This is a genomic window from Bradyrhizobium sp. SZCCHNR1093 (assembly GCF_032381175.1).
GTDB lineage: Bacteria > Pseudomonadota > Alphaproteobacteria > Rhizobiales > Xanthobacteraceae > Bradyrhizobium.
Genome location: NZ_JAUHJJ010000004.1, coordinates 1 through 57671, shown reverse-complemented (window position 1 = coordinate 57671; position 57671 = coordinate 1). Strand labels below are relative to the sequence as shown.

Here is a 57671-nt window from a genome sequence, read left to right as displayed (position 1 = left end):
ACCGGCCTGACAGACCACGGCAACGCCGGTCGGGATGTGCGTCAGCCGCACCGCCGATTCGGTCTTGTTGACGTGCTGGCCGCCGGCGCCGCCCGACCGCATCGTGTCGACGCGGACATCGGACTCCTTGATGTCGATCTTGATGCTGTCGTCGATGACAGGGAAGATCTGCACCGATGAGAACGAGGTGTGGCGCCGCGCATTCGAATCGAACGGCGAGATTCGGACCAGGCGATGCACGCCGGCTTCCGTCTTCAGCCAGCCATAGGCGTTATGGCCGGAGATCTGGATGGTCGCGGACTTGATGCCGGCTTCTTCACCCAGCGATTCTTCGAGATACTCGACCTTGAAGCCGTGGGTCTCGGCCCAGCGCGTGTACATGCGCAGCAGCATCTGCGCCCAGTCCTGGCTCTCGGTGCCGCCGGCGCCGGCATGGACCTCGAGATAGGTGTCGAACTTGTCGGCCTCGCCGGACAGCAGCGCCTCGAGCTCGCGCCGCGCGACCTCCTTCTTCAACTCCTTGAGCGCATTCTCGGCTTCAGTGACGACCCCCGGATCGTTCTCGGCCTCGCCGAGCTCAATCATCTCGATGTTGTCGCTGAGCTCACGCTCGACCTTGCCAATGCCGGTCAGCGAATCCTCCAGCGAGGTCCGCTCCTGCATCAGCCGCTGAGCTTTTTGGGGGTCGTTCCAGAGATTGGGATCTTCGGCGAGCTTGTTCAGCTCAGCGAGCCTTGCCGTCGATGTCTCGACGTCAAAGATGCCTCCTCAGCAGCCCGACCGACTGCTTGATCTCTTCTACGATTTTCTCGATTTCGGCGCGCATGTCGCTCTCTTCAGGCCACGGCTCGAAGCGCCGCAGCATCATCTCTCACAGGGGGATGTAACGGCGCTCGGCGCAAAGCGCAATCGCTCTGCACCGCACCAGCACAGTTTCGCCGGTCTAGTAGAGGCTACCGGTACCCGGACGGATGATGAAGCTGCCCGCATCAGGCTGGCCGCCGCCCTGCGACGGCATCACACGTCCATCGGCGTCGGCGACACCGATGACCGAGTAGTTGTCCGGCGGCGCCGTACCAGGCTTGAACGCCTCCATGATGGTACGGCCGCCGTCGCCCGGGCTCGCCCGCATGCCGGTCTTGGCGTCGACACGCACCAGCTTGATGCCGGCCGGGATCTTGAAGGGCGTGGCCGGCTTGTCGGCCAGCGCGAGCTTCATGAAATCTTTTGCGATCGGCGCGGCCAGATGACCGCCGGTCGCGGCATTACCCTTACCGAGCGGCCGCGGCTTGTCGTAACCCATGTAGATCGCGACGGCGAGGTCCGGCGAGAAGCCGACGAACCATGCGTCCTTGGCCTCGTTGGTGGTGCCGGTCTTGCCGGCGATCGGCTTGCCGACCTCCCTGAGCACGGTTGCCGTACCCGCCTGCACCACACCCTCGAGCATCGAGGTGATCTGATAGGCGGTCATCGAATCCAGCACCTGCTCGCGGCGGTCGACCAGTTGCGGCTCGCTCTGATTCTTCCAGCCGTCCGGCGCGTCGCAGCCGCGGCACTCGCGGGCATCATGCTTGAAGATGGTGTGGCCGTAGCGATCCTGGATCCGGTCGATCAGCGTCGGCTTCACCCGGCGGCCGCCATTGGCCATCATCGAATAGGCCGTGACCATGCGCATGGCCGTGGTTTCACCCGCACCGAGTGCGTAGGACAGGTAATTCGGCAGTTCGTCATAGACTCCGAACCGTTTGGCGTACTCGGAAATCAGCGGCATGCCGACGTCCTGCGCCAGACGCACGGTCACCGTGTTCAGCGACAGGCGCAGCGCGTTGCGCAAGGTCGTGGGCCCGAGATACTTGCCGTTGGTAAAGTTTTCGGGGCGCCAGACCTGGCCACCCTGCCCCTGGTCGATCTCGATCGGTGCGTCGACGACCTGGGTCGACGGCGTATAGCCGTTGTCGAGCGCTGACGAATAGACGATCGGCTTAAATGACGATCCGGGCTGCCGGTAGGCCTGCGTTGCCCGGTTGAACTGGCTCTGGTCGAAGGAGAAGCCGCCGACCATCGCGAGCACACGGCCCGTATTCGGATCCATGGCAACCATCGCGCCGGACACTTCGGGCAGTTGCTCGAGGCGATACTGGCCTTCGACCGGATTGCCTTCCTTGTACAGCGGATCCGCATAGATCACGTCGCCCGGCTGCAGCACCTGGGCGACCGACGTCGGCACCTTGCCACGGCCATTGGCCGTCGCAGCCCGCGCCCATTTCACGCCGTCGAGCGTGATCAGGCCAGTCTGGCGCTCCTTGCTGACGGCGCCGCCGAGCTCCCGCGGCGGCTGGAATCCGATGCGGGCGGACTGGTCACTGGTCTCGAGCACCACGGCCATCCGCCACGGTGAGATGTCCGAGAGCGATTTGATGTCCGCGAGCTTCACGCCCCAGTCGCCCGAAGTATCGAGCTTGGAGACAGGCCCGCGATAGCCCTGCTCCTGGTCGTACCTCACGAGTCCGGCGACCATGGCCTTGCGCGCCATGACCTGGATCTTGGGATCGAGCGTCGTCCGGACGGACAGGCCGCCCTCATAGAGCTTCTTCTCGCCATAACGCTCGAAGATGTCACGGCGCACTTCCTCGGCGAAATATTCACCTGCAAAGATGTGGGCGCCGGTGTTGCGGCTCGCGATCGTCAGCGGGTCCTTGCGCGCCTTGTCGGCGTCGGCCTGCTTGATCCAGCCGTTCTCAAGCAGACGATCGACGACGTAGTTGCGGCGCTCGATGGCGCGGTCGCGATTCCGGATCGGATGCAGGCTGCCCGGCATCTTCGGCAGAGCCGCCAGATAGGCGGCCTCGGCCACCGTCAGTTCGTTGACCGACTTGTCGAAATAGACCAGCGACGCCGCGGCGATGCCGTAGGCGCCGGAGCCGAGATAGATCTCGTTGAGATAGAGCTCGAGAATCTTGTCCTTCGAGTAGGTGCGCTCGATGCGCATCGCCAGCAGCGCTTCCTTGATCTTGCGGGCGAACGACACCTCGTTGGTCAGCAGGAAGTTCTTGGCGACCTGCTGCGTGATCGTCGAGGCACCCTGCGGGCGGCGATTCGAGCCGAAGTTCTGGGCGTAGACCACGGCAGCGCGCGCCATGCCGGTGAAGTCGATGCCGCCATGCTCGTAGAAGTTCTTGTCCTCGGCGGCGAGGAAGGCGTTGATGACGAGCTTGGGAACCGCCTGGATCGGCAGGTACAGCCGACGCTCCCGGGCATATTCACCGACCAGCGAGCCGTCGGCCGCGTGCACGCGCGTCATCACCGGCGGCTCATAATCCTGCAGCTGGGAGTAATCAGGCAGGTCCTTGGAAAAATGCCAGATCAGGCCGGCCGCTGCTGCCACACCGACCAGGAACAAGACGGTACCGGCCGCGAACAGGAAGCCCAAAAACCGCACCAGAAAGCGCATCGGCGAATATCCGTTCCAACTCTTGTTTCGTCTCTCGGCTCGGACGCGGCGCACCCACGGGCGCTACCGCCAAAAATCACACGGTCGGCTGCAATGCCGCGTGACCCATGCCTGAGAAACGCACGGTCAAGCCTATCAGCGGTCAAGCCTATCACAAGTCTGCCGAGAAGGAATCTTCACTGATTCCGGGTGCCTCGCAGCACGTTTATAGGGATGTTGCTGTGGCCAAACTAGGGCTTTGCGCGTACCGGCCCCGGCTTGTCCGGCCTGTCGGGGCCCGCATTGGCGATGCGCTTGGCCAGAAAGGCATCGATCGCCCGCGCCATTGCGTCCGCCGTGCGCGACCGCCATGCGTCGGAGACCAAGTTTCCCATATCGCCCTTATTGGAGACATAGCCGAGTTCGACCAGCACGGATGGCACGTCGGGCGCCTTGAGCACGCGGAAACCGGCCGATTTGAGCGGACGCTTATGCATATGCACCGCCGTCTTCATGTCGTTCATCAGCAGACGGGCGAACCGGTTGGAAAACGTCCGCGTTTCCCGGCGGGCCAGATCGATCAGGATGTCGGCCACGTCAGCCGGCTCCTCCGTCAGATTGACCCCGCCGATCTGGTCGGCGCGGTTCTCGGCCTCGGCCAGCCGTTCCGCCTCGACGTCGGACGCCTTGTCGGACAGCGTGTAGATGGTCGCGCCCTGCGCAGTGCCCTCACCTCGCGGCAGCGCATCGGCGTGGATGGAGACGAACAGCGCCGCCGACTGCTTCTGGGCGATGCGGACCCGGTCTCCGAGCGGGATGAAGGTGTCGTCGTCGCGGGTCATGACCACGCGGAACTTGCCCGACCGCTCCAGCCGGTCGCGCAGCGCCTGGCCGAAGGCGAGCACCAGATTCTTCTCCGGCACCTCCCCGCCCTGTGTGCCGTAGTCGACGCCACCATGACCGGGGTCGATCACGATCACGGGCCGGGTGTCCGGCGGGCCGTCCGTCGGAGGGGGGGCGATGGCAACCGTGGTCGGCGGCGGCCGGACTGCCGGCGGCGCAGGGTTTCCTGCGACAGCGACCGACGCCGTCGCCGAACTCGAATCGGCAGGCCTGGCGGCAAGACGACTGTCGCTGCCGATGGCGCGGGCGAAGGTCGCCTCGTCGACCTCCTCCAGTTCGAGCACCAGCCGCGGCGGCTGACCGTTGGCGGCATCAAGCACCGTGGAGTTGGCGATTCGGGCCGGGCCGGTGAGATCGAACACGATGCGGGACCCACCGGGCATCACCATCCCATAGCGGAACGCCTTCACCAAACCCCGGCCGCTGGTCCCGGCTCCGGTGGGCAGATGAAAGCTGACCTGGGGCAGGTCGACGACGACGCGATAGGGTTCGCTGAGCAGGAAGGCTCGAAACGGCACCGTCCGGTCGAGATCGAGCACGAATCGAGTCTGTCGGGAATCGCCGGCGACCCGCGCATCGGTGGCGATCGGGAACCCGGGCCCGACCACGGCAGGCGGCACCTGGCCGACCGGCCCACTCTGGGCGCGGGCCGGAATGACGGCCGCACATAACATTTGCGTGACGCACAGCGACGCGCATCCCAGCAAAGAAAGGTAATTCGCCCGGCCAGCTGCCAAATCGATGCCTCCGCGGGATGGTCTTACCGCAACCAATCCCAGGGGTTAACCGCCAAATTTTGTCATTTTCGTTAAAGGCCACCGATTGTTGCGGTTCCGCGACGCTTCGCTTGCGCGACCTGACCATTCCTCGTATGTACGAAGGGCTGAAGGCTAATCCTTACTGCCGGTTGTGTCGCGTTCAACCTCCCGGTGAAACGCCGGAAGCTTCGTGATCGAGGTGCTCGGTATCGGGTCCTCGATCGTCGCGGAGATTCCAGCGCCTTTCCGACGCTCCACCAAAGCCTGCGCGATCCCGCGCGGCCGCAACGGAGAGCCGGTCACGAGCCGAGTGGCGCCTGTCAGGCGCCTCCTCGCAGAGACCGCCCGGGCACCAGGTCAGACACGGTATAGCCTGATACCGCACCCGTGACAGGGTGGGTATTCGATCCAGGCAAGCGTTTCGGCGCAATCTGGCCTTCGGCAACAGAGCAAGGCGGCACCCGCTGCCGCCCACGTATTCCAGACGGGCCGACGCTTGATGCGCCAGACTGAGTTGCCAACCATGACCAGCGGACGATCCGCGCCGATGCGGGGCCAGACCCCTGCCCGGCCAATCGCCCCGCCGGCATCAGGGTTGGCGCGGCGCGACCAGCTGCGTTTAGGCCTTCCCCTCACCCCCGAATCAGGTGGACCGTCGCGTCATCCGACAGCGCGCCACGCGCTCGCGGCCAATCGCGCCCGTCGCCTCCAAGAGTTCCAATATGCCCAACAAGATGTTGATCGATGCTACCCACCCGGAAGAGACCCGGGTCGTTGTCGTCCGCGGCAACCGCGTCGAGGAATTTGATTTCGAAACGGCCCAACGCAAGCAGCTCCGCGGCAACATCTACCTGGCCAAGGTTACCCGCGTTGAGCCCTCGCTGCAGGCCGCCTTCGTCGAGTATGGCGGCAACCGCCACGGCTTCCTGGCCTTCAGCGAAATCCATCCGGACTATTATCAGATCCCGGTCGCCGACCGGCAGGCTCTGATCGAGGCCGAGGAGCGCGCGCACCGCGAAGCCGAAGAGGAAAGCGAGAACCGCTCCAATCGCCGCCGCAACCGGCACCGCAGTTCGCGACGCCGCGGCAGCGGCGAACGGGTTCAGAGCGAGATCGTCGAGGCCGCCGAGGCAGGCCTCCCTGCCCAGCCCCAAGGGCATGAGGCCGACCACGAGGCGCATGAGCACCACGCCTATGCGCAGGACGACGATCGGCCGCACGCCGACGCGACCGATCCCAGCGAGGCGCAGGGCTTCTCCGAGGGCCCGGTCAAGGCTCAGGGTCAGGACGCGCCGGGCGAAGCTCACCACGGTGCAGCCGACGAATCGCGCGACCAGGCCGACGAGCCGCATGATGCCGTCGCCGCGCAGGACCGTGTGGCGGCTGCCGAACAGCCCGCCGGCGAAGCCGCGGACACCGCGGTCGCGCAGAACGGCGACGCGACCTCTGCCGAGGCGGCCAGCCCCGCTGTCGCCGCGGAAGAGCACGACGAAGAACATGACCATGCAAGCCATGATCACGACGAGCATGGTCATGACGAACATGACCATGACGACCATGACCATGACCATCACGACGAACATGATCACCACGATGACGGCGCGCCCGTAGCCGAGCATGACAGCAACGGCGTCACGATCGTGCCGGGCGACGACAACGGCGCCGAATCCGGGTCCGGCGACCACGAGGACGACGAGGACGACGGCGAGGAGATCGAGGAAGAGCTCGTTGAATCCGTCGGCGGCGATGACGTGCTGGAAGAAGTGCCTGAGCGCACCTTCCGCCCGCGCCGCCAGTACAAGATCCAGGAGGTCATCAAGCGCCGCCAGGTGATGCTGGTGCAGGTCGTAAAGGAGGAGCGTGGCAACAAGGGCGCCGCGCTGACCACCTATCTGTCGCTGGCCGGCCGCTACGCCGTGCTGATGCCGAACACGGCGCGCGGTGGCGGCATCAGCCGCAAGATCACCTCGGCGCAGGACCGCTCGCGGCTGAAGGAAGTGGTGCAGGACCTCGACGTGCCCGAGGGCATGGGCGTCATCCTGCGCACCGCCGGCGCCAACCGCACCAAGCCCGAGATCAAGCGCGACTTCGAATATCTGCTGCGGCTGTGGGAAACGGTCCGCGACATGACCCTGAAGTCGCAGGCCCCGACCCTGGTCTACGAGGAAGGCTCGCTGATCAAGCGCTCGCTGCGCGACCTCTATAACAAGGAGATCGACGAGATCCTGGTGGCCGGCGAAGCCGGCTACCGCGAGGCGCACGACTTCATGAAGATGCTGATGCCGACCAACGTCCGGGCGGTGAAGCAGTATCGCGACGGCCAGCCGCTGTTCTCGCGCATGGGCGTCGAAAGCCAGCTCGACGCGATGTTCTCGCCGACCGTCCAGCTGCGTTCGGGCGGCTATATCGTGCTCAACCAGACCGAGGCGCTGGTCTCGATCGACGTGAACTCCGGCCGCGCTACGCGCGAGCATCACATCGAGGACACCGCGCTCAAGACCAATATGGAGGCCGCCGAGGAAGTGGCGCGCCAGCTCCGGCTGCGCGACCTCGCCGGGCTGATCGTCATCGACTTCATCGACATGGACGAGAAGCGCAACAACCGCTCCGTCGAGCGCAAGCTGTCCGACTGCCTGCGGCAGGATCGCGCGCGCATCCAGGTCGGCCGCATCTCGCATTTCGGCCTGCTGGAGATGTCGCGCCAGCGCATCCGCGCCAGCGTGCTGGAAAGCTCGACCGAGCCGTGCGCGCATTGCGGCGGCACCGGCCACGTGCGCTCGGTATCCTCGGTGGCGCTGCAGCTCTTGCGCAGCCTCGAAGAGACGCTGATGAAGGGCGCGACCCACAACCTCGTGGTCCGCACCCGCACCGAGGTGGCGCTCTACGTGCTCAACCACAAGCGCGGCCATTTGCGCGACCTCGAGAACAGCTTCAAGGTGTCGCTCGCGGTCATCGCCGATCCGACTGTGAGCGGCCAGCAATCCTTCATCATCGATCGCGGCGAGCAGGTGCATACGCTCGAGGCCGCCAAGGCGCTGCTCGCGGCGCAGGCCTCCGCGCCGCCGCTGGTGGCCGAGGAAGTCTTCGACGACGAGGAGACGTTCGACATCGAGACGGAATCCGAGGTCGAGACCGAGGAGACCGAAGGTCTGTCCGAGGACGCGGCCGACGGCAGCGCTGCCGACGGCGAGCGGGACGGCGCGCGCCGCAAGCGGCGACGGCGCCGGCGCGGCCGCGGCGGCGAGACCCGCGAGGGCACGCTGCCTGAAGGAACGGCCGGACTGCAGCCCGCAGAGCCGGGCCTTGCCGCCGAGCAGTCAGCCGAGGACTCCGACGGCGAAGACGACGAGTCGGAGGAACAGCCTGCGTTCGCCCAAGGCGAGCAGACGGATCAGCCTGGCGGCGAGCGGCGTCCGCGCCGGCGTGGACGCCGCGGCGGTCGCCGTCGGCGCGGTGGCGCGGAAGAAGGTCTCGCCGCGTCAATCGGCGACGAGCTAGCGCCGGCTTCGGCATCGGAGGCAGAAGCCGCCGTGGCCGATTTCGACGGCAATGGCGCTTCCCGCCACGACGAGGAAGAACCGGCCGAACCCGCGGCGCCGGTCCATGCGGCGGCCGCAGCCGAGGCCGATGAGCCCATCGCTGACGCCTCCGTGCCCGTGCCCCAGGCTGCTCCTCGACAACCCGAAGTGCAGCAGACCGAGGCTCCGAAGACGGAATCCGAGAAGACCCCGCGCCGTTCGACGGTTCGCGAGAAGGTCAGCTTCCTCACCGAGCCCAGGCCCGAGAGCGCGGTTTCGGCCGTCAACGTCGCCGAGAGCAGCGCGCCCGCTCCGGCTGTCGACGTCGCTGCGTCCGAGCCGGTTGCCACCGAGCCGGCGGCCACCGATTCCTCGTCCCCTGCGGCCCCGCGCCGGGCCGGCTGGTGGTCCCGCCGTTTCGGTGGCGGGCAGTAAGCCCCCCGCTTTCCGACGCTTCAATGCAAAGCGCCCGGCCAGATGGCCGGGCGTTTTCATATGACGTTCTTCCATGGCACCGAATGCGCCGACCGGCGCCGACTTCATGACGATGGCGATGACGCCGAACACCGCATGCGCTGTACCGTCGATCACGTCCCGCGGCCGCTGACCGCGCTCGCCGCGCGATATCAGCGCGAAGCCGAACGGGATCGCGAACGGCAGCACCTGCAGGATGTCGCCGCGCGCCAGGGCGCCGACGCCCTGCCCGCCCTACGCGAGCCAGCGGGCGATCCGGGAGACGGCCTCGCGCATGTCCTCGGCCGAACGCGCATAGGAAAAGCGCACGAAGCTGCGGCCGTGGATCGGATCGAAGTCGACGCCCGGCGTGGCCGCAACATGGGTCTCCTCCAGCATCCGCTTGGCGAAGTCGAAGCTGTCGGAGGTGAAGTCGGACACGTCGGCATAGAGGTAGAACGCGCCGTCGGCCGGCAGAAAGCGGGTCAGGCCGGCCTTCGGGAAACCCTCGATCAGGATGCGGCGGTTCTCCTGATAACCGTGCTTGATGGTCTCCATTTCGGTCCGGCCGTCGAACGCCGCTTCCGCAGCGATCTGCGACAGGGTCGGAACCGAAATCGCGAGGTTCTGCTGCAGACGCTCGATCGGCCGCGCCAGCGCATCCGGCACCACCATCCAACCGATGCGCCAGCCGGTCATGCAGAAGTACTTCGAGAACGAGTTGATGATCAGGGCCTCGCTTGACAGCTCCGCCGCCGTCACCGCCGGAAACGCGTAGTCCAGACCGTGATAGATCTCGTCGGAGATGAAGCGGATGCCCGCATCGCGCGCGGCTGCGATGACGCCGCCCAGCGCCTCACGCGACATCATGGTGCCGGTCGGATTGGCGGGACTTGCCACCAGCACGCCCTTCAGCGGCGTCTTGCGGTGAACGGCAAGCAGCGCCTCGCCGGTCAGGGCGTGACGGTTCTCCGCCGTGGTCTCGATCAGCACCGGCTCGCAGCCCAGCGCCGTCAGGATGTGGCGATAGGGCGGATAGCCAGGCACGGTCACGGCCACGCGATCGCCGGGCTCGAACATCGCCAGGAACGCGAGGATGAATCCGGCCGAGGATCCCGTCGTGATCACGATCCGCGCCGGATCGATCTCGCAAGCGTGCGTCTCGCGATAGTGCCGCGCGATTCGCTGTCGCAGCGACAGCAGGCCGAGCGCCGAGGTGTAATCGATGCGTGCCTGATCGAGCGCAGCGTGCGCGGCCGCGATGGCCGCTCGCGGCGCAGGCGCCGCAGGTTGGCCGACCTCCATGTGGATGACATGTCCGCCGCCCGCCTCGATCCGCTCGGCCGCAGCCATCACGTCCATCACCATGAACGGCGGAACATTGCTGCGCGCGGACGGCGCCGTCAGGTTGGCGATCCGCTGTTCCAATGTCGGTATCACTGTCGCATCCACCATCGATATCTGCTATTGACCCCGGCTGTTCGGACCCGCTCCGTGAACCGGTCGAGGTCAGCCCATGGGCCTCATTCGCCGCAGATGAGCCGCATTCCGCCGTTTGGTGGGCAATAGCCCGTCTCGAGCCTCGCGCCAATTGCAAAGATCGCCTGATGTCGCTCCGTATCGTGCTTCGCAAGAAACTGTCCGGCGGGCTTGCCGCGGTCGTCGCTGCGGCCGTGACGCTGGCGCCGCTCGCGCCTGCGTCGGCGCAGCAAGGCAAGGGACCGCCGATCCTGCGCGACACCGAGACCGAGGTGCTGCTGCGTGAATATACGCGGCCGATCCTGCGCGTCGCCGGACTCGAAAGGCAGAACATCCAGATGGTCATCATCAACGATGCGTCCTTCAACGCGTTCGTTGCCGACGGCCGCCGCATCTTCGTCAATTACGGCGCGATCCTTCAGTCGGAAAATCCGAACCAGCTGATCGGCGTTCTCGCGCACGAGACCGGCCATCTCGCCGGCGGCCATCTCGCCAAGCTGCGCCAGCAGCTCGCCACCGCCCAGACCCAGATGATCATCGCCACCATTCTCGGCGCCGGCGCCCTCGCCGTCGGCGCGCGCGGCGGCGGCAGCGGCCTCGCCAATGCCGGCGCCGCGACGCTGTCCGCGCCGGGCGAGGTCATCCGCCGCTCGCTGTTGTCGTATCAGCGCCAGCAGGAGGAGAACGCCGACCGTGCGGGGGTGAAATTCCTCACTGCGGCAGCGCAATCGCCGAAGGGCATGTACGAGACGTTCAAGCGCTTCACCAATGAGAGCCTGTTCGCCGCGCGTGGCGCCGACCCCTATCTGCAATCACATCCGATGCCGGCCGATCGCGTCGAGGCGCTCGAGGGCCTTGCGCGCCAGAGCCCCTATTGGGACAAGAAGGACGACCCCGCGCTGCAGCTCCGCCACGACATGGTCCGGGCCAAGATCTCGGCCTTCATGGAACGGCCGGACACGGTGGCACGGCGATATCCCTTGTCGGACACCAGCCTGCCCGCCCGCTACGCCAGGGCAATCTCCACCTACCTGCATGGCGACCTGCGCAGCGCCCTGAGCCAGATCGACGCCCTGATCCAGGTGCAACCCAACAACGCCTATTTCTACGAGGTCCGTGGCCAGGCCCTGCTGGAGGGCGGCCGTCCCACTGAGGCGATCGCCCCGCTGCGCAAGGCGGTGCACCTGTCCAATAACGCTCCGCTCATCGAGATGTTACTTGGTCAGGCCTTGGTGGCATCCGAGAACAAAGCCTACACTGACGAGGCGATCTCGATCCTGCGCGCGGCAGTCGCGCGCGAATCCGAGGCACCGCTCGGCTATTCCCAGCTCGCGATGGCCTATGGCCGCAAGGGCGACTATGCGGAGGCGGATCTCGCCTCGGCGCAGGCCGCCTTCCTGCGTGGCGACAACAAGACGGCGCGCGAGCTTGCCTCGCGTGCGAAAACCCGCTTCGCGGTAGGGTCGCCGGGCTGGGTCAAGGCCGACGACATCGTCACGGCAAAGCCGCTTTCCGGCCAGTAATGTGTCGGACAGCGGGGGTTGGCGCCCGTTGAAGTTTTGAATTACTGCTATCATCCGATCCAGAATATCAAGATACCGATCACGACCATCGACAAGGACCCGATCATTTGACCCAGAGGACCTCCTTCATGCCGTCAGTCCGCACGCTCATTCCCGCGATGTTGTTCGCGCTTTCGCTCTGCGGCGTGCCTCAGCTCGCGTCGGCGGAGAGCTTCTCCGACAGCCAGCGTGGCGAGATCGAGACCATCGTCCGAAACTACCTGATCGCGCATCCCGAGGTGCTCGAAGAGGCGATGGCCGAGCTGCAGAAGCGCCAGACGGCGGCCGAGGCGGCCAAGCACGAGGCCAGCATCAGCAAGAACGCCGAAACCATCTTCAACTCGCCGCGCGGTGTCGTGCTCGGCAACAAGGATGGCGACGTCACCTTCGTCGAGTTCTTCGATTACAATTGCGGCTACTGCAAGCGCGCGATGGCCGACATGATGGACCTGATGAAGAGCGACCCGAAGCTGAAGGTCGTGCTCAAGGAATTTCCGGTGCTGAGCCAGGGCTCGGTCGAGGCCGCGCAGGTCGCGGTTGCCGTTCGGATGCAGGCCCCGCAGAAATATCTCGACTTCCACCAGAAGCTGCTGGGCGGCCGCGGCCAGGCCGACAAGGCCCACGCGCTCGCGGTGGCCAAGGAACTCGGCCTCGACATGGCCCGCGTCGAGAAGGACATGGCGAGCCCCGAGGCCAAGGCGACGATCGAGGAGAACTTCAAGCTCGCCGAGGAGATGGGCATGAACGGCACGCCGAGCTACGTGATCGGCAAGCAGGTCGTGATCGGCGCCGTCGGCGTCGAGGGCCTGCGCGAGAAGATCAGCACGGCCCGCTGCGGCAAGGCGAGCTGCTGAGCATATCTGTCAAAGCGTCTCGCCATCACGAGATCAATCAAAGGCCGGCTGTATCAGCCGGCCTTCTGCTTTTGCCGTGAGCCGGTGAAGAAGCAAGAGACCGGTGGCGCCGCCGCCCTCGCCTATCCCGTCAGCTTCATTCCGAGCCGGGTTCGAAGTGCCTCGCGGATGTGGCCGCGTGCAATCGCCTCGGCCCGATCGGGATCGCGGATCGCGATCGCCTCGATCAGCTCACCATGCTCGGCCGCGGCCGTTGCCGGACGTCCTTCGGCCGCAAACGTTGTGGTTCCCAGCAGCGCTGTCGCCACATGCATGTCCTCGAGGGCGGCATCGAGATAGCGGTTGCGCGCGGCGCGCTGGATCGCACCGTGCATCAGCCGATTCAGCCGCGCGAGCTCGACGGCGTCGCCCTCCCCGCTGACGAAGCGCGCATGAATGTCGCGCAGCGCCGCGATCTCGGCCGGCACGGCATACTGCGCGGCGAGCCGGGCCGCGGCGCCTTCGAGAATCTCCCGCATCGCGTACAGCTCGAGGATTTCATTCTCGTCGAGACTTCGCACGATCAGGCCGCGGCCACCAGCCGGCTGCACCCACCCCTTGGCCACCAGCTTGCCGAAGGCCTCACGGACCGGCGTGCGGCTGACGTTCAGCTTCTGGGCGACCTCATCCTCACGCAGTCGATCGCCGGAGCGATAGAGGCCGTTCTCCAGCGCATGGCACAGCGCACGAAATACCGCTTCGCCGAGAGAGACGTTGTCACGATCGATGGTGAGCGATGGCGATTCCGAGGACATGGGGTCACTGTCTCACAACCTTGTTCCGAACAACAGCATCTCTTGCATGTACTCGTATACAATAGTATACGAACACATGCTTCCGCAGCCGGCACTTCAGCACCGTCCATTGTCGCTAGGCCGACGGCTGCCATGCCGATGGCGTGGCTGTGCGGACGCACGCCGATCCAGGGCCTGCCGCCTTGCGTTCGCAAGGGCCTGCGATGACTGATCAGAGCGATATCGTCGACCATCCCGTGACCTACGACGTCGTCGTGGCCGGCGGCGGCAACGCGGCCCTCTGCGCCGCCATTGCGGCACGGCGCGCCGGGGCCTCGGTCATCGTGCTGGAGGCCGCCTCGAAGTTCTATCGCGGCGGCAATACGCGCCACACCCGCAACATGCGCTGCGCCCATGACGCGGCGACCGCGACGTTGAGCGGCCCCTACACCGAGGACGAGTTCTGGGACGATCTCCTGCGCGTCACCGAAGGCCAGACCAACGAGCAACTGGCGCGGCTGATGATCCGCGAATCCAAGGACATGCTCGACTGGATCGTCGAACAGGGCGTGCGCTTCCAGCCCTCGCTCGGCGGAACGCTGAGCTTAGGACGGACCAACTCGTTCTTCCTGGGCGGCGGCCGGGCCATGCTCAATGCGCTGTATCTCACCGCCGAGCTCCTCGGCGTCGACGTGCGCTACGAGGCCGAGGTGGTGGGGCTGGAGATGGACGACGGCCGCTTCCGCGCGGCGATCGTGCAGCACGGCAACGGCAGGATGCGCATCGGCGGCAAGGCGCTGGTGGCGGCCGCGGGCGGCTTCGAATCCAACATCGACAAGCTGGTCGAGGGCTGGGGCGAGATCGCCCGCAACTTCCTGATCCGCGGCACGCCCAACAATCGCGGCACGGTGCTCGACATGCTGCTCGGCGCCGGCGTCGACAGTATCGGCGACCCCACCCAATGCCATGCGGTGGCGATCGATGCGCGGGCGCCCAAATATGACGGCGGCATCATCACGCGGCTCGACTGCGTCGTGTTCGGCATCGTCGTCAACAACAACGCTGAGCGATTCTACGACGAAGGCGAGGACGTCTGGCCGAAGCGTTACGCCATCTGGGGCCGCCTGGTCGCGACCCAGCCGAACCAGATTGCCTACATCATCTTCGACGCGAAATCGGCGAACCTGTTCATGCCATCGCTTTACCCCGCGATCGAGGCGGCCGGCATCACCGAGCTCGCCGGCAAGCTCGACCTCGATCCCGACAAGCTGACCACCACCGTCGCGCAATTCAACGCATCGGTGCGCGCCGGCAGCTTCAATCCCGACATCCTGGACGATTGTCGCACCGAGAACTTAGCGCCGCCCAAATCGCATTGGGCGCGCCGTCTCGATTCAGCGCCCTTCTACGCCTATCCGGTCCGGCCCGGCATCACCTTCACCTACCTCGGCGTGCGCGTCGACCATGCGGCAAGGATGATGATGAAGGCCGGCGGGCCAGCCGACAACATGTACGCCGCAGGCGAGATCATGGCCGGCAACGTGCTCGGCCGCGGCTATGCCGCGGGCATCGGCATGACGATCGGCAGCGTATTCGGCCGCATCGCGGGCCGGGGAGCAGCGACACATGCAGCGCAGTGAGGCGTTGACCGAGGCGGATCGGCTGATGACGATCTGCAATTCCTGCCGCTATTGCGAGGGCCTCTGCGCCGTGTTTCCGGCTATGGAGATGCGCCGCGCCTTCACCGGCGGCGACCTCAACTATCTCGCCAATCTCTGCCATGCCTGCGGCGCCTGCTACGTCGACTGCCAATTCTCGCCGCCGCACGAATTCGACGTTCGCGTCCCGTCCGTTCTGACCCGGGTACGGCACGAGAGCTACGCCGACTATGCCTGGCCGCGCGCGCTGGCGCCGCTGTTCAGGCGCAACGGCCTTGCGGTGTCGCTCATCGCGGTCATCAGCATGGCCGCGTTCGTCCTCGGCTTCGTGGCCTTCAACGATCCCGCCGCGCTGTTCGCAAGCCGGCACGGCCTCGGCTCGTTCTACGCGCTCATGCCGCACAACACGATGGCGCTGTTGTTCGGCGCCGCCTTCCTGTGGGCCATCATCGCCATCATCATGGGCGCTCGGGCCTTCTGGAATGACATCGGCGAGCCGAGCTCGACCCTGACGCGCTCACGTCCGCTGCTGCGCGCCGTTCGCGACGCAGGCAGCCTGCGCTATCTCGATGGCGGCGGCGTCGGCTGCTACAACGAGGATGAGCGGCCGCGCGACACCCGGCGGTTCTATCACCATCTGACGTTCTGGGGCTTCGTGCTCTGCTTCGCATCGACCAGCGTCGCGACGCTCTATCACTATCTTCTGCACCGCGATGCGCCCTATCCGTTGTGGGATCTACCCGTCGTGCTCGGCACGCTCGGCGGAATAGGCATCGTGGTCGGTCCGCTCGGACTCTACGCCGCCAAGCGCAGGCGTGAGCCGGCGATGATGGACGGCGGCAGCCGCGGCATGGATGTCGCGTTCTTGGCGATGCTCGTCCTCACCGGCGCGACCGGACTCGCTCTCCTCGTGCTTCGCGAGACCAGCACGATGGGCGTGCTGCTCGCGGTCCATCTCGGCGCGGTGTTCGCGATCTTCATCACGATGCCCTACGGCAAGTTCGTGCACGGCCTCTATCGATTCTTGGCGCTCCTCCGCTACGCGCGCGAACGTCACGGCGCGTAGCTCGCGCGAGGTCGCCGTCGACGCACAACTGATCGCCGTCGTCATGCAGCATTCATGACCCTGAGCATCCGTTCATAAAGTTGCGATCTGCGACATTTTTCCGGAACGATCGGAGACGCACGGAACGACTCCTACCTCCTGCCGTTGTCGGCGCGGGCAGTGCCAATACGAGGAGGATAGAGGATGACCAATCGCTTGATGGTATCAGTTGCTGCAATCGCGCTCCTGGCGGGTGCAGGTTTTGCTCATGCGCAGAGCGCCGGCGGTGCGGGCGGGGCAGTTGGACAGTCCGGCGGCATGAACGCGCCCGGCGGCACGATGCATCGCGACAGCGCCTCGCCTGCGGCCGGCGGCGCGTCCGACATGCGCTCCAGCCAGTCGGATCAGAAGTCTGGTGCGACCAAGGGCCAGCGCGCCGAGGAAGGCATGAAGGGTCCGACTGCCAAGGGCGCGACCTCCGAGAGCGACAAGGCGGGCTCCAAGAGCATGAAGGCCGAGAGCCGCGACAGCAAGAGCGGCACCAGCACGAACGCCGAAACCAAGACCGGCAGCGACCGGTCGCAGACCACCACCGGACTGGCCGGCGCCGGCGCCAAGCTCACGACCGAGCAGCGCACCAAGATCACCAGCGTGATCCGCAACCAGCGCGTCGAGCCGGTGACCAACGTGAACTTCAACATCGCGGTCGGCACCCGGGTGCCGCGCGACGTTCACTTCCACCGGCTCCCGGCCGAAGTCGTGACGATCTATCCGGAATGGCGCGGATATGACTTCATCCTGGTTCGTGAGCAGATCATCGTAATCGATCCTCGCACGCACGAGATCGTCGCAGTTCTCGACGCCTGATCCCGACCAGGCAGGCGATGAGGACATGGGGCGGGCAGCAATGCCCGCCCCATTCTATTGCGCAAATCTATTGCACAAAGAGCACGCAAGGGCGATCACACGCAGCCCGTGCAGCCCGGTGGACAAACCTGGTTAATCAGCGATTTCGCACACTTAAGACGGTTTTTTCGTGTGACGGACCAAGCCTCGAACGGCCGGCCTGGCTGCCGAAAGGCTTCCCCTTGGCGGCTTTGTTACCTATAACGCCGCCCACTGCCGCCACACCGCCGGGATGGGAATGGCCGACGCCGCTCACAACACGATCTATGTCCTCAACGGACCCAACCTCAACCTGTTGGGCACCCGCGAGCCGGAGACCTATGGCCACGCCACCCTCGCCGACGTGGAACGGCTCTGCGTCGAGACGGCTGCCCGCTTCGGCCTGGTGGCGGAGTGCCGGCAGTCCAACCATGAGGGCGTCCTGGTCGACTCCATCCATGAGGCCCGCAGCCGCGGTGTGGTCGGAATCATCCTCAATGCCGGCGCCTACTCTCATACCTCCATTGCCCTGCATGACGCGCTGATGGGGGTGAAAGTCCCCACCGTTGAAGTGCACATCAGCAACATCCACGCTCGCGAGAGCTTTCGGCACCATTCTTTCACCGCGAAGGCGGCGTTTGCCTCGATCTGCGGCTTCGGCATCGACGGCTACCGGCTCGCGATCACTGGCCTCGCCGCCAAGATCGGCGCCAAAGCCGATACGCAGACCGACATCTAGCGCAAGCCTGACGTCACAGTCCTCACGCCACCCAACGTTCCGGATCAGATCATGGCGCCCCAGCCCGACGACAAGACCATCGCGAAATCCGAAGACAGCCAGCTCATTCGCGAGCTCGCAGCGCTGCTGGATGAGACCAGCCTGACCGAGATCGAGCTGGAGCGTGCCGGCCTTCGCATCCGCGTTGCCCGCAACGTGACCGTTGCGGCGGCCGTCCATTCGTCCATCGGAGCGGTCGCCGCTGGCGTTCCCCTGGTCGCAGCTGCGACGGCGGCAGCCGCCGGCGCGGACCTGTCCAAACATCCCGGCGTGGTGCCCTCGCCCATGGTCGGCACCGCCTATTGGGCGCCCGAGCCCGGCGCCAAGCCGTTCGTCGAGGTCGGCTCCAAGGTGTCGGTCGGTCAGACCCTGATGATCATCGAGGCGATGAAGACGATGAACCAGATTCCGTCACCGCGCGCCGGGACGGTGACGCAGATCCTGGTCGAGGACGGCCAGCCCGTTGAGTTCGGCGAGCCGCTGGTGATCATTGAATAATTGCGAGTAGCGAATAGCGAATAGCCGTCCGTTCCCTATTCGCTACTCCCGATTCGCTACTCGCCACTCGCGCCCGAGGCACCATGTTCGACAAGATCCTCATCGCCAATCGCGGCGAAATCGCCCTTCGCATCCTCAGGGCCTGCAAGGAGCTCGGCATCTCCACCGTCGCGGTGCATTCCACCGCCGACGCCGATGCCATGCATGTCCGCCTCGCCGACGAAAGCGTGTGCATCGGCCCGCCGCCGTCGAAGGACAGCTATCTCAACATCCCCGCGCTGCTCGCCGCCTGTGAGATCACCGGCGCCGACGCCGTGCATCCCGGCTACGGCTTCCTCTCGGAGAACGCGCGCTTCGCCGAGATCCTCGCCGACCACAACCTGCACTTCATCGGACCCAAGGCGGAACACATCCGCCTGATGGGCGACAAGATCGAGGCCAAGAAGACCGCCAAGCGGCTGGGCATTCCGGTCGTTCCCGGCTCCGACGGTGCGGTGACGCCCGACCAGGACGCTATGGCGATCGCCAAGGAGATCGGCTTTCCGGTGCTGGTCAAGGCGGCCGCCGGCGGCGGCGGCCGCGGCATGAAGGTCGCCCACACCGAGGCGGACCTGCAACTGGCGCTGACCACCGCGGCCAACGAGGCCAAATCCGCGTTCGGCGACGCTTCGGTCTATCTCGAGAAGTATCTGCAGAAGCCCCGCCACATCGAGATCCAGGTGCTCGGCGATGGCCGCGGCGGCGCGATCCATCTTGGCGAGCGCGACTGCTCGCTGCAGCGGCGCCACCAGAAGGTCTGGGAGGAAGGCCCCTCGCCGGTGCTCGACCCGGCCAGCCGCGCCAAGATCGGCGAGACAGTCGCCAAGGCGATGCAGGAGCTGAAATATATCGGCGTCGGCACCGTCGAATTCCTCTATGAGGACGGCGAGTTCTACTTCATCGAGATGAACACCCGCATCCAGGTCGAGCATCCCGTCACCGAGATGATCACCGGCATCGACCTCGTGCTGGAGCAGATCCGCATCGCGGCCGGCGGCGACCTGCCGATGACCCAGGACCAGGTTGTCATCAACGGCCACTCCATCGAGTGCCGCGTCAATGCGGAAAATCCCGTCACCTTCCGGCCATCGCCGGGCAAGATCCTGCAGTACCATCCGCCGGGCGGCCTCGGCGTCCGCATCGATTCGGCGGTCTATCAGGGCTACGTGATCCCGCCCTATTACGACTCGCTGGTCGGCAAGCTGATCGTCCACGGCAAGACCCGGGTCGAGTGCCTGATGCGGCTGCGGCGGGCGCTGGACGAGATGGTCGTCGACGGCATCGAGACCACCCTGCCGCTGTTCCGGGCGTTGGTGCGCGAGCCCGCCATCATCGATGGCGACTACCACATCCACTGGCTCGAGCAGTATCTCGCCGGCCAGAACGCGGACTGAGCAGCACCTGAAGAATCCCGCGGCCCGGCGGGAACTCTTCGGTCTGCACGACGTTCTGCTCTGTCGGCGGTTCCGCTGAGGGGGCAGGTATTTCAATCGGCATGCGAGTGAGCGGTGGCGCCTGAGATCAGACAGAGGCGCACGCTAGGACAAATCCTGCTGTTGTCGGCGGGATTCCTGGTGCTGGTCGTCGTCAGCACGGCCTCGGTGCTGCTGGTCAACAAGGCCCGCAGAGACAGCGCCTGGGTGGTGCACACCATCGAGGCGGAGAACCAGATCAATGCGCTGCTGCTCGAGGTCCGCCGCGCCGAGAGCGGCGCCCGCGCCTACCTGCTGACCCAGGGCCCGGATTTTCTCAGAGATCACGAAGCCGCCGTTGCCGCGATCCGGCCCGTGCTCGACAAGCTTGCGACGCTCCTCGCCGACAACCAGGCTCAGGTGGCGAACCTCGCCAGATTGCGCAGCATCATCGAGACCCGATTGGCGCAATTCGACCGGGAGAAGGCTCTCGTCGCGTCCGGCGATCTTCCCAGTGCGGTGGCCCTGGTGCGCGATGCCGCATCGATCGACAGCAGCACGACCATGCGTACCACCGCCGAGGCGATGCGCACCGAGGAGGAACGCCTGCTGGCGGTGCGAACCACCAATGCCGACGAAAGCCAGCAGCTCGCGACCATCGTCACTGTCGCCGGTTCGGCGCTGGTCGTCCTGCTCGCCGTCATCTCGCTGCTCCTTGTGCGCCGCTCGACCAGCGCCCGCGACGAGGCCGAGGCCAAGCTGCGCGAGAGCAACCTCAACCTCGAAGCCACCGTCGACGAGCGTACCGCCGACCTGCGCGAGGCCAATGAGGAGATCCAGCGCTTCGCCTACATTGTGAGCCACGATCTGCGCTCGCCGCTGGTCAACATCATGGGCTTCACCAGCGAGCTCGACGAGCTGCGCAGCGACATCTTCCGGCGCATCGCGGCGCTCGCGCGCGCGGTGTCCGACGCGCCGCCGCCGGCCGAAGGCACCGAGCCGGAGCTGGAAGGCGCCGACAAGCAGCTCTCGGAGGATTTCTCCGAGGCGCTGGGCTTCATCAAGTCCTCGATCGCAAAAATGGACCGGCTCATCACCGCCATCCTCAATTTGACCCGCGAAGGCCGCCGCGAGTTCGTGCCGGTGCGCATCGACACCCGCGAGCTGATCGAGGGCATCGTCTCGACGCTCGCGCATCAGGCTGCGGAAACCAACACCACCATCCGCGTGGAGCCGCTGCCCGCCATCGTCAGCGACCGCCTTGCGCTGGAGCAGATCTTCTCCAACCTGATCGACAACGCGATCAAATATCTGAAGCCCGGCGTTGCCGGCGACATCGCCATTCGCGCCCGCACCAAGCTCGGTTTCGCCATCTTCGAGATCACGGACAATGGCCGGGGGATTGATCCCAGGGATCACCAACGTATCTTTGATCTGTTCCGCCGCGCCGGGACCCAGGACCGTCCGGGTCAGGGGATTGGATTGGCGCATGTCCGTGCGCTGGTGCGCCGGCTCGGCGGAACCATGTCGGTCGCGTCGGAGCTCGACCAGGGCAGCACGTTCACCATCACGCTCCCGATCAACTGGAACGCCTCAACTCGGAACTCAGACCGATGACCATGCCCGTGACGATCATCATGATCGAGGACGACGAAGGCCACGCCCGCCTGATCGAGCGCAACATCCGCCGCTCGGGAGTCAACAACGAGATCAAGCCGTTCACCAACGGTACAGATGCCGTGAAGTATCTGCTGGGTGCTGACGGCACCGGCCTCGATCACAAGGGGCAAGCATTGCTGATCCTGCTGGACCTGAACCTGCCGGACATGACCGGCATCGACATCCTCAAGATGGTCAAGCAGAACAGCTTCCTGAAGAGCGCGCCCGTGGTCATCCTGACCACGACCGACGACTCGCAGGAGATCAAGCGCTGCTACGAGCTCGGCTGCAACGTCTACATCACCAAGCCGGTCAACTACGAAAGCTTCGCCAACGCCATTCGCCAGCTCGGTCTGTTCTTCTCCGTCATCCAGGTTCCGCCCGCCGCATGAGCTCCGCCGCCCCCACGCTGCTCTACATCGACGACGACGCGGCGCTGGCGCGGCTGGTCGAGCGCGGGCTCAAGCGATTGGGCTTCACGGTGGAACACGCCGCCGACGGCAGCTCGGGCTTGCAGCGGCTGGAGCGCGGCGGGATCGACGTCGTTGCGCTCGACCAGTACATGCCCGGCTTCGACGGGCTCGAGACGCTGGAGCGCATCATGGCGCTGCCCGAACCGCCGCCGGTGGTGTTCGTCACCGCCTCGCAGGATTCCAAGATCGCGGTCACGGCCCTGAAGGCGGGCGCAGCCGACTACCTCGTCAAGGACGTGCAGGGCGAGTTCGTCCCGCTGCTGCAGGTCGCAGCCGAAGGCGCGGTGCGGCAGGCACGGCTGCAGAAGGCCCGCGACGAGGCGGAGGCCGAAGTGCGGGCGTCACGCGACCGCTACGCGGCGCTGGCGGCCGAACGCGAGGTCCTGCTGCGCGAGGTCAATCACCGCGTCGGCAATTCGCTGCAGATCATCGCCTCGCTGCTGCATCTTCAGGCCAACTCCAGCACCCAGGACGACGTCAAGGCCGCGCTCACCAATGCGATGGGCCGCGTCGCCGCCGTGGCGCAGGTGCACCGCCGGCTCTACACGTCTCAGGATCTCAAGAGCGTGCTGCTCAACCAGTATCTGGATTCGCTGCTCGACGACCTGCGCCGCTCGGCCGAGGGCAACCGGATGTCGCGGCTGACCCTGAAGGCGGAGCCGGTCGAGATCGACCCGGATCGCGCGGTCGCGATCGGCATCGTCGTCAACGAGCTGGTCATGAACGCGGTCAAATACGCCTACCCCGATGGGCCGGGCCCGATCCATGTCGAGCTGAAGCTTGCAGGCGAGGACATCGTGCTGTCGATTGCCGACGACGGCGTCGGCCTCAACGCAACCAGCGATCCGCGCTCGACCGGAATGGGCCAGCGCATCGTCAGCGCCATGGCGACCAAGCTCGATGCCACCGTCGGCCCCGATCCGAGCCATGCCGGCACCAAGATCGTGGTCCGCTTCCGCCTCGAAAAAGATGCTCCCAAGCCCGCGGCTGCTGGGGTCGGCTGAGAGCCGACGCAGGCGGCACGCGACCATCGCGCACCCGACGTCGGCCTGCTATGCTGATCCCATGAATACGCGCGACTCTGCAGCGTCCGAGATCACGCCCGAGGTGCTGCTGCGTGCCTATGCCTGCGGCATCTTCCCGATGGCCGAAAGCGCCGACGACCCGACCTTGTTCTGGGTCGAGCCGGAGCTGCGCGGCGTCATTCCGCTCGACGGCTTTCGCGTCGCCTCGCGCCTTGCGCGCACGGTGCGATCGGACACCTTCACCGTGACCGTGAACCAGGCCTTCAAGGCGGTGATGGATGGCTGTGCCGAGCCGCAGCCCGGCCGCGAGGACACCTGGATCAACAAGCGTATCCGCGAGCTCTACAGCGGCCTCCACGCGCTCGGCCATTGCCACAGCGTCGAATGCTGGCAGGATGGCGAGCTGGTGGGCGGCCTCTACGGCGTCAGCCTGGGCCGCGCCTTCTTCGGCGAGAGCATGTTTCATCGCACCCGCGACGCCTCGAAGGTCGCGCTGGTGCATCTCGTCGCGCGGCTGATCGCAGGCGGCTTCGAGTTGCTCGACACCCAATACGTCACCGAGCACCTCAAGACCTTCGGCGCCGTCGAGATCCCGCGCCGGCGCTACACCGTGCTGCTCGAAAAGGCCCTGAGGGGACCGGCCGCCAATTTCGCCAGGCTGGCGGTCGATCGGCCGATGCCGGGTACCGAAGCATTGGCGATCATCGCCGCGCGCGGCTGAGACCCGCTATCTGAACACTCCGCCGAACGGTCCGCCCGCCTGGGGCGGCGGCGGTGGTGGCGGCACCTGCTGGGTCTGATATTGCTGCGGCGGCGATGGCGGCCTGGGAGCCGCCTGCCTCTGCTGCGGCGGCCGCTTCTGTGCCGGCTGCGCCGTGGGCGTGGGCTTCTGATCGGGGGCTGCGCTGACCACCGTGGTCTGCGGCTCTTTGCAGTCGACCAGCCAGATGTCGTAGATCGGGTGCTCGACGCCGTGCAGGCCGGGGCTGGCCGCGAACATCCAGCCCGAGAAGATGCGCTTCACCTCGCCCTGCAAGGTGATCTCGTCGACCTGCACGAACGCGTCGGTGTTGGCGGCCTCGGTGGCCGGCCTCGTGTAGCAGGCGTCGGTCTTCACCCGGAGCGCGCCGAACTGCACGGTCTCGCCGATGTCCTCGTCGAAATTGATGATGCGGCCGGTGATCTTGTCGAGCCCGGAGAAGCTCGCCTTCTTGTTCACGATCTTCTGCGCCGGCGGCTCGGTCACGACCTCGTCGCCCGGCTGGATGGTGGCCGGCGTCTGCGGCACCGCGCCGTTCGGCGGGATCGCCGCATTCTGGGGTGCGCCGCGAGCCGGTGCCTGCCGCTGACCGGGCGCAGCCTGGCCGGGCGGCGGCACGGCCGCGACTGGGGGATTGTTCTGTGGCAGGATCGTCGTTCCCGGCGGCGGCGCCAGCGGCTGGGATTGGACCGGGCCCGGCAGGGCGGCGCCCTGCCCTGGCGGCGGACGGGTCGGCGCCGGCAGCACCCGGCCCTGCGGCAGCTCCGGGACCTCCTCCTCTTCCTCGGGAGGCGGAATTGGCTCGCCACGGCGCGGAATGTTGCCCGGCGGGCGCGGAACGGGATCGGAGAAAATGGTACCGATCTGCGCGCGCGCCGGCACGGACAGCGTGAGGGATGTGGCGGCCAGCAATGCCGCGATACCGGTCAGGACGATTGTTCGGTGCATCTCGCGCGGCTTTATCAGGCGAATCGGGGTTCGGGACAATCAAATCGCGTCATGACCCATCCGCCGCTCTCGATCAGCCCTCCCGTTAACATGTCGAATACGGCGGGGGAAGGGCGAGCTGCCAGCGCTCCGCGTGCTGGTCAGCCGGTTCATCCAATGAGATAGTCGTGATCAAGAGCCGGATCGGAACCGGCGTCAAAGGGAAGGAAACCGATGTCTGATTCGATCCGTCTCGACGGCCGAGTGGCCGTCGTTACCGGCGCGGCCGGCGTCATCGGCGCCGCGACCATGCGGCTGCTGGCCGCACGCGGTGCCCGCATCGTCGCGGTGGACCGGCGCGAGGCCGATCTCGCCGCCGCGACGGCCGCCCTGCCCGCAAGCGCCGAGGCGCTCGCCGTGGCCGCCGACGTCACCGACGAGGACCAGGTCGCGGCTTATGTGCGACAAGCGTGCGATCGGTTCGGCACCATCGACGTGTTCTTCAACAACGCCGGCATCGAAGGCGAGATCAAGCCGATCACCGCCTATCCGCTGGAGGCGTTCCGTCGCGTGCTCGACGTCAACGTCGTCGGCGTCTTCCTCGGCCTCAAGCACGTGCTTCCGGTGATGCTGAAGCAGAACCGCGGCTCGATCATCAACACCGCCTCGATCGCCGGCCTGATCGGCTCGCCGCAGATCGCCGTCTACAGCGCCAGCAAGCACGCGGTCATCGGCTTGACCAAGAGCGCGTCCTGGGAGTGCACCGGGACTAATGTGCGTGTGAACTGCATCTGCCCCGGGCTGATCGAGAGCCGCATGCTGAGCGCGATCATCGAAGGGCGCAGCGGCGCCGCGGTTCCGGCCGACAAGGTGGTCGATCGCGTCCCCGCACGCCGACTCGGCCAGGGCGCAGAGGTCGCCTCGATCGTCGCCTTCCTCGCCTCCGACGATGCCAGCTACGTCTCCGGCGCCGCCTACACCGTCGATGGTGGCCGCACCGCCGCTTGACGTCCCCTCAACGCACAGGTCGATTGCAATGCCCGTTCAGCTCGATGCCGATGCCGCCGCCGTCTACAAGGCGTTCCAGGAGGGCGGTCGGCCGGCCTATGAGACGCTGACACCGCAGGAGGCGCGGGACTACTATCTGGCCGCGCGCGTCGTGAGCAATCCCGAGCCGCCCGAGCTTGCGGACGTCAAGGACCTCGCCATCCCTGCCCCGCATGGCGCAATCCCGGCACGGCTCTATCGGCCAAGGGCGGTGCGGCAGACCAACGGTCTTGCGCCGGGATTGGTGTTCTATCACGGCGGCGGCTGGGTGATCGGCAATCTGGATTCGCATGACGTGGTATGCCGCGCGCTGGCGCACGAAGGCGAACTGATCGTGATCTCGGTCGACTACCGCCTCGCGCCCGAGCACAAGTTTCCGGCTGCGGTCGACGACGCCGTCGCGGCCATACGATGGATCGCCGACAATGCCGCCGCGCTCGGCATCGATGCCGCCAGGCTCAGCGTCGGCGGCGATTCCGCTGGCGGCAATCTCGCCGCCGTCGTCGCACTCTCGGCGCGTGACGGCAACGGCCCGAAGCTCTCAGGCCAGGTGCTGATCTATCCGGCCACCGACTTCACGATGAGCCATCCCTCCCACAGCGAGCCCGAGACCAGCGTGCTGCTGACGCATTCGGTCATCCGCTGGTTTCGCGACCATTATCTCAACAGCGTCGCCGACATTCACGATTGGCGGGCCTCGCCGGCGAAGGCGGGAAGCCTGGTGGGGCTACCGCCCGCTTATGTGCTCACCGCCGGCGCCGATCCGCTGCGCGACGAAGGCGACGACTACGCGCGGCGCCTGCGCGAGGCCGGCGTGGCGGTGACCTACCGAACGCATCCCGGCCAGTTCCACGGCTTCTTCACGATGGGCAAGCTGTTGGACCAGGCCAATGTCGCGGCGCGCGACATCGGCGTCTGGCTGAAGCAGCTCGACCGGCCCGGCGGCATCTGAGCGTTACCGCGCTGAGCTCAGAACGCAACGACCCGCGAGTTCGCGGGTCGTGCTCACATGCGGCCGAAGTCGTCTCGTGTGAGATCGGCTTGCTCGCGCTCGAGCAGCAGCTACATCCCGTGCAAGCCGGGCGGGACGACTGGACAGCTCACATCTCATTCCTCGCAGCAGGAGACTCCCGCATGAAGACCGTGAACCTCGCCGACAAGCTGAGCCAATTCTCAGGCCATTGGGACCCGCACGTGATCGCGGACTACAACGACAATGACGTGATGGTCGTGAAGTTCATGGGAGAATTCCCGTTCCATAAGCATGACACGACGGATGACTTCTTCCTGGTCCTGGAAGGCGAGATGGAGATGGACATTCAGGGACAGCCTTCGCGGACGGTGAAGGCCGGCGAGTTGTTCGTCGTCCCCAAAGGGGTCGTCCACCGGCCGCGCGCGGCCAAAGAGGTCAAGGTGCTCCTGATCGAACCCAAGGGCGAACCGAACTCCGGCGACTCCGACAGGGTGCCCGCGCCCAAGCCGCGCATCTGACTCGCCGGAAGACGTCAGAGCTTCGGGACTCCGCGAGCTTGAGATATCATTCAGAGCGGACAGGTGAGCAGGATGAACATTGAGCCAACTCTGGAGATTGCGCTGGCTTGGTTCAAGCCCGAAGAGTGGGAGGATATCAGGCGGATCTGTCCAGATCTGCACGACACCTACGAAGAATGGCTGGCCAGCGCTCAGGAGGTCATCGACACGATCGGCAGTCGCTCGGACGAGCGGATCGTGAAAGTGATCCTGACCGCGGCCGAGCTTCGGAAATGGCAACGTGCGACCGGGCGCAAAGTCGATGGCAGGGTTCGCTCACAGCTTGCCGCCAGGGGCGGCGCGCAAGATCCGCAACGAGCCCCCACAGCCGGCTCCCGAGCCCCGTTCTGGCTCAGAAGGCGGTCGCTGACGTTTGTCGCTCAGTTCGCTCAGTTCGCTCAGGCGGGCCACGGCAAGTTCTGAGGGCGCAACGGCCGCCCATGCAGCGGACGAAGCGGAGCATCGCCGAAATGTCCGCTGTTTTTGCGCTGCAACCGAGATAGTGTCCCGTCGCCCCGCAAGGACGGCTTGTGGCCGTCTGGCAGGCCCCTCCTCCGATAGGATCGCCCCGATGTTCGACCGCTTGACCCGCCAGCCCGATGATCCCCTGCTCGCTCTGATCGGCATCTTCAAAGCCGATCCGAGGCCGGACAAGGTCGATCTCGGCGTCGGCGTCTATCGCGACGAGGCCGGCCATTCGCCGATCTTCCGCGCTGTGAAAGCTGCGGAGCGCATCATCTGGGAGAGCCAGGACAGCAAGAGCTATGTGGCGCCGGAAGGCGACCAGCGCTTCCTCGACCTGTTGTGGTCGCTCGTCGGCGGCCCCGCGCCATCGGTCCATGCCGCAGGCGTGCAGACTCCGGGCGGCTCGGGCGCGCTCCGCCTCGCCGCCGATCTGATCCGGCAGGCCGGCACCGGCAAAATCTGGCTCGGCCTGCCGAGCTGGCCCAACCACGCCGGCATCTTCGCCGCGGCGGGGCTCGAGGTCGAGACCTATCCATACTTCGACGTGCCATCGCAGACCCTGCAGCTCGACAGCATGCTCGACGCGTTGCGGCGCGCTCAGCCGGGCGATGCCGTCCTGATCCATGCCTGCTGCCATAACCCGAGCGGCGCTCCCCTCAGCGCCGACGACTGGACGCGGATCACCGCCATGATCACAGCGCGCGGCCTCGTGCCGCTGATCGATTCCGCCTATCAGGGCTTCGGCGCCGGCATCGACGGCGATGCGGCCGGTCTGCGGATGCTGATCGCGGCCGCCCCCGAGGCGCTCGTCGCAGTGTCCTGCTCGAAGTCGTTCGGACTCTATCGTGAGCGCACCGGTGCTCTTTACGCCGTCGCGGCATCGCAGGCGGCGGCCGACACCGCGCGCTCCAATCTCGTCGCGATCGCGCGCACCAGCTATTCGATGCCACCGGACCATGGCTCGGCGATCGTGAAGACCATTCTCGGCAGCCCCGATCTGCGCCGCGACTGGGCCGAGGAGTTGGAGTCGATGCGGCTGCGCCTAGCGACGCTGCGCCGCTCCTTTGCCGAGGCGCTCGGCGGCCGCTGGTCGAACACCGTCGCCATCGGCGTGCAGGAAGGCATGTTCTCGCTGCTGCCACTTACCCCGGCGGAGGTGCTGACCCTGCGTGAGAAGAGCGGCGTCTACATGCCCACCTCGGGCCGCATCAATGTCGCCGGCCTGAAGCTGTCAGACGTGACGCGCGTCGCCGGCCTGTTCAAGTCGCTTTGAGCGAGCGCGGGCGAGGAATGACAGCGTGACCGAGATCGTCCAGGAACGGCACAAGCTCTACGAAGACGCAATGGCCCTGACGCTCGGCACGCTGTTCGTCTCGCTGGGCATGCTCATCTACAGCAAGACGGTGCTGCTGGTCGGCAGCACCGCCGGCCTGTCGTTGCTGCTGAGCTATATCAGCGGCTACGGCTTCGGCTTGAGCTTCTTCCTGCTCAACCTGCCCTTCTACGTGCTGGCCGTGAAGCGCATGGGCTGGCCGTTCACGATCCGCACCTTCCTGGCGGTCGGGCTTGTGGCGCTGTTCTCGCGCCTGACGACGTCCTGGGTGGAGATTGCGTGGATCGAGCCGATCTATGCCACCATCATCGGCGCCGGCCTGACCGGCACAGGGCTGCTGATGCTGTTCCGCCATCGCACGGGCCTCGGCGGCATCAACATCCTGGCGCTGTATCTGCAGGAGCACTGGAAGATCCGCGCCGGCTATTTCCAGCTCGCCGTCGATTTCCTCATCATGATCGCCGCATTCTTCGTCATCCCCGTGAACCGGCTGGCGCTGTCGATCATCGGCATCGTGATCGTCAACGTCATCATCGCGATCAACCACAAGCCGGGGCGCTACATGGCGCTGAGCTGAGCGGCCGAGCTCCAACCGCAAGGTCGATCTGCTCTCGTATAGCCCCACCGTGACACGCGCCGGATGCCGCATGGGTGCGCTGCACCTTGCCAGACGGCGCATTCCGTGGGATGAAAGCTCTGGTATGCCAGCAACCGAGGCAATGGGTTACCGCCTCCGTCCGCCCGTCCGGGGCGCCTGACGGGCTCTTCGGTGCGGCTGGATCGCCAACAAGAAACGCGAACGCAAAATCTCGAACCGATCTCTGGGGACGACCAAGGTATGGCACGCAACATTCTCATTCTCGGGGCCTCCTACGGCTCCCTCCTCGGCACCAAGCTGCTGATGGCCGGCCACAACGTGACGCTGGTCTGCCGTAAGAAGACCGCCGAGCTGATCAACCGCGACGGCACGGAGGTCCGCATCAAGCTGCGCGACGAGCCGGCGCATCGCTCGATCTTCTCGCGCGACCTGCCGGGCAAGCTCGACGCCGCCACGCCGGATAGCGTCGACCTGTCGCGCTACGACCTGGTTGGTCTTGCGATGCAGGAGCCGCAATACACCAACCACACCATCCGCGTGCTGATGGTGAAGATCGCCGAGGCCGGGCTGCCGTGCCTGTCGATCATGAACATGCCGCCGCTGCCCTATCTCAAGCGCATCCCGGCGCTCGCCAACGTCGACCTCGACGAGGCCTACACCAACCCCGCGGTGTGGGAACGCTTCACGCCCGGGCTGGTCACGCTGTGCTCGCCGGATCCGCAGGCCTTCCGTCCGCCGGAGGAAGCCGCCAACGTGCTGCATGTCGGCCTGCCGACCAACTTCAAGGCCGCCGCCTTCGAGGACGAAAAGCACAATGCGCTGCTGCGTGAGCTGGAGCGCGACATCGACGCGGTCAGGCTCGACGGCCAGGACGTGCCGGTGAAGCTGAAGGTGTTCGACTCGCTGTTCGTGCCGCTGGCGAAGTGGTCGATGCTGCTCACCGGCAACTATCGCTGCATCACGCGCGGCGAGCCGCAGGCCATCCGTGATGCCGTTCATGGCAATCTCGCCCAGTCGAAATCGATCTACGAGCACGTCGATGCCATCGCGCGCAAGCTCGGCGCAGATCCGAGCGACCAGGTGCCGTTCGAAAAATACGCCAAGGCGGCCGAGAGCCTGCTCAAGCCGTCGTCGGCCGCGCGCGCCGTCGCCGCGGGCGCGCCGTTCATCGAGCGCGTCGACCTTCTGGTGAAGCTGATCTCGCAGCAGCTCGGCATGCCCAATGCCGAGATCGACCAGACGGTGCAGACCGTCGACTTCAAGCTCAACGAGAAGATCGTGGTCGGCGGCTCCAGCGCGCAGTGAAGCGCAGGCGCCGACATCGTCCGTAACCAGATGTGACTTTGCATGAACGCGCGGCCAACGCATGGTTCGCGCGTTCATTGATTCACAGCGTTCGGATGAAGATGCCGTCCTTCGGGCCTCTCGCTTTTCCTCTGCAGGCCCTGAGCTGGCTCGGCAATCAGGGCACCCGCGCCATCGTCGCGGTGCTGCTGCTGGCGATCGCCGTGCCGCCGCTCGGCGAGCTGGCGCGACCCTACGTCACGCACGCGATCTTCCTGCTGCTCTGCATCTCGTTCATGCGCGTCGACGTCGCGATGCTAACAGCGCATCTGCGCCGCCCGCTGCTGGTGGTGGCCGCGACGGCCTGGACCACGATCGCCGTGCCGGCGCTGGTCGGCTCGATCGGGCGCATCACGGGCGTCGATGCCACAGCACCCGACCTGTATCTCGCGCTGATGCTGCAGGGGACGGCCTCGCCGATGATGGCCTCGCCCGCGCTCGCCGCGCTGATGGGGCTCGACGCGACGCTCGTTCTCATCACGCTGGTAACCTCGACCGCGCTGGTGCCGCTGACGGCGCCGCTGTTCGCCTATGTGTTTTTGGGCGAGACATTGTCACTGTCTCCGGCCGCGCTAGGGCTGAAGCTCGCCGCCATCCTTGCGGGCGCCCTGGCGGCGGCCGCCGCGATCCGCCTTGCCCTCGGCATCGCGACGATCCGCCGCCACCGCGCGCCGATCGACGGCGTCAACGTCCTCATCCTGTTCGTGTTCGCGTCCGCCATCATGGCCCATTTCCTGGCCGACCTGGCCGCCAGCCCGTTCCGCATGCTGGGACTGGCGCTGCTCGCCTTCACCGTGTTCTTCCTGTTGCTTGGTACCACGATGCTGCTGTTTCGTGGCGCGGGCCGCGAACGCGCCATGGCGCTCGGCATGATGGTGTCGCTGCGCAACATGGGGCTGATGCTGGCGGCGACCGAGGGTGCGATCCCGGGCACCACCTGGCTGTATTTCGCGATGAGCCAGTTCCCGATTCACCTTGCCCCGCAGTTGCTGCGGCCGCTCGCCGAGCGCCTGCGTCCCAAGGCGCTTCCATCTGGCGGGACCGATCACGGCTTGACCAGCCCTGCATCGGAATGAGGCAAAGCAGTAACGGCATGCGGCCGCTTCGGCATGACGCGACGGCCAGCCGCTTACTATCAAGGCCGACATGGTTGTTGCTGGCGTGCAAGGCCGGCGCTACGCTCCGTGGCTGTTGGTGCAGGAGGATTATGTGACCACGTCAGACGATCAGAAAATTTCCGAAGACCGCCGCGATGCGCTGCGCTACGCGCTCGCCATCGGCTCCGGTGCCGCGCTCGCGTCCGCCATGACGACGACGCCCGCCTCGGCGCAAGCGGCCGACAACACGCTCGACCGCGTCCGCGCCAACAAGGTGCTGCGCATCGCCGTGCTGCCGGGCGAGCTGCCCTATTTCAACAAGGACCTCGCCTCCGGCACGTGGTCGGGCTTCTCGATCGAGATGGCCAACGACATCGCCAAGCTGCTCGACGTGAAACTCGAATATGTCGAGTCGACCTACGGCAATTCGGTGCTCGACCTGCAGGCCGGCAAGATCGATCTCGGCTTCGCGCTCAACCCGACGCCGCAGCGCGCGCTGGTCATCGACTTCTGCGGCACGGTGTTTCCGCATCCGTTCGGCGCGATGCTGAAGAAGGGGATGGAGGCCAAGACCTGGGCCGACATCAACAAGCCGGAAGTGAAGATCGCCGTCGACGTCGGCTCGGCCAACGAGGCGGTGGCGCGCCGTTTTGCGCCGAACGCGACCATCAAGTCGCTGAAGTCGCGCGACGAGGTGATGCTGGAGATGGCCTCGGGCCGCGTCGACGTCGTCGTCAACGCGCTGATCCTGGGCCTCACCGCAATCGCCAAGAACCCCAATCTCGGCACCTACAAGATCCTGCAGTCGCCCTCGGTCGCGATCCCCTCCAGCATGGGCGTGCGCCGCGAGGCCGACAAGCGCTGGCGCGACTTCCTCGCGGTGTGGATCGACTACAACCGCGGCATCGGCCAGATGCGCGAATGGTTCGTCAAGGGCCTGGGGCTGGCCGGCGTCAAGGCCGAGGACGTGCCGGTCGAGGTGAATATCTAAGCGAAGCTACGCTCTCTCCTAGCGTCATTGCGAGGAGCGCAGCGACGAAGCAATCCAGGACCGCGCGTGCCGCCCTGGATTGCTACGCTTCGCTCGCAATGACGGAGGCATTCGATGATGTATCGCCTCACGCCTTGTCGTACGTCATGCCGCGCTCGAAGCGGCGGCCGAGCAGCGTCGCCGGAAACAGGATCGCGAAATAGATCAGCGCGATGATGGTGTAGACCTCGAGCGGCCGGTAGGTGTCGGCATTGATCAGCGTCGCGTTGTAGACGAGATCCGGCACCGCGATCACCGACACCAGCGAGGTGTTCTTCAACTGCGTCACCGACTGGTTGACATAAGGCGCCAGCATCGGCTTCAGGGCCTGCGGCAGGATCACGAGCCGCATCATCCGCCACGGACGCAAGCCGAGCGCGCGTGCAGCATCCCACTGCCCGCGCGGCACGCTCTCGATGCTGCCGCGCACGATCTCGGCATAGAACGCCCCGGCATAGAGCGACAGCACGGTGACGGCGGCGACATGCGCCGGAATGTTGATGCCGATCACCACCGGGAATGCGTAGTAGAACCAAATGATCTGCACCAGCAGCGGCGTGCAGCGGAACAGCTCGATATAGCCGATCAGCAGCCAGTCGATCACGACCGGACGGCGCAGCCTGACGATGCCGACGACGAGCCCGATCACCGAGCCGAGCAGGATGGTGCCGAGCGTGTACGCCATGGTCCAGGCGAGCCCCACCCAGAACAGATGGCTGTACTTGGCGAGGATGGCGAAATCCCAGGTATAGTTCATCGCAGCTCCGGCGTGACGCGGTCGCGGCCCCTCACAGATACCGGCTCGGAGCAAAGGCGGAGGCGTCGAACGACGGCGTCTCGCCCGCGATCATCGCGGCGATCGCCGCGCCCGTGGCCGGCCCCGTGGTGAAGCCGATGTGCTGATTGCCGAATGCAAGCCACAGGCCGGAATGGCGCGGCGCCGGCCCGATCATCGGCAGCGAGTCCGGCAAGGTCGGCCGCGCGCCGCGCCAGGGCTGGGCCACGGCCTCGCCGAACTCGACCACGCCGCGCGCCAGCGGCACCACCTGTTCGAGCTGGGCGAAATTCGACGGCGCATCTCGATCGGTCAGCTCGACGCCGGAGGTGACGCGCACGCCGTTCTCCATCGGCGTCATCAGGAAGCTGCCTTCGGCGTCGTGGATCGGACGGTGCAGCATGCGCGCCGGATTGGGTGTGAACTCCTGGTGATAGCCGCGCTCGAACGCCATCGGCACGCGGTAGCCGAGCGACCTGAGAATGTCCGGCGACCACGGCCCGAGCGCGACCACGACCTGGCGGGCGCGGATCTCGCCGTCGCCGAGCACGACGCGCCAGCCATCGCCGTCGGCCAGCAAGGCCCTGATCTCGGACTGGCGCAGCACGCCGCCCGCGCCCTCGAACATGCGCGCATAGGCCTTGGTGACGTTGCCGGGCGAATCGACCGACGCCGTCTGGCTATGCAGCAGGCCGACCTTGTAGACCGGCAGCAAATTCGGCTCGAGCGCCGAGATGCCCTGGCGGTCGAGCAGCTCGCTCTTGATGCCGTATTCGGCCAGGAACGCCTGCTCGGCCTTGGCGGCTGCGATCGCATCGCTGCGCCACGCCTTCAGCCAGCCGGTCTCACGGATGCGCTGCGGCTCGCCAGATCGGACGATCCAGTCGCGATGCAGCGTCAGCGACGCGCCGATCAGGCCATGCAGCGCGGTCGCGCGCGGCTTGACGCGGGACTCCACGGCATTGGCGAGGAAGCGCAGCACCCATTCGAGGTTGCGCAGAGTCCACGATGGATCCCAGCGCACGGCCGTACTCCGATTGCGGAGATAGGACGGCAGCGCTGAGAACAGCGAGGGCTTGTTGAGCGGCAGGATCGAGCCGGAGGAGAGAATGCCGGCATTGCCATACGATGTCTCCTCGCCCGGCGCCTTGCGGTCGACCAGCACCACCGAGAACCCACGCTCCCGGATGGCGTAGGCGGAGGAGACGCCGACGATCCCCGCTCCCAGCACGACCACGTCGGCTGTCTGCTGCATACGCTCCATCGTCTCTCGATCCATCCGCCGTTTACATCAGGGTCAGGCCGCCATCGACCGGCAGCACCGCGCCGGTGACGTGGCCGGCATCTTTCGACAGCAAGAAGGCGACAGCCGCGGCGATGTCGTCGGGCTCGGCGAGGCGCTGTTGCGGATTGGCAGACGCCGCCGTCTGCCACGCGGCCGGATCGAGCGAGCCGAGCCGTCCCGCATCCTTGCGCGTATAGCCGGGCACGACGACATTCGCCGTGCCGCCGCACGCAGCCAGCTCGATGGCCAGACATTTCACCAGCGCCTCCAGCGCCGCCTTGGCGGCGGCCGAGGCCGGGAAGGTGCCGCCCGGCACGAAGCGGTGCGCGACGAAGCTGGAGATCGCGACCACGCGCGCATGGGTGCTCTGCACGAGGTCCGGGAGCGCGGCGCTGGCAAGCTCATGAAAGGCCGCCGGCATCACTGCGAGCGAGCGGTCGAGCCCGTCGCGCGGCAGATCGCGAAAGCTGCGGCGGTCGGCAAAGCCAGCGGCATGCACCACCGCGTCGATCCGGCCGAAACGCGTTCGTGCCGCAGCCGCCAAACCGGTGGCAACGCCCTGCCTGGCCAGGTCACCGCAATGAAACTCGGCTTCGGCGCCGGCCTCCCGGCACGCCACGGCGACGTCCCGCAGACGCGCGAGACCCGGTTCGTCAGCCCCCTGCCCGTGCAGCATCACGGCCTGCCCCGGCGCGGCCAGGCGGCGCGCCACGGCAGCGCCGATGCCGGCCCCGCTGCCGGTGATGATGGTGACACGCATCGCGCCCTGGTCTGCCCCTCGTTTCGCGGGGCGGACTATAGGTCCCGGACCTGCCGATGCCAACACGCGGACGGACATGCGCCGATGTCCGCCGCGCGGGACTGCCTGTTACCTCAGACGTTCGGAACCGTCCGAGCGAAGCTGATAAAATCAGTTGCTCAGCATTTGGCGCCGACGCTGCACGTCTTGGTCGACTGGGAGATCGTGCCGCCGGCCGTGCGGCATGCGGCGGCATTGGCGTTCACGCAGGCCACCTTCACCGACGTGCAGCCCGCATGATCGTTCTTCACACATTGCGTCTCGCTATAGGTGCTCAGCACGCTGCCGCCCTTCTTGCAGACGCACATTCCAGTGAGTTCGGCCTTCGCCGCAAAAGCGCTGTCGAGACCGCCGACTGCGGCAGCAACGAATAAAATCAGGTAAAGCAATACGCGCATCGTATCCTCCATGAACAGTGGCAATGCGCTCACTATGAGCGCTTCCTGCATGTTATACAACTTTAAATTGTTTCGATTGCCGACGAGGATCTCTGCCCGCGGCTCCTCGTCCACTGATGCAGGTCAGGTGGTGACGCGTGCCGCGCGCCGCAGGGCCTGCGGCGGCTGACCGAAGGCGCGAATGAAGGCGCGACGCATCCGCTCAGGATCGCGAAAGCCGGTCGCTTCCGCCACCAGCTCGATCGGCTGATGCGAGGCCTGCACCCGATCGCGCGCCACTTCCAGCCGCAGACGCTCGATCGCCTTCGACGGCGTGGTGCCGGTCTCGGCGACGAAGGCGCGGGTGAAATGCCGCGTGCTCATGCCGGCACGCTCGGCGAGATCGTCGACGGTCAGCGGGGCATCGAGGTGCTCCCGCGCCCAGGTGAGCAGATCCGCAAAACGGCCGCTCGGCGCCTTCAGCTCCAGCAGCGAGGAGAACTGCGACTGCCCACCGCTGCGGCGATGATATAGTACGAGCTGCCGTGCCGTCTTCTGCGCGATCTCCTCGCCGTGGTCGTCGGCGACCATGGCAAGCGCGAGATCGATGCCGGCAGTGATCCCAGCCGAGCTCCAGACATTGCCGTCGCGGACATAGATGCTGTCAGGCTCGAGCTTCACATGGGGGTAGGCGCGCAGGAACTGCCGCGTGCGCTGCCAATGCGTCGTCGCGCGCCGCCCGTCCAGCAGGCCCGCTTCGGCCAGCATGAAGGCGCCGGAGCAGATGCTGGCAAGACGAGTGCCGCGCTGCGCGACCTTACGGACGAAGTTCAGCGTGCATGCGTTGCGGCTCGCCGCTTCGACGCCCTCGCCGCCGGCGATCAGCAGCGTGGTCAGCGCCGACACCGGACCGAATTTGCGCGCCAACATCTCGGCCCCCGACGACGACCGCACGGGTCCGGGCGTGGCAGCGACGACCCTGATCGATGGCGCGGCGCGCGCATAGCGCGAAGCGATCTCGAACACCGAGATCGGCCCGGCGGCGTCGAGCAACTGAAAATCGGGATAGATGAGCACGCCGATCATGGTGGATGGCTCCGTGATCTCAAGTCTGAGGTCCCAAGCCTGAGATCCCAAGTCTGAGTGCCCAGGTGTGAAATCCCAAGTCTGTCTGGAAACGAGGGAACTTTGGCATATCAGCCATCCAGCGGACCATGCAGAATGACGGCCGTCAAGCACCAGACCTGCGAGCACCGCCATGGCCCAACCGCTCTCGATCGCTCTCGTCCTGTTTCCACATCTGACCCAGCTCGATCTCACCGGTCCGGTGCAGGTGTTCTCCAGCGTGCCCGGCGCGACGCTGCATCTGGCGTGGAAGAGGATCGAGCCCATTCCGACAGACTCGGTTCTCACTCTGATGCCGACCACGACCTTCGCCGACTGTCCGCAGGCGGACGTGATCTGCGTTCCCGGCGGCTTCGGCGTCGACGCCATCCTCGATGACGACGAGGTCATCGGCTTCATCCGCCGCCTGGCCGAAAAGGCCAGGTACGTCACGTCGGTCTGCACAGGCTCGCTCGCGCTCGGCGCCGCCGGCCTGCTGGATGGCTATCGCGCGGCGACCCATTGGAGCGCGCGCGAGTGCCTGCCGCTGTTCGGCGCGACCGTCAGCACCGAGCGCGTCTGCATCGACCGCAACCGGATCACCGGCGGCGGCGTCACGGCCGGCATCGACTTCGCGCTGACCCTGGTGGCGCAGTTGGTCGATCGTCAGACGGCGGAGGCGATCCAGCTCCGGCTCGAATATAATCCGGCGCCCCCTTTCACCGCCGGTTCCCCCGACACGGCACCGCCCGAAGTGGTGTCACGCATGCTGGAGCGGATCGCACCTTCCCGGAAGCGGCGGATTGCGGCGGCGGAGCATGCGGCGGCCGCCCTCAGGACCAACCCGACGTAGCGCAGGCTTGGCAGGCTCCCGAAAGCAAAAAGAGGCCGCCCGGAGCTGGGGACGGCCTCTTCCGATCGGATCATCTTGAGCGAAATCGAATCAGCTGCCAGGAGTCCAGGGCTGATAATCACCGGTGGCCTTTGGCCTGCGACCGCTGGCCAAGGTCGAGCCGGCCGGGCGATACGCCAGAGCAGTCCCCGTCAGGTTCGGCTGATGCGGCTTTTCCCACTCGCGCGGCTTGTAGCTGTCCTGAGTCGGCGGCACGTCGACCATGTGATGCATCCAGGCGTGCCATTCGGGCGGAATGCGGCTGGCTTCGGCCAGGCCGTTGTAGATCACCCACCTGCGCTCGAAATGCAGCACCGGATCGATCTTGCCGCCGGCGGTCCGGTAATAGCGGTTGCCTTGTGCATCCTGCCCCACGAGCTCGCCGAACCGCCAGGTCCACAATTGCGTGCCGAAAGTCTGGCCGTTCCACCACGTGAAGAGCTTGAGAAAGAACTGTTTCATGGGCTTGGGGCCGGTTCTGTGAAGGTCCCGGCTCTGATGCCACCCCGCCCGCATCTTGTCCAGTGTTGCACCGCCTCCGCCCGCGACGATGTATCGGTTCGCGGCGGGGAACGACATCCGCGGCCTGCGGTTAGGTCATTTTCCCCTGATGGAGCGATAGCGATGACCAGACTGAAGACATGGAGCACTGCGGCGGCAGTGGCGCTGATTCTGCCGCTGGCGGCAGCGACGACGAGCTTTGCCCAGGGTCCCGGCGGCGGCGGTCGTGGTCCGGGCGGTGGTGGTGCCGCCATCGGCGGTGGCGGGGGCGGTGGCGGTGGCGCGGCTATCGGTGGTGGCGGCGGCGGCGCGATCGGCGCCGGCGGACGCGGCGGCTTTGCGGCCGGCCCGGGTGGCGGCGGCATGAGCGGCGGCAGCTTCGCCGGACGCGCAGCCGTTGGCGGCGCAGCCCTGGCGGGTCGCGGCCCGGCGGCCGGCGCCAACGTCGCCGTCAACACTGGTGGCGGCCGCGGCAACTGGAGCGGCGGCAATTGGAGTGGCGGCGGCTGGCAGGGCGGTCACCGTGGCGGCTGGCATCGCCGCGGCGGCGGCTTCTGGCCGGGTGTCGGCGTTGGCGTCGGGATCGGATTGGGTAGCAGCTATGCCTACTACAATGATCCGTATTATTACGGGCCCGACTATTACTCCGACTACTCGTACTATGACGACTCTGCGCCTGTCGCCGTCATCGGAACCGAAGGCGTCGACCCGAGCTATTGCGCACGCCGGTACCGCTCGTATGATCCGGCTTCGGGAACCTATCTCGGCTATGACGGTTTTCGCCATCCATGCCCGTAAGAATCTGACGTAGTAGCTGCGACAATAAGGCGGCGAGGCCATGCTCGCCGCCTTTTTCGCGCCGCATTGTTGTTTGTTCTGTGTCTGAAGCGCCACGTTGCAGGCTGATTTTCGCCCATATTCCAAAATGTGCCCCGCGACATGCAGATGATCCGCCCGTTCCGGTCCAATATCGTTTGAGCTCGTGATTCTGCCCGTACGGGCCGTTTCGCAGGCTGGATTGATATCTCTCGATGGGCACATGGATTTTCGCGGGACTCGCGCAGTGCAAACGCCGCGGGTGAACGGCTTGGGCCTGCCACCCGCGGACGCGCCAGGAACTTCGAACAAGGAGGCGCGCCTTGCCGACATATCTTCACTGCTTGGACGCAGCTGCATCGCAACTCGGATGCATGTGGCCGGCCGCGGTGATCCCCGGCCCAGCTGGCGGACATGTCGATGATTGAGAAACGCAGATGACCTATCAGCGCCTCGCATTGGGGCTCGGTCTTGGAACGCTGCTGGCGATCGGCGCTGCGTCCACGGCGCTCGACATCAAGTCGCGCCACGACGCGGCCTGGGTGAATTCCTCGCTCGACATCCTGCAGAAGACCTCCGATCTGCGCCTGCTGCTCCGCGAAGCGGAAGCGACCTCTCGCGGCTACGCGCTCATCGCTGACGATCAGTTCAGGACGGAGTTTGCCGATGTCAGCACGAGAATCCCGGTCGCCATGGCCGAGCTGCGGCGCGCCGTGGCCGACAATCCCGAACCGCTGGAGCTTCTGACCGAGACCGAAGCCCTGATTGCCCGCAGGGTCGAGCTCGCTGCGGAGCTGATCCGGTTGCGCGCCGCCTCGGATCGTGCGGGGCTCGAAGCGCTCAGAAGCCGCGCCGAAGGCCCGGCGACCATGAGCGAGATCACGGCCCATCTCGACCGTTTCGTTGCCGATCAGCGCAAGCTGCTGACGCAGCGTTCGATGACGTCGAAGGCCACCGGATCGCTGCTGCTCACGATCGACCTGTGCGGCCTCGCGCTGCTGCTGATCATCGCCTTCTACCTCATCCGGCGGACGTATCTGCACGATCGTGCGCTGCGCGCGTCCCTGGTCCGCTCCGAAGCCGAGGCCATCTCGCTGGCGGAAAAGGCCGAGCAGCAGCATCTCGACTTGATCGCCGCCCATGAGAGGCTGCGCCATTCCGCCGACATCCTGCAAAGCACGTTCAACAGCATGGCGGAGGGCGTGCTCGTCATCGATGCCGCGGACACCGTGGTATTCTCGAACCCCGCGGTCGAACATCTGCTCGGCTACAGCCCGGGAAAGAATCTGACCGACGTCCGCGCGCACCTCCGCGTCTACGAAAGCGACGGCGTGACGCCGGTCGCAGCGCACGACCTGCCGACGCCGCGAGCCTTGCGGGGCGAGAGCTTCGACCGCCGCGAGCTGATCGTCTACCGGCCCGACCGGGACGAGACGCTGCGGCTGATGATCTCCGGCCGCCCGCTGCGCGACGCCGCCGGCGGCATTACCGGCGCGGCGATGGTCTATCACGACATCACTACGGCGCACGAGACCGAGCGGCTGCTGCAGCAGGCGCAGAAGCTGGATGCAATCGGCAAGCTCACCGGCGGCGTCGCACACGACTTCAACAACATGCTGACGATCATTACCGGCACCATCGAGACGCTGGCCGACGAGGTGAAAGACCGCCCCGCCGCCGCGGCGACCGCCGCGCTGATCGGACAGGCGGCAGACCGCTGCACCGAGCTGATCCGGCATCTGCTCGCCTTCGCCCGCAAGCAGCCGCTGCATCCGCGCGACAGCGACGTCAACAGCACGATCCTCGACATCGCAAAGCTGCTGCGTCCGACGCTTGGCGAGCAGATCGAGATCAACTCGATCCTCGAAGAGGAGACGCTGATCACGCATATCGACTCGGCGCAGCTCGCCAACTCGCTGGTCAACATGGCGATCAACGCCCGCGACGCGATGCCCAATGGCGGCAAGCTGCTGCTGGAATCGCGCCGGGTGGAGCTCGATGAGGCCTATGCCTCAGCCAACGCCGGCGCGACTCCCGGATCCTATGTCATGGTCGCCGTCAGCGACACGGGTACTGGCATGTCGCCGGAGGTCCGCGACCGCGCCTTCGAGCCCTTCTTCACGACGAAGGAAGCCAGCAAGGGCTCCGGCCTCGGCCTCAGCATGGTCTACGGCTTCGTCAAGCAATCCGGCGGCCACATCAAGATCTACAGCGAGGAAGGACGGGGCACCACGATCCGGCTCTACATCCCTACACCCAAGGGACAGGCTGCGAGCCCCGCTCCGCCCGAGCCGCCGCCGCCGCGCGGCGAGGAGACGATCTTCATCGTCGAGGACGATCCACTGGTGCAGGATTTCGTCGTCACGCAGTTGCGGAGCCTCGGCTACAAGACCATCACCGCATCGACCGGGGTCGAGGCGCTGGCCAAGATCGACTCCGGCCAAAGCTTCGATCTCCTCTTCACCGACGTCATCATGCCCGGCGGCGTCAACGGCAAGGAGCTCGCCGAGGAGGCGCTGCGGCAGCGGCCCGGCACCAAGGTGCTGTACACGTCCGGCTATACCGACAATGCGATGGTCGAGCACGGCCGCCTCGACCAGGCGGCGCTGCTGCTCACCAAGCCCTATCGCAAGTCGGAGCTCGCCAAGATGGTGCGGCTCGCGCTGGCCGGCGCCGCCGCGGACGCCTTGGCCGATGATGCCTTGGCCGATGATGCCTTGGCCGAGAACGCCTTTTCCGAGGACGCGCCGACGCGCGCTCACTTCTCCTGACTTGACCATCGCGCGGATTGGAACTGCAATCATCACGGAGCTCGGCGCCACAAATTCCGATGGAAACCTACCCCATGCAATTGGCAGGACGCGACGCGCTGCTTACAACTCACGACATTGGCTGACCGAACTATTCGCCATACACGATAGGGCAAGTCATAGTCACGATGCTGCTTGATCGACCGAGCGCATCCCGCGCCATTGGAAGCCACCGATGATCCGCCGGCGCGTGGTCATCAGGCTCGGCCTTGGAACTCTGCTCGCGATCGGCGCCGCGTCGACGGGGCTGGACATCAAGGCGCGCAACGACACCGCCCTGGTCGAGCACACGATGGAGGTGCTGGAGAAATCCTCCGAGCTCCGCGTCCTGCTGCGGCAGGCAGAAGCGGCCTCGCGCGGCTTCGCATTGTCCGGAGCCGACCGGTTCATCACCGAGCTTCGGGAGACGAGCGGATTTATCCCTGCAGCCTGGGCGGACCTGCAGGGGCTCGTCCGGGATAATTCCTCGCAGCGCGAGCGGCTGCGATCGATTGACGGCATCGTGCAGCGGCACATCCAGCTTGCCGGTGAGTTGATCCGTCGTCACGCGGCGAACGATCGCGACGGCCTGCAGGCGGCGGCGGCGAGCGCAGCCGGTCCGGCGGCGATGACGACGATCAACCAGGCGCTCGACGCCTTCACCGACGACGAGCGCCGGCTGCTGGCGGACCGTGCCACGATCTCGCGACGGACCGGATCCTGGCTGCTGGCGATCGACCTCGCCGGCGTCGGGCTGCTGCTCCTGATGTCGGCCTATCTCGTCCGGCGCGCTCATCTTTCCGACCGGGCGCTGCGCTCGTCCCTCACCCGGTCGCAGGAGACCGCGACCTCGCTGGAAGCCCAGGCCGTGCAGCAGCGCGGCGATCTCGCCGCCGCCTATGACGAGCTGCGCCGCTTCTCCGCCATTCTCACGAACACCTTCAACAGCATGGCCGAGGGCGTCCTCGTCGTCGATCCCGAAGGCACGATCATGCTGTCGAACCAGGCGGTGGGACGTTTCTTGGGAACGAATGTGGGCGAGACCTTCGTCGAGATGCTGGCCGCAAACCAGTTCTACGAGAGCGACGCCGTCACCCGCATCGTCGACGAGGAGCTCCCGATCGCGTGCGCCTTGCGCGGGCTGTCGTTCGACCGCCGCGAGGTCGTGGTCAAGCCGACCGACGGCCGGCCGCAGTTTCGCCTGATGGTCAGCGGGCGGCCGCTGCGCAATTCCGCAGGTGCGATCAGCGGCGCGGCGCTGGTGTATCACGACGTCACCGACGTGCATGAGACCGAGCGCCTGCTGCAGCAGGCGCAGAAGCTCGATGCCATCGGCAAGCTCACCGGCGGCGTCGCGCACGACTTCAACAACATGCTGACGATCATCACCGGGTCGATCGAGGTCCTGATCGACGCGGTGCAGGACCGGCCGGCGGCGGCCGAGTTCGCGGCCCTGATCGGCAGGGCCACCGATCGCTGCACCGAGCTCATCCGGCATCTGCTCGCCTTCGCCCGCAAGCAGCCGCTACGTCCGCGCGACATCGACGTCAACGCCACGGTGGAGGACATCGCCAAGCTGCTGCGGCCGACCCTCGGCGAGCAGGTCGAGATCAGGACCGTTCTCGCCGACGAGGATCTCATCGCTCATGTCGATTCCGCGCAGCTCGCGAACGCGCTGGTCAACATGGCGATCAACGCGCGCGATGCGATGCCCGACGGCGGCAGGCTGCGCCTGGAGACGATGAAGATCGCGCTCGACGAGGCCGACGCAGCCGCCAATCCCGGCATCGTGCCCGGCTCCTACGTCATGGTCGCGGTCAGCGACACCGGCAGCGGCATGCCACGGGAGGTGAAGGATCGCGCCTTCGAGCCGTTCTTCACCACCAAGGATGCCGGCAAGGGCTCCGGTCTCGGCCTCAGCATGGTCTATGGCTTCGTCAGGCAGTCCGGCGGCCACCTCAAGCTTCAGAGCGAGCAGAACCGCGGCACGACGATCCGGCTCTATCTGCCGGCGGCTCAGGCGGTGCAGCAGATCGAGCCGGAGCACGAGCGGGCGCTGCCGCATGGCCGCGAGACGATCCTGGTGGTCGAGGACGATCCGCTGGTGCGCGACTTCGTGCTCGCCCAGTTGCAGGGCCTCGGCTACACCACCCTCGTCGCCTCGCAGGCCACGGAGGCGCTGGCCATCGCCGCGCAGAGCCAGCCCTTCGACCTGCTGTTCACCGACGTCATCATGCCCGGCGGCATCAGCGGCCGGCAGCTGGCCGAAACCATGATGACGACGCGCCCCGCGCTCCGGGTGCTCTACACCTCCGGCTATACCGACGATGCGATCACCGAGCATCGGCAGTTCGTGCCGGACGCGCTGTTGCTGACCAAGCCCTATCGCCGCGCCGAGCTCGCGCAGATGGTGCGGCACGCGCTGGACGGCAGGCCGGCTGACGCTAGCCGCGGGTCGCCATCGCCACCGCAGCCAGCGTGAAGGCCAACGCGGCCACCTGCCCTGCCCCGAGCGGCTCGCGCAGCGCGATCGCGGAGGCCAAGACTCCGATCACCGGCACCGCCATGGTGCCGATCGCCGCGACGGAAGCCGGCAGCCGCGACAGCGCCGCGAACCACGCGACATAGGCGACGCAGAACTGGATCACGGTGGAATAGAACATCAGCGCCCAGTCGAGCTGGTCGAGCTTCGTCCAGTCGGAGTGCTCGACCGCGAATCCGACGATCACGATCGGCACGCAGCCGATGCCGATCTGCCAGGCCGCCGCCGACAGCGGCGGCAGCCTGATCGGGAGCTTCTTGGCCATGACCGTGCCGAGCGCGAAGCCGAACGCGCCGCCGAGCACCATCAGGATGCCCGGCAGCTTGTCGCGGCTGGCGGTGAGCCCGTTGCTGCCCATGATCGAGGCCAGCCCCGCGAAGGCCAGCACCAGCGCGAGCACGCGCAAGAGCGTCGGCCGCTCGCCCAGGATCGGCCACGCCAGCAGCGAGGCCCACACCGGCATGGTGTAGGCGATCAGCGCCGCCTCGCTGGCCGGCAGCCACAGCAGCGCCAGCCCCATCAGCACCATCCAGGCGGTGACGTTGAGCATCCCGGCCAGGATGAGCCGCGGCCAGACCTCGCGCGGCACGTCAAGGCTCTGGCTGCGGATGACGGCCAGCAGCGCCAACAGCAGCGCGCCGACCACCCCGGTGGTGCCGCGCAGGGTCAGGGGCGGCAGCACGCCGACCAGGTGCTTGGTGACCGGCCAGTTGAAGCCCCAGCCAAGCGAGGTGATGGCGAGGAACATCAGCCCGGCGGGCGTGATCCGCCCGCTGGCCACTGGCTTGTCTGTCATGGAATCACCGGCGCCGTCCGTGGGACGATGAGCTTGCCGGCGTTTTTCCGGCCACACCAGGGATTGTGGGGCATGCCTGCCCCGCGAACGCTCCGTAGGCGCCCGTGAGTCCCGCCGATGCAAGCAAAACACGTCGTCCGCACGCGAATAAATCTGCCCCTGTGAACAGCGGGACGAAGCCCTGTGGACAGCGCTCCGGGCAAATTTTTTCGGTTTCGAATCCGCGAGGACTCGCCGATAGTTACGGCCATCACGGTACCGGCACGCGCCCTGGTTTTCCCGTACTTTCCCCCATATTTAGTGTTTGGTTAGGGAACCCCCACTAGTCCTTGACGGGGGAAGCGGAGTCGTCCTAGCTTCCGGCCCGGTTCGGCGCACAGTCAGTTTCGGGTCTGGCCGGCCGCTTCCCAGCAGGGTTCGAGGACAATCACGCTCTTTGGCCAGTCGGCCCGGCGTGCGGGGCCTCGTCTGTCCCAGGCTGGGACGGTGGCAGCCGGTGTCCCCTTAAGGGAACCCCACTAGATGTGGGGGCTCCCCTGCGGTGATGACGGAGCCGGATGGCGGGCGTGATGCGTTGAGAGCGTGATGCGTTGAGACGGCGGCGCGGGCAGCGGACGGGCTGCACGGGCCGGCGAGGAAAGACGGGGCGAGACGCCGGTCAACGGCGCAAGGCCTTCGCCTTCGAGGCTGAACAGATGCGGACCGGGCAACCGGTTGAACTGCGGCGGCAGACGAAGTTTCCGGCAGCGTCCGGGGACTTCCAGCCGTCGCCCTTGGATGCAATGATCCCGGCCGCCAAGCGCGGTCCGGCAAGAACTATTGGGGCTCGCGATGCGGATTGAACGGCGCAACACCACCGAAGGACAGTCGCCCTATGCAGGGATCGACTTCCGCCTGACCACGTCCGAGATCAAGAATCCGGATGGCTCCGTGGTGTTCCGGCTCGAGAATGTCGAGGTGCCCGAGTTCTGGTCGCAGGTCGCCTCCGACGTGCTGGCGCAGAAGTATTTCCGCAAGGCGGGCGTCGCCGCGCGCCTGAAGAAGGTCGAGGAAGAGAGCGTGCCGTCGTGGCTGTGGCGCTCGGTGCCGGACACCGAGGCGCTGGCCGCTCTCCCTGAGAACGAGCGCTACGGCAGCGAGCGCTCGGCCAAGCAGGTGTTCGATCGCCTCGCCGGCTGCTGGACCTATTGGGGCTGGAAGGGCAACTACTTCTCCTCGGAGGAGGACGCGGTGGCGTTCTACGACGAGCTGCGCTTCATGCTCGCCAAGCAGATGGTCGCGCCGAACTCGCCGCAATGGTTCAACACCGGCCTGCACTGGGCCTACGGCATCGACGGCCCCGGCCAGGGCCACTATTACGTCGACTACAAGACCGGCAAGCTGACCAAGTCGAAGTCGTCCTACGAGCATCCGCAGCCGCACGCCTGCTTCATCCAGGGCGTCGAGGACGACCTCGTCAATGACGGCGGCATCATGGACCTGTGGGTGCGCGAGGCACGCCTGTTCAAATACGGCTCCGGCACCGGCTCCAACTTCTCGCGGCTGCGCGGCGAAGGCGAGCGGCTGTCGGGCGGCGGCCGCTCGTCCGGCCTGATGAGCTTCCTCAAGATCGGCGACCGCGCCGCTGGCGCCATCAAGTCGGGCGGCACCACCCGCCGCGCCGCCAAGATGGTGGTGGTCGACGCCGACCATCCGGACATCGAGGCCTATATCGACTGGAAGGTGAAGGAGGAGCAGAAGGTCGCCGCGCTGGTCACCGGCTCCAAGATCAACCAGAAGCACCTCAAGGCCGTGATGAAGGCCTGCGTCAATTGCGAGGGCTCCGGCGACGACTGCTTCGATCCCGAGAAGAACCCTGCCCTGCGCCGCGAGATCAAGCTCGCGCGCCGCGCGCTGGTGCCCGACAACTACATCAAGCGGGTCATCCAGTTCGCCAAGCAGGGCTACAAGGACATCGACTTCCCGATCTACGATACGGACTGGGACTCGGAAGCCTATCTCACGGTGTCCGGCCAGAACTCCAACAACTCGGTGTCGCTGAAGGACGACTTCCTGCGCGCGGTCGAGACCGACGGTGACTGGAATCTGATCGGCCGCACCAACAAGAAGGTCGTCAAGACGCTGAAGGCCAGGGACCTCTGGGAGAAGATCGGCCACGCCGCCTGGGCCAGCGCCGATCCCGGCCTGCACTTCAACACCACGATGAACGACTGGCACACCTGCAAGGCGTCCGGCGACATCCGCGCGTCCAATCCGTGCTCGGAATACATGTTCCTGGACGACACGGCGTGCAACCTGGCCTCGGCCAACCTGCTGACCTTCTACAACACGGAAACGAAGCACTTCGACGTCGGCGCCTATGAGCATCTCTGCCGGCTCTGGACGGTCGTGCTCGAGGTCTCCGTGCTGATGGCGCAGTTCCCATCGAAGGCGATCGCCGAGCTGTCCTACGAGTTCCGCACGCTCGGCCTCGGCTACGCCAATATCGGCGGCCTGTTGATGACCATGGGCCTGCCCTACGACAGCAAGGAAGGCCGCGCGCTGTGCGGCGCGCTGTCGGCGATCATGACCGGCATCGCGTATAAGACCTCGGCCGAGATGGCCGGCGAGCTCGGCCCCTTCCCCGGCTACAAGAAGAACGCCGCGCACATGCTGCGCGTCATCAAGAACCATCGCCGCGCCGCGCGCGGCGAGGCGACCGGCTATGAGGCGCTCTCGGTCGCGCCCGTGCCGCTCGATCACGCCCACTGCCCGCAGGTCTCGCTGGTCAGCCACGCCATCCAGGCCTGGGACGACGCGCTCACGCTCGGCGAGACCAACGGCTATCGCAACGCCCAGGTCACGGTGGTCGCCCCGACCGGCACCATCGGCCTGGTGATGGATTGCGACACCACCGGCATCGAGCCTGATTTCGCGCTGGTGAAGTTCAAGAAGCTGGCCGGCGGCGGCTACTTCAAGATCATCAACCGCGCCGTTCCCGCAGCCCTGCGCGTGCTCGGCTATCGCGAGAGCGAGATCGCCGAGATCGAGGCCTATGCGGTCGGCCACGGTTCGCTGTCGAACGCCCCCGGCGTCAACGCCACCACCCTGAAGGCCAAGGGTTTTACGGACGAAGCCATCGCCAAGGTCGAGAAGGCGCTGCCGACCGCGTTCGACATCAAGTTCGTGTTCAACAAGTGGACGCTCGGCGAGGACTTCATCGTCAAGCAGCTCGGCGTCTCGACTGAAGCGATCGCCGCCCCCACCTTCGACCTGCTGACGGCCATCGGCTTCACCAAGCGCGAGATCGAGGCCGCCAACGTGCACATCTGCGGCGCGATGACGGTCGAGGGCGCCCCGCATCTGAAGGCGGAGCACTACGCGGTGTTCGACTGCGCCAACCCCTGCGGCAAGATCGGCAAGCGCTATCTCTCGGTCGAGAGCCACATCCGCATGATGGCGGCGGCGCAGCCGTTCATCTCGGGTGCGATCTCCAAGACCATCAACATGCCGAACGACGCCACGGTCGAGGACTGCAAGGCGGCGTATCTGCTGTCGTGGAAGCTTGCGCTGAAGGCCAACGCGCTCTACCGCGACGGCTCGAAGCTGTCGCAGCCGCTCAACTCGCAGCTCATCGCCGACGACGAGGACGAGGACGATGCGGTCGAGTCCTTCTACGAGAAGCCGATGGCCGCGCGTGCCACCCAGGTCTCGGAGAAGATCGTCGAGAAGCTGGTCGAACGCATCGTGGTGATGCGCGAGCGCGAGAAGATGCCGGATCGCCGCAAGGGCTACACCCAGAAGGCGGTCGTCGGCGGGCATAAGGTTTATCTCCGCACCGGCGAGTATGACGACGGCCGTCTCGGCGAGATCTTCATCGACATGCACAAGGAGGGCGCGGCGCTGCGCTCCTTCATCAACAACTTCGCCATCGCGGTGTCGCTGGGTCTCCAGTACGGCGTGCCGCTGGAGGAGTATGTCGACGCCTTCACCTTCACCCGCTTCGAGCCGGCCGGCCCCGTGCAGGGCAACGACTCGATCAAATACGCGACGTCGATCCTCGACTACGTGTTCCGCGAGCTCGCCGTCAGCTACATGTCGCGCTTCGACCTCGCCCATGTCGACCCCTCCGAGAGCAACTTCGACGCGCTCGGCCGCGGCGTCGACGAAGGCAAGCCGTCGGAGGACGGGAGCCAGCAGGCCGCGAGGTACGTGTCGCGCGGCCTGACCCGCTCCCGCACCGACAATCTCGTCGTGATGCGCGGCGGCTCTTCCTCACCCTCCCCTGCAGGGGGAGGGTCGATCGGAAGCGCAGCTTCCGATCGGGGTGGGGTGACTGTCACCGCCCTCTCCCATGCCCGCGCCGGCGATTCCGTCGAAGGCGCCACCGCCCTGAAGCAGGAGCCGCAGCACGACCTCTCGCCGACCGAGAAGCTCGAGGCGCTGCAATGGAGCAAGGCCGGCACGGCGAACACCCAAATCGCCTCCAAGGCCGAACGCCGCGCCGAGGCCAAGGCCAAGGGCTACGAAGGCGAGATGTGCTCGGAGTGCGGCAACTTCACGCTGGTGCGGAATGGGACCTGTATGAAGTGCGATACGTGCGGAAGCACGACTGGGTGTAGTTAATCAACAAGCAAGGGCAGCGTCGTCGTCGCGACGACGCTGCCCTTAAGCTCGTGGGAGAAATGGATGTCAAAGAAGCGTGACTACCATGTTGTGCCCAACAGCGAACACGGCGGCTGGGACGTACGGCGCGAAGGCTCCGAAAGGTCAAGCGGGCATTTCGATCGAAAGTCAGATGCTATGGAACGAGGCCGGGATCTAGCCCGAGATCGTAGAACAGAACTCGTCGAGCACGGGCGAAATGGCCGCATCCAGGATAGCGACAGCTATGGAAACGATCCAAATCCACCACGAGATCGGAAGCATTAGGTCCGATTAGAACATCTAGATCAATCCAATCCAAGTGTGGGCGTCGAGATGGTGATCGGCCAAGGAGCCATAGGAAGTTATCCGATAGGCGGCGGCCTTTCCCTGGACACACATCAGCGCCTTATTCAAGGCAGCACTACCGTCAAGCTGGTTGTCAGTGGGCTGATAATCCCGGAAAAGAGAGTCGGTGAAGGCATTCTACTTAAATCAGCATCGTCAATTTGGGACGAGATCGCTCGAAGACTCTCAAACGATTGGAATGTCGCTTATCAGCTGAGTCCGCAGACTTGGGAAGAAATCGTTGCCGGGGCATTTCACAAGTCCGGCTACGAAGTAGTTCTAACACCTCGGACCGGCGACCACGGGCGCGATGTTATCGCTGTGAAATCGGGCATCGGATGCATTAAGATTATTGGTTCTGTGAAGGCTTACCGACAAGACCGCTTGGTTTCCTACGATGACGTTCGTGCATTGATAGGGGTTATGTCGGGCGAACGCGATGTGTCTAAGGGATTGATCACCACGACGTCCGACTTCCCGCCAAATATTGAGAGAGATCCATTCATTGCTCCTTTCCTGCCAACACGCTTGGAGCTGGTGAACTTCAGGAAGCTTCAAAAATGGCTTACCGATCTGGATAGCCCGTCGTCAGCCTAGGTCGGACTAGCGGAGCGTAAATCGCCATTCGACTGGATTAGCAAGCGTAGGGCGGATTAGCGGAGCGTAAGCCGCCGCTTGACCGGAGCGGCGCGTTACGCTTCGCTAACGCGCCCTACGCCGCGAGCGCTGAGCTCCACCTCGCTCACCACATGCACCTCCACATCTTCTCCGATCTCCACGCCGACATGGCCGACATCAAGCGATCGAGGCGCTGCCCGGGGTCGATGTGGTCGTCGTCGCCGGCGATGTCTGCGAGGGGGCGGTGAACGGCTTTGCGGGGCTGCGCGAGATCGTGCCGGAGGGCGTGCCGATCGTCATCATGGTGATGGGCAACCATGAATATTATCACCGCACCTACCCCGAGGAGCTGAGGCTGGCGCGGGCCGGGACGGCACGGTTCGGCGTGCATCTCTTGGAGAACGAGGCGGTCGTGCTCGCGGGCGTGCGCTTTGCGGGCGCCACGCCGTGGATCGACTATGCGATCTTCGGCGCGGGCTCCGAGATCCACCCCATGGCCGTCTGCCGCGACCGGATGAACGACCATCGCCGTATCACCTGGCGTAAGCAGCCCTGGCTGCGCTTGCGGCCGCAGGAGGCGCTCGGCCTGCACCATGTTCGTGTTTGGCGAGACCGAGGCACTTGAACCCTGCCCGAACATCATACCGCGCCCCTGTACGATCCCGGGATTTCACGGAGGACCGGAACGATCGCCGTCAAACGGAAGTTTGCTACGAACCCAACAACGAAGGAGGTTCGTTCATGAAGATGGCAATGGTTTTGACGGCGGCTCTGTTCGCCGCTTCGCCGGTGTTCGCCGCAGAGACCGGCGCAAGTTCGCACGGCGCGTCGAAGAAGGCGCCCGGTCAACAGATGCAGCGTAGCAAGACGTCGACGGCGCCCGGCGCTTCGGAGTACGCGCCCGGTCACCAGAGCAACACCGCCGCCGGCCCGGGGCATTCCGAGAGCGCTCCCGGCCAGCGCATGACGACCACCGGCTCCAGCACGCATAGGAAGTAATGGGCGCGCGAACGGGATACGATCCCGCTTCCCGGCCCGCCTCTCGCGTGAAGACACAGAAAAGCCGTAAGCCTCTCAGTTCATCTTCCATGACATCCGAGGAGTCACATGCGCAAAGCGATCTTCATCTTGGCAACATCGATTTCAACCGCGCTGGTCATGCCTGCCAGCGCGGCGCCCCGCGCTCCCCTTCAGGTCGATCGCGGCGCTTCTGATCTCATCGAGGTGAGAGGCGGTCATGGCCATGGTCATGGTCATGGCTGGGGCCGCGGAGGCGGTCACCGGGCCTTCGGCTGGAGTCGCGGCCGAAAGGTCGGATGGCGCGGCCATCACTGTCCGCCGGGCCATTGGAAGAAGGGATGGTGCTGATCGGCCGACCACGCCACGCGCGCGGATGAGCGGATCGTGCTCGACCGCCCGGCGACGCTGCGGAGTCGTACCTACCGCGGCCCGGACGGGTGACATTGTTGGCACGCCGACGGCGGCGCTTTGCGCATCCCATCGACTCGTCGCGCTGAGCGATACAGCGCCCTCTCCCCTTGTGGGAGAGGGCATCTCCGCCCCGCCCACGGACTCGATTGGGTGAGGGGTATCTCTCCGCAAACGATGCGCGTGGAGGCAGACCCCTCACCCGACCGAGCTTGCCGACATTCCTGACATGCCCTCTCCCACAAGGGGAGAGGGCGCATTCATGGGCGCCGCGCGTTTTCTTCCACGCACCGCGATGATCAGCGCGCGTAGCCCGGATGAGCGAAGCGACATCCGGGACCGCACGACCTGCGCATGAGACCCCGGATATCGCTTCGCTCATCCGGGCTACTTAGCGGAAGCACACCGACGTATCGCCCGCCACGAACGAATTCCCCGGCATCGGCCGCAGCGGGGTCAGCTTGGCGTTGCTCGCCAGCAGCCGTTTAGAATAGGCGCCGAGCGCGGCATTCATGGTGTTGAGCCGATCCTGCGCGTCGGTGCGCTGCAGCGGCAGGGTGATCACGCCAGAGTTGTAGACCTCCGCACGCGACCATTGCTGGCCCTGCACGATGCGGCCGACGAGGCGCGACTTCAAATCGGCGGCGCTGTCGCCGGCGGCGCTCTTGGCCCCGACGACGTTCGGCGGCAGCAGGCTGGGGTTGACGATCCAGCCGCGCGGCTTGGCGACGTTGTTGCCGAACAGGATCAGCTCGTCGAGCGTATTGTTCAGCGCCACATAGTCGCGCAGCGGCAGGCTGGCGTCACCCGTGCCGGTCTCCTGGACGTGGCTCGCCAGATGCGGGCCGGTGGCGCAATAGGTGCCGAACGCGAGCTTCACGCCGGCGGAGCTCATGGTCATGTAGCTGCCGACGTCCGAGCCGCCCGGCGGCGACGGCGCGTCGTCGCCGCAGAAGGTGCCGTGCGACGAGGCATCCTGCAAGGAGTGCAGATAGAGCCCGATCCGGGCGATCTGCACCGGCACCGGCGGCTTCCTGGGGTCGTCGAACAGCACGCCGGTGGTCCGGCTCTTATCGTCCAGCCAGGACTTGAGCTGGGTGTAGTCGACGACGCCGTTGCTGTTGTCGAGCACCTTCGGTCCCGAGGTGATGTTGATGGCCGGTCCGATCGCGTAGTTCTCCAACAGCGGCACGTTGCCGCTGATCGACACGTTCGCCAGACATTGCGGGCCGCTGAAGTTCGATGACCCGTTCGGCGTCGTGAATCCGGCGGTGCACAGCAGACCCGGGGCCTCGTCGCCCTTCATGGCCCATTGCCGGAGATCGTACAGCGTGCCCTGATAGACGCTGTCGATGGTCACGGGATAGCCGGGCGGCGGATAGTGGAACGGATACACCGCCTGCACGCCGCTGGCGCCGTGCACGTCGGTGCCCTGCCCGTTCGGCGAGAAGTTCAGGAGATAATGATAGAGCGGCCCATCGGTGGTGTTGTTGGTGCGCTGGAAGCCGTTGAACTTGGCGGTGATGTAGCCGGCGCCAGAATTGGTCGATGTCGCCTGCCCGCCGCACTGATCGATCGGCGCATATTGCGCGTAGTCGGAATTCTCGTTGTAGGCAGCGATCCAATAGGCCACGTCGGCGCGATAGCCGAGCGCCTGGGCGATGAAATAGGTGGAGTCGGCATGAACCATGCTGCGGCCGGGCGGGATGACGGCGAACTGCACCGCCTCCAGCAGGCAGCCGCGGTTGAGCGCTTCCGCCGGATTGCGGCACGCGCTGGCCGGCGCGAGACAATTCCTCAGACCGCCCTTTACGCGCGGGACGCAGATGTCCTCCAGGAACGCGTGCGCGGTGCGCGGCGCGGTCAGCCCCCAGCCGAGAACCGCCGATCCCACGACGACGGAGAGGGTCGAAAGTGCAATGCCAATGCGCATGGAAACTCCTTGGTCATTCGAAATGCAGCAGGCGGGGAGGTGAATAGATGGCAAAACGCCATCGTCCAGCCGGCCGGAGGTTGAAACGCTGATCTTGTCCGCGATGCGCGCATCACGGATTCGGCAGGCCAGATTTGATCCGATCTCAAATAGATAATCAATCTATAGTTGTTTCCGTTATTCGTCTTGGACCGCACTGGCGGAGGCATGACGGCCCATTCGCCAGAGCCGGTCTCCGGCGCGTAGGGTGGGCAAAGGCGCGCCCCGCACGACGTTGGTGGGCCCGATCTCTCACGCGCCGTGCCCACCGCCCACACCCGCCGGCACCGATGGTGGGCACGCGCCGCCTTGCGGCGGCGCTTTGCCCACCCTACGGTTCGCCGGCCGTTGTTACGAGCGGAGCGACGTGACGCTCAGCGCAGACCGCCGGTGACGTGCAGCGTCTCGCCGGTGACGTAGGACGCGTCATCCGAGGCGAAGAAGGCCACCGCGGCGGCGATCTCCTCGGCCTTGCCGACGCGCGCGAGCGGCGTGGTCGTCTCGATCCAGTTGCGCATGTCGCCCTCGTGCAGGCCGGCAGCGACGACGCCCTCGGTCACGATCATGCCGGGATTGATGGTGTTGACGCGGATCTTGCGCGGCGCGAGCTCCTTCGACAGCACCGACGAGATGGCATCGACGGCGGCCTTGGTCGCGGTGTAGACGGCGGTGTTCGGCGGCGTCAGGGTCGACACGCCGGAGGAGATGTTGACGATGCTGCCGCCGGCCGGATTGAAATGCCGCGCGGCCTCCTGCGACACCAGGAGCAGGCCGAGCACGTTGACGTCGAACTGGCTGTGGAAGTGCTCCGGCGTGATGCCGTCGAGCGGCGCGAACGCGTAGACGCCGGCATTGTTGACGAGGATGTCGATCGGGCCCAGCGCCTTGACGGTCTCGGCGACGACGGTCTTGACGTCACCGGGATTGGCGAGATTGCCGTGCACGGCCACCGCCTTGCCGCCCTTGCCGGTGATCGCGGCCACGACGCGGTCGGCGCCCTCGCGGCTGGAGCTGTAGTTGACGGCGACCGCGGCGCCTTCCGCGGCAAGTCTGGCGGCGATCTCCGCGCCGATCCCCTTGGATGCGCCGGTCACCAGCGCCACCTTGCCTTCGAATCTCCTGCTCATCCTGCTCTCCTTGCGCCGCGGCGCTCTGTTCAATAGTTCAGAACTAGTGAACTATTGAACAGGCGCAAGGCCGTCGCTATATGTTTTTTCATGGCGCCATTGTTTCATCCGTCGCGGGAGGACATCACGTTGGCCGGCGTGCTCTCGGCGCTCGCCGACCCGATGCGGCTGCGCATCGTCAAGAGCCTGATGCAGCAGAACGACTGCATGTCCTGCTCGGCGGCGGCGCCCTGCCCCGACATGGCCAAATCGACGCTCTCGAACCATTTCCGGATCCTGCGCGAGGCCGGCCTGATCCAGACCACGAAAAAGGGCGTCGAGCACCGCAACGTCGTGCGCGAGGCCGACCTCAACGCAAGGTTCCCGAAATTGTTGAAGACGATCGTCGGCTACGCGGAGTAGGCGTAGAAACGTAGGGTGGGCAAAGGCGCGCCCCTCACGTTGATATGGGACATGCTGTATTCCGCGTCGTGCCCACCGGCCGCACCCGCCCGCCCTGATGGTGGGCACGCGCCGCCCGACGGCGCCGCTTTGCCCACCCTACGGTTGTCACTCATCGTCACTGCGAACGCAGCGACGCAGACAGAAGTGGACGCGTCCTACTTCTCCTCCTCCATCGTCACCGCGACGGCGCCGATGGCCGACAGCCGCACCTTGTCGCCTTCGACGTCGGCGACGAGGCCCTTGTCGATGAAGTGATGATGCCCCTTGTGGCTGCCCTCGCCGCTGTCCTTCTTCGTCAGCTTGATGCGATTGCCTTCGACGTGGTCGACGGTGCCGACATGCACGCCGTCGGCGCCGATGATCTCCATGTGTTCCCTGATGTCCTGCATGATGAAGGGCTCCGTGTCCGATGTGGAAGCATTTTCAACCTGTGGCTCGGGGAAGTGTTCCGGAACGGACCTCCACGCAGACGCTGTCGTAGGGTGGGCAAAGCGACGCCGCGAGGCGGCGCGTGCCCACCATCGGTGCCGGCGGATGCGGACGGTGGGCGCGGCGCGCGAAACATGCCGTCAGACAATGTCCAGCCGGGCGCCTTTGCCCACCCGACCGCCTCATCTGCCGTCATCGCGAGCGCAATGACGCCGGGAGAGGCCCGTGCGCGTCACCAGCCAATTCGTGTTTGTTCTCAAGCTGATTTGGCCTGTCCAGTCCTTCGGTGAAAAATAAATCACTTTCGCTTTTTCAAAAATCATGGTTGTCTACGCCCATCCCGGCCCGCCGAGAGGGGCGCATCGCGATCGTCACGAGACGTGGGCCGGAGATGCGGTGGCTGTGAGTGTGCCGCAGCGGGCTTGATGCCCGCCGACGAACGGCCCGCTTGCGGACGTGAAGACGCGTGGTCCTGGCGCCCCGATGCTGGCGCCAAGTGCGGTGGTGACGATGATCGCGCCGCGCGACGGTGGCTAAAAAGCCGGACACCGAGGAGATCGCGACATAAGCGTGAAAACCATCGCGCGGGGAATGCTGGGATGTCTCGGCTGAACCTTGTATGGGGAGTAAGTTGTCAAGAGGGGCGTCGTTTGTTGGGGGCGGTCTTTGGCGC

The 57671-nt window shown here is 66.0% G+C and carries 48 protein-coding genes and 1 pseudogene (1 of these 49 running past the window's edge); 32 read left to right on the top strand and 17 right to left on the bottom strand.

Translation table 11 applies throughout. From position 1 onward, the window contains the following. From prfB to QX070_RS14865, 3 genes are all read right to left on the bottom strand, one after another. A protein-coding gene (gene prfB / locus QX070_RS14875; protein ID WP_315737783.1) for a peptide chain release factor 2 occupies window positions 1–826 on the bottom strand; the annotation gives its coding sequence in 2 pieces (ribosomal slippage) (window positions 1–756 and window positions 758–826; 1134 coding nt in all) (it extends 309 nt beyond the left edge of the window). Window positions 827–943: 117 nt separating this feature from the next. After that, entirely contained in the window at window positions 944–3451 is a 2508-nt protein-coding gene (locus QX070_RS14870; RefSeq protein ID WP_315737782.1) for a penicillin-binding protein 1A, read from the bottom strand. A gap of 230 nt (window positions 3452–3681) precedes the next feature. Next, window positions 3682–5007: an N-acetylmuramoyl-L-alanine amidase gene (locus QX070_RS14865; RefSeq protein WP_315738309.1), complete on the bottom strand. Its 1326-nt coding sequence runs from the start codon at window positions 5005–5007 to the stop codon at window positions 3682–3684. Window positions 5008–5813: 806 nt separating this feature from the next. On the opposite strand from QX070_RS14865, the gene QX070_RS14860 reads away from it, so the two are divergent. Beyond that, the gene (locus tag QX070_RS14860; protein WP_315737781.1) at window positions 5814–9044 is read left to right on the top strand and encodes an Rne/Rng family ribonuclease; all 3231 of its coding nucleotides are present in this window, start codon (window positions 5814–5816) and stop codon (window positions 9042–9044) included. A 72-nt stretch (window positions 9045–9116) separates the two neighbouring features. Here the strand turns inward: QX070_RS14860 and QX070_RS14855 are convergent. Then, a pseudogene (locus QX070_RS14855) lies at window positions 9117–9305 on the bottom strand (cation:dicarboxylate symporter family transporter); the annotation flags it as partial. 12 nt (window positions 9306–9317) lie between these two features. Further along, window positions 9318–10517 carry a pyridoxal phosphate-dependent aminotransferase gene (locus QX070_RS14850; RefSeq protein ID WP_315737780.1) on the bottom strand — a complete coding sequence of 400 codons (1200 nt, stop codon included), beginning with the start codon at window positions 10515–10517 and terminating at the stop codon, window positions 9318–9320. 152 nt (window positions 10518–10669) lie between these two features. Between QX070_RS14850 and QX070_RS14845 the strand changes: the two genes are divergently transcribed. Then, window positions 10670–12064 carry a M48 family metalloprotease gene (locus QX070_RS14845; RefSeq protein ID WP_315737779.1) on the top strand — a complete coding sequence of 465 codons (1395 nt, stop codon included), beginning with the start codon at window positions 10670–10672 and terminating at the stop codon, window positions 12062–12064. Window positions 12065–12192: 128 nt separating this feature from the next. Further along, window positions 12193–12957 carry a DsbA family protein gene (locus QX070_RS14840; protein ID WP_315737778.1) on the top strand — a complete coding sequence of 255 codons (765 nt, stop codon included), beginning with the start codon at window positions 12193–12195 and terminating at the stop codon, window positions 12955–12957. Window positions 12958–13079: 122 nt separating this feature from the next. Here the strand turns inward: QX070_RS14840 and QX070_RS14835 are convergent, their stop codons facing one another. Next, window positions 13080–13751, bottom strand: coding sequence for a GntR family transcriptional regulator (locus tag QX070_RS14835; RefSeq protein WP_315737777.1), 672 nt, complete (start codon window positions 13749–13751; stop codon window positions 13080–13082). Window positions 13752–13954: 203 nt separating this feature from the next. Here QX070_RS14835 and tcuA point away from each other — a divergent pair, with 203 nt between their 5' ends. From tcuA to aat, 10 genes are all read left to right on the top strand, one after another. Then, window positions 13955–15370, top strand: coding sequence for an FAD-dependent tricarballylate dehydrogenase TcuA (gene tcuA, locus QX070_RS14830; protein ID WP_315737776.1), 1416 nt, complete (start codon window positions 13955–13957; stop codon window positions 15368–15370). Continuing rightward, complete coding sequence (gene tcuB, locus QX070_RS14825; RefSeq protein WP_315737775.1) at window positions 15357–16454, top strand: tricarballylate utilization 4Fe-4S protein TcuB; 1098 nt, start codon at window positions 15357–15359, stop codon at window positions 16452–16454. The genes tcuA and tcuB overlap by 14 nt, the downstream gene beginning before the upstream one ends. Window positions 16455–16637: 183 nt before the next feature. After that, window positions 16638–17300, top strand: coding sequence for a DUF1236 domain-containing protein (locus QX070_RS14820; RefSeq protein ID WP_315737774.1), 663 nt, complete (start codon window positions 16638–16640; stop codon window positions 17298–17300). 277 nt (window positions 17301–17577) lie between these two features. Beyond that, window positions 17578–18057: a type II 3-dehydroquinate dehydratase gene (gene aroQ, locus QX070_RS14815; protein ID WP_315737773.1), complete on the top strand. Its 480-nt coding sequence runs from the start codon at window positions 17578–17580 to the stop codon at window positions 18055–18057. A 51-nt stretch (window positions 18058–18108) separates the two neighbouring features. Beyond that, the gene (gene accB, locus QX070_RS14810) at window positions 18109–18594 is read left to right on the top strand and encodes an acetyl-CoA carboxylase biotin carboxyl carrier protein (protein ID WP_315737772.1); all 486 of its coding nucleotides are present in this window, start codon (window positions 18109–18111) and stop codon (window positions 18592–18594) included. An 83-nt stretch (window positions 18595–18677) separates the two neighbouring features. Beyond that, window positions 18678–20027: an acetyl-CoA carboxylase biotin carboxylase subunit gene (gene accC, locus QX070_RS14805; protein ID WP_315737771.1), complete on the top strand. Its 1350-nt coding sequence runs from the start codon at window positions 18678–18680 to the stop codon at window positions 20025–20027. Between the two features lie 114 nt (window positions 20028–20141). After that, window positions 20142–21662, top strand: a complete 1521-nt coding sequence (locus tag QX070_RS14800; RefSeq protein ID WP_315737770.1) for a sensor histidine kinase — start codon at window positions 20142–20144, stop codon at window positions 21660–21662. Further along, the gene (locus tag QX070_RS14795; RefSeq protein WP_315737769.1) at window positions 21659–22096 is read left to right on the top strand and encodes a response regulator; all 438 of its coding nucleotides are present in this window, start codon (window positions 21659–21661) and stop codon (window positions 22094–22096) included. Before QX070_RS14800 ends, QX070_RS14795 begins: the two co-directional genes overlap by 4 nt. Further along, a complete protein-coding gene (locus tag QX070_RS14790) occupies window positions 22093–23181 on the top strand; it encodes a sensor histidine kinase (protein ID WP_315737768.1) in 1089 nt (362 codons plus the stop codon). Before QX070_RS14795 ends, QX070_RS14790 begins: the two co-directional genes overlap by 4 nt. A gap of 61 nt (window positions 23182–23242) precedes the next feature. Then, window positions 23243–23923: a leucyl/phenylalanyl-tRNA--protein transferase gene (aat, locus tag QX070_RS14785; protein ID WP_315737767.1), complete on the top strand. Its 681-nt coding sequence runs from the start codon at window positions 23243–23245 to the stop codon at window positions 23921–23923. A 6-nt stretch (window positions 23924–23929) separates the two neighbouring features. Here aat and QX070_RS14780 read toward each other — a convergent pair whose 3' ends face one another. Continuing rightward, window positions 23930–24910 carry a DUF2155 domain-containing protein gene (locus QX070_RS14780; protein WP_315737766.1) on the bottom strand — a complete coding sequence of 327 codons (981 nt, stop codon included), beginning with the start codon at window positions 24908–24910 and terminating at the stop codon, window positions 23930–23932. Window positions 24911–25123: 213 nt separating this feature from the next. Here QX070_RS14780 and QX070_RS14775 point away from each other — a divergent pair, with 213 nt between their 5' ends. From QX070_RS14775 to QX070_RS14735, 9 genes are all read left to right on the top strand, one after another. Next, the gene (locus QX070_RS14775; protein ID WP_315712210.1) at window positions 25124–25897 is read left to right on the top strand and encodes an SDR family oxidoreductase; all 774 of its coding nucleotides are present in this window, start codon (window positions 25124–25126) and stop codon (window positions 25895–25897) included. Window positions 25898–25925: 28 nt separating this feature from the next. Continuing rightward, on the top strand, window positions 25926–26888 hold the full coding sequence (locus QX070_RS14770) for an alpha/beta hydrolase (RefSeq protein ID WP_315737765.1): 963 nt from the start codon (window positions 25926–25928) through the stop codon (window positions 26886–26888). Window positions 26889–27070: 182 nt separating this feature from the next. Continuing rightward, complete coding sequence (locus QX070_RS14765) at window positions 27071–27427, top strand: cupin domain-containing protein (RefSeq protein WP_315737764.1); 357 nt, start codon at window positions 27071–27073, stop codon at window positions 27425–27427. A gap of 72 nt (window positions 27428–27499) precedes the next feature. Next, window positions 27500–27889, top strand: coding sequence for a hypothetical protein (locus QX070_RS14760; RefSeq protein WP_315737763.1), 390 nt, complete (start codon window positions 27500–27502; stop codon window positions 27887–27889). 148 nt (window positions 27890–28037) lie between these two features. Beyond that, window positions 28038–29204, top strand: a complete 1167-nt coding sequence (locus QX070_RS14755; protein ID WP_315737762.1) for an amino acid aminotransferase — start codon at window positions 28038–28040, stop codon at window positions 29202–29204. A 25-nt stretch (window positions 29205–29229) separates the two neighbouring features. Further along, a complete protein-coding gene (locus QX070_RS14750; RefSeq protein ID WP_315737761.1) occupies window positions 29230–29841 on the top strand; it encodes a YitT family protein in 612 nt (203 codons plus the stop codon). A 261-nt stretch (window positions 29842–30102) separates the two neighbouring features. Then, on the top strand, window positions 30103–31167 hold the full coding sequence (locus QX070_RS14745; protein ID WP_315737760.1) for a ketopantoate reductase family protein: 1065 nt from the start codon (window positions 30103–30105) through the stop codon (window positions 31165–31167). 101 nt (window positions 31168–31268) lie between these two features. After that, a complete protein-coding gene (locus tag QX070_RS14740) occupies window positions 31269–32282 on the top strand; it encodes a Na+-dependent transporter (protein ID WP_315738308.1) in 1014 nt (337 codons plus the stop codon). A gap of 133 nt (window positions 32283–32415) precedes the next feature. Next, window positions 32416–33294, top strand: a complete 879-nt coding sequence (locus QX070_RS14735; protein WP_315737759.1) for a transporter substrate-binding domain-containing protein — start codon at window positions 32416–32418, stop codon at window positions 33292–33294. Between the two features lie 127 nt (window positions 33295–33421). On the opposite strand, the gene QX070_RS14730 is transcribed toward QX070_RS14735, so the two are convergent. From QX070_RS14730 to QX070_RS14710, 5 genes are all read right to left on the bottom strand, one after another. Next, window positions 33422–34090, bottom strand: coding sequence for an amino acid ABC transporter permease (locus QX070_RS14730; protein WP_315737758.1), 669 nt, complete (start codon window positions 34088–34090; stop codon window positions 33422–33424). 31 nt (window positions 34091–34121) lie between these two features. Next, the gene (locus QX070_RS14725; RefSeq protein ID WP_315737757.1) at window positions 34122–35372 is read right to left on the bottom strand and encodes an FAD-dependent oxidoreductase; all 1251 of its coding nucleotides are present in this window, start codon (window positions 35370–35372) and stop codon (window positions 34122–34124) included. 22 nt (window positions 35373–35394) lie between these two features. Further along, window positions 35395–36153, bottom strand: coding sequence for an SDR family NAD(P)-dependent oxidoreductase (locus QX070_RS14720; RefSeq protein ID WP_315737756.1), 759 nt, complete (start codon window positions 36151–36153; stop codon window positions 35395–35397). 158 nt (window positions 36154–36311) lie between these two features. Further along, window positions 36312–36641: a hypothetical protein gene (locus QX070_RS14715; protein ID WP_315737755.1), complete on the bottom strand. Its 330-nt coding sequence runs from the start codon at window positions 36639–36641 to the stop codon at window positions 36312–36314. 72 nt (window positions 36642–36713) lie between these two features. Then, window positions 36714–37655, bottom strand: a complete 942-nt coding sequence (locus tag QX070_RS14710) for a GlxA family transcriptional regulator (RefSeq protein ID WP_315737754.1) — start codon at window positions 37653–37655, stop codon at window positions 36714–36716. A gap of 172 nt (window positions 37656–37827) precedes the next feature. On the opposite strand from QX070_RS14710, the gene QX070_RS14705 reads away from it, so the two are divergent. After that, window positions 37828–38526 (top strand): DJ-1/PfpI family protein, encoded by a 699-nt coding sequence (locus tag QX070_RS14705; RefSeq protein ID WP_315737753.1) that lies wholly within the window; start codon window positions 37828–37830, stop codon window positions 38524–38526. A gap of 90 nt (window positions 38527–38616) precedes the next feature. Here the strand turns inward: QX070_RS14705 and QX070_RS14700 are convergent, their stop codons facing one another. Then, window positions 38617–39027, bottom strand: coding sequence for an NADH:ubiquinone oxidoreductase subunit NDUFA12 (locus QX070_RS14700; RefSeq protein WP_315738307.1), 411 nt, complete (start codon window positions 39025–39027; stop codon window positions 38617–38619). 162 nt (window positions 39028–39189) lie between these two features. Between QX070_RS14700 and QX070_RS14695 the strand changes: the two genes are divergently transcribed. The 3 genes from QX070_RS14695 (at window position 39190) to QX070_RS14685 (ending at window position 45153) form a co-directional block, all read left to right on the top strand. Beyond that, window positions 39190–39864 carry a BA14K family protein gene (locus QX070_RS14695; protein WP_315737752.1) on the top strand — a complete coding sequence of 225 codons (675 nt, stop codon included), beginning with the start codon at window positions 39190–39192 and terminating at the stop codon, window positions 39862–39864. Between the two features lie 455 nt (window positions 39865–40319). Further along, window positions 40320–42653: a CHASE3 domain-containing protein gene (locus QX070_RS14690; RefSeq protein ID WP_315737751.1), complete on the top strand. Its 2334-nt coding sequence runs from the start codon at window positions 40320–40322 to the stop codon at window positions 42651–42653. 214 nt (window positions 42654–42867) lie between these two features. Next, window positions 42868–45153, top strand: a complete 2286-nt coding sequence (locus QX070_RS14685; RefSeq protein WP_315737750.1) for a CHASE3 domain-containing protein — start codon at window positions 42868–42870, stop codon at window positions 45151–45153. Here the strand turns inward: QX070_RS14685 and QX070_RS14680 are convergent. Further along, entirely contained in the window at window positions 45116–46009 is an 894-nt protein-coding gene (locus tag QX070_RS14680; RefSeq protein ID WP_315737749.1) for a DMT family transporter, read from the bottom strand. The genes QX070_RS14685 and QX070_RS14680 overlap by 38 nt on opposite strands. Window positions 46010–46840: 831 nt before the next feature. Here QX070_RS14680 and QX070_RS14675 point away from each other — a divergent pair. From QX070_RS14675 to QX070_RS14655, 5 genes are all read left to right on the top strand, one after another. After that, window positions 46841–50614 (top strand): vitamin B12-dependent ribonucleotide reductase, encoded by a 3774-nt coding sequence (locus QX070_RS14675; RefSeq protein WP_315737748.1) that lies wholly within the window; start codon window positions 46841–46843, stop codon window positions 50612–50614. 63 nt (window positions 50615–50677) lie between these two features. Beyond that, window positions 50678–50920: a DUF2188 domain-containing protein gene (locus QX070_RS14670; RefSeq protein ID WP_315737747.1), complete on the top strand. Its 243-nt coding sequence runs from the start codon at window positions 50678–50680 to the stop codon at window positions 50918–50920. A 48-nt stretch (window positions 50921–50968) separates the two neighbouring features. After that, window positions 50969–51577 (top strand): restriction endonuclease, encoded by a 609-nt coding sequence (locus tag QX070_RS14665; protein WP_315737746.1) that lies wholly within the window; start codon window positions 50969–50971, stop codon window positions 51575–51577. 229 nt (window positions 51578–51806) lie between these two features. Then, window positions 51807–52223: a hypothetical protein gene (locus QX070_RS14660; protein ID WP_315737745.1), complete on the top strand. Its 417-nt coding sequence runs from the start codon at window positions 51807–51809 to the stop codon at window positions 52221–52223. A 116-nt stretch (window positions 52224–52339) separates the two neighbouring features. Beyond that, window positions 52340–52597 (top strand): hypothetical protein, encoded by a 258-nt coding sequence (locus QX070_RS14655; RefSeq protein ID WP_315737744.1) that lies wholly within the window; start codon window positions 52340–52342, stop codon window positions 52595–52597. An 820-nt stretch (window positions 52598–53417) separates the two neighbouring features. On the opposite strand, the gene QX070_RS14650 is transcribed toward QX070_RS14655, so the two are convergent. Further along, window positions 53418–54959, bottom strand: coding sequence for a hypothetical protein (locus QX070_RS14650; RefSeq protein ID WP_315737743.1), 1542 nt, complete (start codon window positions 54957–54959; stop codon window positions 53418–53420). Between the two features lie 413 nt (window positions 54960–55372). Continuing rightward, on the bottom strand, window positions 55373–56125 hold the full coding sequence (locus QX070_RS14645) for a glucose 1-dehydrogenase (RefSeq protein WP_315737742.1): 753 nt from the start codon (window positions 56123–56125) through the stop codon (window positions 55373–55375). A gap of 90 nt (window positions 56126–56215) precedes the next feature. Between QX070_RS14645 and QX070_RS14640 the strand changes: the two genes are divergently transcribed. After that, complete coding sequence (locus QX070_RS14640; RefSeq protein ID WP_315737741.1) at window positions 56216–56527, top strand: helix-turn-helix domain-containing protein; 312 nt, start codon at window positions 56216–56218, stop codon at window positions 56525–56527. A gap of 197 nt (window positions 56528–56724) precedes the next feature. On the opposite strand, the gene QX070_RS14635 is transcribed toward QX070_RS14640, so the two are convergent. Next, a complete protein-coding gene (locus tag QX070_RS14635; protein WP_315737740.1) occupies window positions 56725–56958 on the bottom strand; it encodes a DUF2171 domain-containing protein in 234 nt (77 codons plus the stop codon). Window positions 56959–57671: the final 713 nt, after the last annotated feature.

Excerpts from the sequence above, each read along its gene's own strand:
- tcuA (WP_315737776.1), top strand. The coding sequence starts at position 13,955 with ATGACTGATCAGAGCGATATCGTCGACCATCCCGTGACCTACGACGTC.
- QX070_RS14850 (WP_315737780.1), bottom strand. The coding sequence starts at position 10,517 with ATGGTGGATGCGACAGTGATACCGACATTGGAACAGCGGATCGCCAAC.
- QX070_RS14740 (WP_315738308.1), top strand. The coding sequence starts at position 31,269 with ATGCCGTCCTTCGGGCCTCTCGCTTTTCCTCTGCAGGCCCTGAGCTGG.
- QX070_RS14640 (WP_315737741.1), top strand. The coding sequence starts at position 56,216 with ATGGCGCCATTGTTTCATCCGTCGCGGGAGGACATCACGTTGGCCGGC.
- QX070_RS14720 (WP_315737756.1), bottom strand. The coding sequence starts at position 36,153 with ATGCGTGTCACCATCATCACCGGCAGCGGGGCCGGCATCGGCGCTGCC.
- QX070_RS14645 (WP_315737742.1), bottom strand. The coding sequence starts at position 56,125 with ATGAGCAGGAGATTCGAAGGCAAGGTGGCGCTGGTGACCGGCGCATCC.
- QX070_RS14745 (WP_315737760.1), top strand. The coding sequence starts at position 30,103 with ATGGCACGCAACATTCTCATTCTCGGGGCCTCCTACGGCTCCCTCCTC.
- QX070_RS14770 (WP_315737765.1), top strand. The coding sequence starts at position 25,926 with ATGCCCGTTCAGCTCGATGCCGATGCCGCCGCCGTCTACAAGGCGTTC.
- QX070_RS14700 (WP_315738307.1), bottom strand. The coding sequence starts at position 39,027 with ATGAAACAGTTCTTTCTCAAGCTCTTCACGTGGTGGAACGGCCAGACT.
- aroQ (WP_315737773.1), top strand. The coding sequence starts at position 17,578 with ATGGCCGACGCCGCTCACAACACGATCTATGTCCTCAACGGACCCAAC.
- QX070_RS14725 (WP_315737757.1), bottom strand. The coding sequence starts at position 35,372 with ATGGAGCGTATGCAGCAGACAGCCGACGTGGTCGTGCTGGGAGCGGGG.
- QX070_RS14695 (WP_315737752.1), top strand. The coding sequence starts at position 39,190 with ATGACCAGACTGAAGACATGGAGCACTGCGGCGGCAGTGGCGCTGATT.
- QX070_RS14705 (WP_315737753.1), top strand. The coding sequence starts at position 37,828 with ATGGCCCAACCGCTCTCGATCGCTCTCGTCCTGTTTCCACATCTGACC.
- QX070_RS14680 (WP_315737749.1), bottom strand. The coding sequence starts at position 46,009 with ATGACAGACAAGCCAGTGGCCAGCGGGCGGATCACGCCCGCCGGGCTG.
- QX070_RS14730 (WP_315737758.1), bottom strand. The coding sequence starts at position 34,090 with ATGAACTATACCTGGGATTTCGCCATCCTCGCCAAGTACAGCCATCTG.
- QX070_RS14840 (WP_315737778.1), top strand. The coding sequence starts at position 12,193 with ATGCCGTCAGTCCGCACGCTCATTCCCGCGATGTTGTTCGCGCTTTCG.
- QX070_RS14675 (WP_315737748.1), top strand. The coding sequence starts at position 46,841 with ATGCGGATTGAACGGCGCAACACCACCGAAGGACAGTCGCCCTATGCA.
- QX070_RS14710 (WP_315737754.1), bottom strand. The coding sequence starts at position 37,655 with ATGATCGGCGTGCTCATCTATCCCGATTTTCAGTTGCTCGACGCCGCC.
- tcuB (WP_315737775.1), top strand. The coding sequence starts at position 15,357 with ATGCAGCGCAGTGAGGCGTTGACCGAGGCGGATCGGCTGATGACGATC.
- QX070_RS14845 (WP_315737779.1), top strand. The coding sequence starts at position 10,670 with ATGTCGCTCCGTATCGTGCTTCGCAAGAAACTGTCCGGCGGGCTTGCC.
- QX070_RS14635 (WP_315737740.1), bottom strand. The coding sequence starts at position 56,958 with ATGCAGGACATCAGGGAACACATGGAGATCATCGGCGCCGACGGCGTG.
- QX070_RS14685 (WP_315737750.1), top strand. The coding sequence starts at position 42,868 with ATGATCCGCCGGCGCGTGGTCATCAGGCTCGGCCTTGGAACTCTGCTC.
- QX070_RS14795 (WP_315737769.1), top strand. The coding sequence starts at position 21,659 with ATGACCATGCCCGTGACGATCATCATGATCGAGGACGACGAAGGCCAC.
- QX070_RS14790 (WP_315737768.1), top strand. The coding sequence starts at position 22,093 with ATGAGCTCCGCCGCCCCCACGCTGCTCTACATCGACGACGACGCGGCG.
- QX070_RS14755 (WP_315737762.1), top strand. The coding sequence starts at position 28,038 with ATGTTCGACCGCTTGACCCGCCAGCCCGATGATCCCCTGCTCGCTCTG.
- accB (WP_315737772.1), top strand. The coding sequence starts at position 18,109 with ATGGCGCCCCAGCCCGACGACAAGACCATCGCGAAATCCGAAGACAGC.
- QX070_RS14665 (WP_315737746.1), top strand. The coding sequence starts at position 50,969 with ATGGTGATCGGCCAAGGAGCCATAGGAAGTTATCCGATAGGCGGCGGC.
- QX070_RS14715 (WP_315737755.1), bottom strand. The coding sequence starts at position 36,641 with ATGCAGGAAGCGCTCATAGTGAGCGCATTGCCACTGTTCATGGAGGAT.
- QX070_RS14820 (WP_315737774.1), top strand. The coding sequence starts at position 16,638 with ATGACCAATCGCTTGATGGTATCAGTTGCTGCAATCGCGCTCCTGGCG.
- aat (WP_315737767.1), top strand. The coding sequence starts at position 23,243 with ATGAATACGCGCGACTCTGCAGCGTCCGAGATCACGCCCGAGGTGCTG.
- QX070_RS14765 (WP_315737764.1), top strand. The coding sequence starts at position 27,071 with ATGAAGACCGTGAACCTCGCCGACAAGCTGAGCCAATTCTCAGGCCAT.
- QX070_RS14690 (WP_315737751.1), top strand. The coding sequence starts at position 40,320 with ATGACCTATCAGCGCCTCGCATTGGGGCTCGGTCTTGGAACGCTGCTG.
- QX070_RS14860 (WP_315737781.1), top strand. The coding sequence starts at position 5,814 with ATGCCCAACAAGATGTTGATCGATGCTACCCACCCGGAAGAGACCCGG.
- QX070_RS14775 (WP_315712210.1), top strand. The coding sequence starts at position 25,124 with ATGTCTGATTCGATCCGTCTCGACGGCCGAGTGGCCGTCGTTACCGGC.
- QX070_RS14670 (WP_315737747.1), top strand. The coding sequence starts at position 50,678 with ATGTCAAAGAAGCGTGACTACCATGTTGTGCCCAACAGCGAACACGGC.
- QX070_RS14780 (WP_315737766.1), bottom strand. The coding sequence starts at position 24,910 with ATGCACCGAACAATCGTCCTGACCGGTATCGCGGCATTGCTGGCCGCC.
- accC (WP_315737771.1), top strand. The coding sequence starts at position 18,678 with ATGTTCGACAAGATCCTCATCGCCAATCGCGGCGAAATCGCCCTTCGC.
- QX070_RS14835 (WP_315737777.1), bottom strand. The coding sequence starts at position 13,751 with ATGTCCTCGGAATCGCCATCGCTCACCATCGATCGTGACAACGTCTCT.
- QX070_RS14650 (WP_315737743.1), bottom strand. The coding sequence starts at position 54,959 with ATGCGCATTGGCATTGCACTTTCGACCCTCTCCGTCGTCGTGGGATCG.
- QX070_RS14865 (WP_315738309.1), bottom strand. The coding sequence starts at position 5,007 with ATGTTATGTGCGGCCGTCATTCCGGCCCGCGCCCAGAGTGGGCCGGTC.
- QX070_RS14655 (WP_315737744.1), top strand. The coding sequence starts at position 52,340 with ATGAAGATGGCAATGGTTTTGACGGCGGCTCTGTTCGCCGCTTCGCCG.
- QX070_RS14870 (WP_315737782.1), bottom strand. The coding sequence starts at position 3,451 with ATGCGCTTTCTGGTGCGGTTTTTGGGCTTCCTGTTCGCGGCCGGTACC.
- QX070_RS14760 (WP_315737763.1), top strand. The coding sequence starts at position 27,500 with ATGAACATTGAGCCAACTCTGGAGATTGCGCTGGCTTGGTTCAAGCCC.